General features: G+C 64.1%; 56 protein-coding genes and 1 pseudogene. 29 read left to right on the top strand and 28 right to left on the bottom strand.

Annotated elements, in window-relative coordinates:
- Positions 1–365: 365 nt before the first annotated feature.
- Both AAFX91_RS06880 and AAFX91_RS06875 read right to left on the bottom strand, forming a co-directional pair.
- A complete protein-coding gene (locus AAFX91_RS06880) occupies positions 366–1,364 on the bottom strand; it encodes a DMT family transporter (protein ID WP_394565943.1) in 999 nt (332 codons plus the stop codon).
- Positions 1,365–1,435: 71 nt separating this feature from the next.
- Positions 1,436–1,915: a PaaI family thioesterase gene (locus AAFX91_RS06875; protein ID WP_394565942.1), complete on the bottom strand. Its 480-nt coding sequence runs from the start codon at positions 1,913–1,915 to the stop codon at positions 1,436–1,438.
- Positions 1,916–2,075: 160 nt separating this feature from the next.
- On the opposite strand from AAFX91_RS06875, the gene purL reads away from it, so the two are divergent.
- Entirely contained in the window at positions 2,076–4,283 is a 2,208-nt protein-coding gene (gene purL / locus AAFX91_RS06870) for a phosphoribosylformylglycinamidine synthase subunit PurL (protein WP_394565941.1), read from the top strand.
- A 119-nt stretch (positions 4,284–4,402) separates the two neighbouring features.
- Here the strand turns inward: purL and AAFX91_RS06865 are convergent, their stop codons facing one another.
- A complete protein-coding gene (locus tag AAFX91_RS06865; protein ID WP_282531983.1) occupies positions 4,403–5,587 on the bottom strand; it encodes an acyltransferase in 1,185 nt (394 codons plus the stop codon).
- A 172-nt stretch (positions 5,588–5,759) separates the two neighbouring features.
- On the opposite strand from AAFX91_RS06865, the gene AAFX91_RS06860 reads away from it, so the two are divergent.
- Complete coding sequence (locus AAFX91_RS06860; RefSeq protein WP_394565940.1) at positions 5,760–6,143, top strand: hypothetical protein; 384 nt, start codon at positions 5,760–5,762, stop codon at positions 6,141–6,143.
- A gap of 107 nt (positions 6,144–6,250) precedes the next feature.
- Positions 6,251–6,424: a DUF1328 domain-containing protein gene (locus AAFX91_RS06855; protein WP_028166384.1), complete on the top strand. Its 174-nt coding sequence runs from the start codon at positions 6,251–6,253 to the stop codon at positions 6,422–6,424.
- Positions 6,425–6,493: 69 nt separating this feature from the next.
- Here AAFX91_RS06855 and AAFX91_RS06850 read toward each other — a convergent pair whose 3' ends face one another.
- Positions 6,494–6,853: a DUF427 domain-containing protein gene (locus AAFX91_RS06850; protein ID WP_282531985.1), complete on the bottom strand. Its 360-nt coding sequence runs from the start codon at positions 6,851–6,853 to the stop codon at positions 6,494–6,496.
- A 173-nt stretch (positions 6,854–7,026) separates the two neighbouring features.
- On the opposite strand from AAFX91_RS06850, the gene AAFX91_RS06845 reads away from it, so the two are divergent.
- Positions 7,027–7,272: a BolA/IbaG family iron-sulfur metabolism protein gene (locus tag AAFX91_RS06845; protein ID WP_028166386.1), complete on the top strand. Its 246-nt coding sequence runs from the start codon at positions 7,027–7,029 to the stop codon at positions 7,270–7,272.
- Positions 7,273–7,293: 21 nt separating this feature from the next.
- Positions 7,294–8,496 (top strand): low temperature requirement protein A, encoded by a 1,203-nt coding sequence (locus AAFX91_RS06840; RefSeq protein WP_394565939.1) that lies wholly within the window; start codon positions 7,294–7,296, stop codon positions 8,494–8,496.
- Here the strand turns inward: AAFX91_RS06840 and egtD are convergent.
- Both egtD and egtB read right to left on the bottom strand, forming a co-directional pair.
- Entirely contained in the window at positions 8,472–9,443 is a 972-nt protein-coding gene (egtD, locus tag AAFX91_RS06835; RefSeq protein ID WP_130582357.1) for an L-histidine N(alpha)-methyltransferase, read from the bottom strand. The two genes, AAFX91_RS06840 and egtD, sit on opposite strands and share 25 nt — an antisense overlap.
- A gap of 109 nt (positions 9,444–9,552) precedes the next feature.
- Positions 9,553–10,806 carry an ergothioneine biosynthesis protein EgtB gene (gene egtB / locus AAFX91_RS06830; RefSeq protein WP_394565938.1) on the bottom strand — a complete coding sequence of 418 codons (1,254 nt, stop codon included), beginning with the start codon at positions 10,804–10,806 and terminating at the stop codon, positions 9,553–9,555.
- A 303-nt stretch (positions 10,807–11,109) separates the two neighbouring features.
- Between egtB and grxD the strand changes: the two genes are divergently transcribed.
- The 4 genes and pseudogenes from grxD (at position 11,110) to AAFX91_RS06810 (ending at position 14,372) form a co-directional block, all read left to right on the top strand.
- Positions 11,110–11,442 carry a Grx4 family monothiol glutaredoxin gene (gene grxD / locus AAFX91_RS06825; protein WP_394565937.1) on the top strand — a complete coding sequence of 111 codons (333 nt, stop codon included), beginning with the start codon at positions 11,110–11,112 and terminating at the stop codon, positions 11,440–11,442.
- Positions 11,439–11,775: pseudogene (locus tag AAFX91_RS06820) on the top strand (macro domain-containing protein). The gene grxD and the pseudogene AAFX91_RS06820 overlap by 4 nt, the downstream one beginning before the upstream one ends.
- Before the next feature lie 43 nt (positions 11,776–11,818).
- Positions 11,819–13,102, top strand: a complete 1,284-nt coding sequence (locus tag AAFX91_RS06815; protein WP_394565936.1) for a serine hydrolase domain-containing protein — start codon at positions 11,819–11,821, stop codon at positions 13,100–13,102.
- A complete protein-coding gene (locus AAFX91_RS06810) occupies positions 13,083–14,372 on the top strand; it encodes a serine hydrolase domain-containing protein (RefSeq protein ID WP_394565935.1) in 1,290 nt (429 codons plus the stop codon). Before AAFX91_RS06815 ends, AAFX91_RS06810 begins: the two co-directional genes overlap by 20 nt.
- Before the next feature lie 87 nt (positions 14,373–14,459).
- Here AAFX91_RS06810 and AAFX91_RS06805 read toward each other — a convergent pair whose 3' ends face one another.
- From AAFX91_RS06805 to AAFX91_RS06780, 6 genes are all read right to left on the bottom strand, one after another.
- A complete protein-coding gene (locus tag AAFX91_RS06805) occupies positions 14,460–15,527 on the bottom strand; it encodes a threonine aldolase family protein (protein ID WP_394565934.1) in 1,068 nt (355 codons plus the stop codon).
- 60 nt (positions 15,528–15,587) lie between these two features.
- On the bottom strand, positions 15,588–15,866 hold the full coding sequence (locus AAFX91_RS06800) for a type II toxin-antitoxin system RelE/ParE family toxin (protein ID WP_282531991.1): 279 nt from the start codon (positions 15,864–15,866) through the stop codon (positions 15,588–15,590).
- A complete protein-coding gene (locus AAFX91_RS06795; protein WP_130580226.1) occupies positions 15,863–16,090 on the bottom strand; it encodes a hypothetical protein in 228 nt (75 codons plus the stop codon). The genes AAFX91_RS06800 and AAFX91_RS06795 overlap by 4 nt, the downstream gene beginning before the upstream one ends.
- Before the next feature lie 86 nt (positions 16,091–16,176).
- Positions 16,177–16,794, bottom strand: a complete 618-nt coding sequence (rpsD, locus tag AAFX91_RS06790; RefSeq protein WP_130226225.1) for a 30S ribosomal protein S4 — start codon at positions 16,792–16,794, stop codon at positions 16,177–16,179.
- 210 nt (positions 16,795–17,004) lie between these two features.
- Positions 17,005–17,778, bottom strand: coding sequence for an acyltransferase (locus tag AAFX91_RS06785; protein ID WP_394565933.1), 774 nt, complete (start codon positions 17,776–17,778; stop codon positions 17,005–17,007).
- A 193-nt stretch (positions 17,779–17,971) separates the two neighbouring features.
- Positions 17,972–18,748, bottom strand: coding sequence for an HpcH/HpaI aldolase/citrate lyase family protein (locus AAFX91_RS06780; RefSeq protein WP_394565932.1), 777 nt, complete (start codon positions 18,746–18,748; stop codon positions 17,972–17,974).
- Positions 18,749–18,914: 166 nt separating this feature from the next.
- On the opposite strand from AAFX91_RS06780, the gene bla reads away from it, so the two are divergent.
- A complete protein-coding gene (bla, locus tag AAFX91_RS06775) occupies positions 18,915–19,772 on the top strand; it encodes a class A beta-lactamase (protein WP_394565931.1) in 858 nt (285 codons plus the stop codon).
- Between the two features lie 19 nt (positions 19,773–19,791).
- Here the strand turns inward: bla and murI are convergent, their stop codons facing one another.
- Positions 19,792–20,577, bottom strand: coding sequence for a glutamate racemase (gene murI, locus AAFX91_RS06770; protein ID WP_394565930.1), 786 nt, complete (start codon positions 20,575–20,577; stop codon positions 19,792–19,794).
- A gap of 197 nt (positions 20,578–20,774) precedes the next feature.
- Here murI and AAFX91_RS06765 point away from each other — a divergent pair, with 197 nt between their 5' ends.
- Positions 20,775–21,326, top strand: coding sequence for a cytochrome b (locus tag AAFX91_RS06765; protein ID WP_130580223.1), 552 nt, complete (start codon positions 20,775–20,777; stop codon positions 21,324–21,326).
- A 14-nt stretch (positions 21,327–21,340) separates the two neighbouring features.
- Here the strand turns inward: AAFX91_RS06765 and purB are convergent, their stop codons facing one another.
- The 3 genes from purB to AAFX91_RS06750 form a co-directional block, all read right to left on the bottom strand.
- Positions 21,341–22,648, bottom strand: coding sequence for an adenylosuccinate lyase (gene purB / locus AAFX91_RS06760; RefSeq protein WP_394565929.1), 1,308 nt, complete (start codon positions 22,646–22,648; stop codon positions 21,341–21,343).
- Between the two features lie 347 nt (positions 22,649–22,995).
- A complete protein-coding gene (locus tag AAFX91_RS06755) occupies positions 22,996–23,649 on the bottom strand; it encodes a response regulator (RefSeq protein WP_394565928.1) in 654 nt (217 codons plus the stop codon).
- Positions 23,649–25,019 (bottom strand): histidine kinase, encoded by a 1,371-nt coding sequence (locus tag AAFX91_RS06750; protein WP_394565927.1) that lies wholly within the window; start codon positions 25,017–25,019, stop codon positions 23,649–23,651. Before AAFX91_RS06750 ends, AAFX91_RS06755 begins: the two co-directional genes overlap by 1 nt.
- A gap of 204 nt (positions 25,020–25,223) precedes the next feature.
- On the opposite strand from AAFX91_RS06750, the gene AAFX91_RS06745 reads away from it, so the two are divergent.
- The 6 genes from AAFX91_RS06745 to AAFX91_RS06720 all read left to right on the top strand — a co-directional run bounded on the left by AAFX91_RS06745 (position 25,224) and on the right by AAFX91_RS06720 (position 30,569).
- Positions 25,224–25,985 (top strand): MotA/TolQ/ExbB proton channel family protein, encoded by a 762-nt coding sequence (locus AAFX91_RS06745; protein ID WP_130580220.1) that lies wholly within the window; start codon positions 25,224–25,226, stop codon positions 25,983–25,985.
- Entirely contained in the window at positions 25,975–26,646 is a 672-nt protein-coding gene (locus AAFX91_RS06740; protein ID WP_130580219.1) for a hypothetical protein, read from the top strand. The genes AAFX91_RS06745 and AAFX91_RS06740 overlap by 11 nt, the downstream gene beginning before the upstream one ends.
- Complete coding sequence (locus AAFX91_RS06735) at positions 26,643–27,251, top strand: hypothetical protein (protein ID WP_130580218.1); 609 nt, start codon at positions 26,643–26,645, stop codon at positions 27,249–27,251. Before AAFX91_RS06740 ends, AAFX91_RS06735 begins: the two co-directional genes overlap by 4 nt.
- Positions 27,252–27,713: 462 nt before the next feature.
- On the top strand, positions 27,714–28,310 hold the full coding sequence (locus AAFX91_RS06730; RefSeq protein WP_130580217.1) for a TetR family transcriptional regulator: 597 nt from the start codon (positions 27,714–27,716) through the stop codon (positions 28,308–28,310).
- Between the two features lie 114 nt (positions 28,311–28,424).
- A complete protein-coding gene (locus AAFX91_RS06725; protein WP_130580216.1) occupies positions 28,425–29,165 on the top strand; it encodes a metallophosphoesterase in 741 nt (246 codons plus the stop codon).
- Between the two features lie 3 nt (positions 29,166–29,168).
- A complete protein-coding gene (locus tag AAFX91_RS06720; RefSeq protein WP_130580215.1) occupies positions 29,169–30,569 on the top strand; it encodes a bifunctional serine/threonine-protein kinase/universal stress protein in 1,401 nt (466 codons plus the stop codon).
- On the opposite strand, the gene rpe is transcribed toward AAFX91_RS06720, so the two are convergent.
- Positions 30,566–31,267, bottom strand: coding sequence for a ribulose-phosphate 3-epimerase (gene rpe, locus AAFX91_RS06715; RefSeq protein WP_130580214.1), 702 nt, complete (start codon positions 31,265–31,267; stop codon positions 30,566–30,568). The genes AAFX91_RS06720 and rpe overlap by 4 nt on opposite strands.
- A gap of 256 nt (positions 31,268–31,523) precedes the next feature.
- Here rpe and AAFX91_RS06710 point away from each other — a divergent pair, with 256 nt between their 5' ends.
- Complete coding sequence (locus tag AAFX91_RS06710) at positions 31,524–32,306, top strand: EF-hand domain-containing protein (protein ID WP_130580213.1); 783 nt, start codon at positions 31,524–31,526, stop codon at positions 32,304–32,306.
- A gap of 22 nt (positions 32,307–32,328) precedes the next feature.
- Here AAFX91_RS06710 and AAFX91_RS06705 read toward each other — a convergent pair whose 3' ends face one another.
- On the bottom strand, positions 32,329–33,324 hold the full coding sequence (locus AAFX91_RS06705) for a P1 family peptidase (protein WP_394565926.1): 996 nt from the start codon (positions 33,322–33,324) through the stop codon (positions 32,329–32,331).
- A 54-nt stretch (positions 33,325–33,378) separates the two neighbouring features.
- On the bottom strand, positions 33,379–36,117 hold the full coding sequence (locus AAFX91_RS06700; protein ID WP_394565945.1) for a PAS domain S-box protein: 2,739 nt from the start codon (positions 36,115–36,117) through the stop codon (positions 33,379–33,381).
- A 409-nt stretch (positions 36,118–36,526) separates the two neighbouring features.
- Between AAFX91_RS06700 and AAFX91_RS06695 the strand changes: the two genes are divergently transcribed.
- On the top strand, positions 36,527–36,916 hold the full coding sequence (locus AAFX91_RS06695) for a response regulator (RefSeq protein ID WP_394565925.1): 390 nt from the start codon (positions 36,527–36,529) through the stop codon (positions 36,914–36,916).
- Between the two features lie 923 nt (positions 36,917–37,839).
- On the opposite strand, the gene AAFX91_RS06690 is transcribed toward AAFX91_RS06695, so the two are convergent.
- The 6 genes from AAFX91_RS06690 to AAFX91_RS06665 form a co-directional block, all read right to left on the bottom strand.
- A complete protein-coding gene (locus AAFX91_RS06690) occupies positions 37,840–38,958 on the bottom strand; it encodes a branched-chain amino acid ABC transporter substrate-binding protein (RefSeq protein ID WP_282527261.1) in 1,119 nt (372 codons plus the stop codon).
- A 161-nt stretch (positions 38,959–39,119) separates the two neighbouring features.
- A complete protein-coding gene (locus tag AAFX91_RS06685) occupies positions 39,120–39,854 on the bottom strand; it encodes an ABC transporter ATP-binding protein (RefSeq protein ID WP_282527260.1) in 735 nt (244 codons plus the stop codon).
- Positions 39,851–40,387: an endonuclease domain-containing protein gene (locus AAFX91_RS06680; RefSeq protein WP_394565944.1), complete on the bottom strand. Its 537-nt coding sequence runs from the start codon at positions 40,385–40,387 to the stop codon at positions 39,851–39,853. Before AAFX91_RS06680 ends, AAFX91_RS06685 begins: the two co-directional genes overlap by 4 nt.
- Positions 40,388–40,515: 128 nt before the next feature.
- On the bottom strand, positions 40,516–41,349 hold the full coding sequence (locus tag AAFX91_RS06675) for an ABC transporter ATP-binding protein (RefSeq protein WP_394565924.1): 834 nt from the start codon (positions 41,347–41,349) through the stop codon (positions 40,516–40,518).
- A complete protein-coding gene (livM, locus tag AAFX91_RS06670; RefSeq protein ID WP_394565923.1) occupies positions 41,346–42,671 on the bottom strand; it encodes a high-affinity branched-chain amino acid ABC transporter permease LivM in 1,326 nt (441 codons plus the stop codon). Before livM ends, AAFX91_RS06675 begins: the two co-directional genes overlap by 4 nt.
- A gap of 11 nt (positions 42,672–42,682) precedes the next feature.
- The gene (locus AAFX91_RS06665) at positions 42,683–43,600 is read right to left on the bottom strand and encodes a branched-chain amino acid ABC transporter permease LivH (RefSeq protein WP_394565922.1); all 918 of its coding nucleotides are present in this window, start codon (positions 43,598–43,600) and stop codon (positions 42,683–42,685) included.
- A gap of 267 nt (positions 43,601–43,867) precedes the next feature.
- On the opposite strand from AAFX91_RS06665, the gene AAFX91_RS06660 reads away from it, so the two are divergent.
- Both AAFX91_RS06660 and AAFX91_RS06655 read left to right on the top strand, forming a co-directional pair.
- The gene (locus tag AAFX91_RS06660) at positions 43,868–44,053 is read left to right on the top strand and encodes a hypothetical protein (RefSeq protein ID WP_130580250.1); all 186 of its coding nucleotides are present in this window, start codon (positions 43,868–43,870) and stop codon (positions 44,051–44,053) included.
- 191 nt (positions 44,054–44,244) lie between these two features.
- The gene (locus tag AAFX91_RS06655) at positions 44,245–44,772 is read left to right on the top strand and encodes a hypothetical protein (protein WP_282527255.1); all 528 of its coding nucleotides are present in this window, start codon (positions 44,245–44,247) and stop codon (positions 44,770–44,772) included.
- Here the strand turns inward: AAFX91_RS06655 and AAFX91_RS06650 are convergent.
- The 3 genes from AAFX91_RS06650 to AAFX91_RS06640 form a co-directional block, all read right to left on the bottom strand.
- The gene (locus tag AAFX91_RS06650; protein WP_394565921.1) at positions 44,752–45,144 is read right to left on the bottom strand and encodes a carboxymuconolactone decarboxylase family protein; all 393 of its coding nucleotides are present in this window, start codon (positions 45,142–45,144) and stop codon (positions 44,752–44,754) included. The two genes, AAFX91_RS06655 and AAFX91_RS06650, sit on opposite strands and share 21 nt — an antisense overlap.
- 105 nt (positions 45,145–45,249) lie before the next feature.
- Entirely contained in the window at positions 45,250–46,032 is a 783-nt protein-coding gene (pcaD, locus tag AAFX91_RS06645; protein WP_394565920.1) for a 3-oxoadipate enol-lactonase, read from the bottom strand.
- A gap of 148 nt (positions 46,033–46,180) precedes the next feature.
- The gene (locus AAFX91_RS06640; protein ID WP_394565919.1) at positions 46,181–47,539 is read right to left on the bottom strand and encodes a 3-carboxy-cis,cis-muconate cycloisomerase; all 1,359 of its coding nucleotides are present in this window, start codon (positions 47,537–47,539) and stop codon (positions 46,181–46,183) included.
- A 189-nt stretch (positions 47,540–47,728) separates the two neighbouring features.
- On the opposite strand from AAFX91_RS06640, the gene AAFX91_RS06635 reads away from it, so the two are divergent.
- From AAFX91_RS06635 to AAFX91_RS06600, 8 genes are all read left to right on the top strand, one after another.
- A complete protein-coding gene (locus tag AAFX91_RS06635) occupies positions 47,729–48,175 on the top strand; it encodes a carbon monoxide dehydrogenase subunit G (RefSeq protein WP_130580255.1) in 447 nt (148 codons plus the stop codon).
- A gap of 186 nt (positions 48,176–48,361) precedes the next feature.
- Complete coding sequence (locus AAFX91_RS06630) at positions 48,362–48,847, top strand: (2Fe-2S)-binding protein (protein ID WP_130580256.1); 486 nt, start codon at positions 48,362–48,364, stop codon at positions 48,845–48,847.
- 51 nt (positions 48,848–48,898) lie between these two features.
- Positions 48,899–49,705, top strand: a complete 807-nt coding sequence (locus tag AAFX91_RS06625; RefSeq protein ID WP_130580257.1) for a xanthine dehydrogenase family protein subunit M — start codon at positions 48,899–48,901, stop codon at positions 49,703–49,705.
- Positions 49,706–49,742: 37 nt separating this feature from the next.
- Positions 49,743–50,651, top strand: a complete 909-nt coding sequence (locus tag AAFX91_RS06620; RefSeq protein ID WP_130580258.1) for a MoxR family ATPase — start codon at positions 49,743–49,745, stop codon at positions 50,649–50,651.
- A gap of 120 nt (positions 50,652–50,771) precedes the next feature.
- Complete coding sequence (locus tag AAFX91_RS06615; protein ID WP_394565918.1) at positions 50,772–51,974, top strand: VWA domain-containing protein; 1,203 nt, start codon at positions 50,772–50,774, stop codon at positions 51,972–51,974.
- A 13-nt stretch (positions 51,975–51,987) separates the two neighbouring features.
- A complete protein-coding gene (locus tag AAFX91_RS06610; protein ID WP_027582816.1) occupies positions 51,988–52,311 on the top strand; it encodes an XdhC family protein in 324 nt (107 codons plus the stop codon).
- 2 nt (positions 52,312–52,313) lie between these two features.
- Positions 52,314–53,015 (top strand): XdhC family protein, encoded by a 702-nt coding sequence (locus AAFX91_RS06605; RefSeq protein ID WP_130580260.1) that lies wholly within the window; start codon positions 52,314–52,316, stop codon positions 53,013–53,015.
- A complete protein-coding gene (locus AAFX91_RS06600; RefSeq protein ID WP_394565917.1) occupies positions 53,012–54,616 on the top strand; it encodes an NTP transferase domain-containing protein in 1,605 nt (534 codons plus the stop codon). Before AAFX91_RS06605 ends, AAFX91_RS06600 begins: the two co-directional genes overlap by 4 nt.
- The last annotated feature ends 252 nt before the right edge of the window (positions 54,617–54,868 follow it).

The raw sequence follows: 54,868 nt of genomic DNA, 5'->3' as shown, positions 1-54,868 counted from the left end.
TGTTGCACGGGACCCACGGGTGCAACCAGCACCCGGCTTTCCCTGCGCCCTCTGTTCAATGAGAGGGTGGAACGAGATGCAAACCTCGGGCAAATCATGCCGCGAGAATGCGAACTGTTGCTTCCTCATACTCCACCGTCATGCCCCGCGAAGGCGGGGCATCCAGTATCCGGGGGCTTCTCGGCTCAAGCACGACCGCCTCTGGGATACTGGATCGTCCGGTCAAGCCGGACGATGACAGCGGAGAGCTGTTTGACATTCGAATCATGAAGTCTGCGACGACGCCGTAGGGGTGGGCAAAGCGAAAGCGTGCCCACCATTGCGAGCAACCCGTTAGATGGTGGGCACGCTGCGCTTTGCCCACTCTACGCGCCCGTCAGCCGCGCCCGCAGCCAGTTCAGGGCGAGCTTGTAGCGGTCACCCGGAACGGTCATCGCTGCTACCCCTGCCATGACGAGCACAAGCCCGAGGGCGAGGTTCGAGGGTACGGCTTCGCCGAGCAGCACCACCGACAGGCCGACGCCGATCGGGATGCGCAGATAGCCTTGGGCATTGGTGGTTAGCGTGCCGAGCCGGGCGAGGCACATGTAGAACAGCATCAGGCCGATTGCGCTGGAGAAGATGCCCATGGTGGTGACGGCGGCAAGCGCCTGCGGCGTCGGATGCAGGGTCCAGGGGTGTTCGATGACGATGGCCGCCGGCAGCAGGATGAATCCGCCGAACAAGAGCGAGCCGGCGGCGACCACCATCGGGTCGTAATCAGACAGGCGGAGGCCGAAGATCGTCGCGCACGCAAACGAGATGGTGGCGAGCAGGATCGCGATCTCGGCGAAGATCTCGCTGCCGAGGCCGCTGAGTGCATCGAGGCCGATGATGACGGCGGTGCCGGCAAGGCCGAGGATCGCCCCAGTGAGTTTCAACAGCGTCGCGGGCTCATGCCGCGTGATGGCCCAGGTGATCAGGAAGGCGAAAATCGGCGTGGTCGAGGCCAGCACCACGGTGGGCGCTGCCGCCACGTATTGCTGCGCCCAGGTGATGACAAGGAACGGGATCGTCGAGTTGATGGTCTGCTGGAACGCGAACAGCTTCCACGCCTTGGCGTCGGTCGGAATGCGAAGGCCGCGGATGCGCAGGATCACCAGCAGAAACAGCGCCGCAATCAGGGAGCGGGCCGAGATGAAGGTGACCGGCGGGATCGAGCCGAGACCGATCTTGGTCAAGGGATAAGTCGAACTCCAGCAGCAGGCGAGCGCGAGCAGCAACGCATAATCCTGCCAGCGATGGTGCGGCCGCTCCAGGGCTGACAGCGCAGGCGTTTCCACGGCAGCCGTCACGCTACCCGTCCTTGATGTGCTCTTCGGCACCTGTTGCTCCCGGCGCATTGGCGCGCTGGAGCCAGTCTTAGCCTGGGCACGCAAAAAGGAAAGGTGGGGAGCTATGCGCTGGCCTCAAGCGGCGCCTTCAGCTTCACCCGCTTGATCGTCCCGGAGAAGGTAAATAGCGAGCGCTCACCCGCTTTCAGCATGCCGCGCAGGAAGATCAGCGAGCCGCCGGCGCGGGTCACTTCGCCCGTGCATTCGACCAGCTCGCCCTCGCGGGCCGCGTCGAGGAATTCGCAGGAGAATGCCACCGTCACGCCCGGGCCTTCCAATTCGGCCGAGGCAATCGCGAACAGGCAGTAATCCGCAAAGGCCATGAAGCAGCCGCCATGGACGTTGCGCATCCCGTTGAGGTGCTTCTTCTCCACCCGGAAAGCGCACTGCACGCGACCGTTCTCATCCATCCGGTGCCAGAATGGGCCGATATGGCTCTCGAAGCTGTCCCGGATCCAGGTGCGCCAGCCCTTGAATTCGCCCTCGGTCGCGACATGCAGGTCCGGGCGGCGGAGGAATGCGGTCTTGGAGAGGTCGTTCACGCTCGCAGACTTTCAAAATTGAGTTCCGATCCTTAAATCCGATCCTGTCCGTTTCTGCAAATTCGTCAGCCCGCGGCCGCCGCCGCAAAGCTCTGGACAGGGCGGAAAAGCGCCATAAAAGGCCTTTGCCCGCACCGCCGATCTACCTAATAAGGGACCCATGAACGAGCCCCAGATCACCCCCGAACTCGTCGCCGCCCACGGGCTCAAGCCGGACGAGTATGAGCGCATCCTGAAATTGATCGGGCGGGTGCCGACCTTCACCGAGCTCGGAATCTTCTCGGCGATGTGGAACGAGCACTGCTCGTACAAATCCTCGCGCATCCACCTGCGCGGACTGCCCACGAAAGCGCCCTGGGTGATCCAGGGGCCGGGCGAGAATGCCGGCGTGATCGACATTGGCGACGGCCAGGCCGTGGTCTTCAAGATGGAGAGCCACAACCACCCGAGCTATATCGAGCCCTATCAGGGCGCGACCACCGGCGTCGGCGGCATTTTACGCGACGTGTTCACGATGGGCGCGCGCCCCATCGCCTGCCTCAATGCGCTGAGTTTCGGCGCGCCCGAGCATCCGAAGACCCGGCATCTCGTCTCCGGCGTGGTCGCCGGCGTCGGCGGCTACGGCAATTCCTTCGGCGTGCCGACGGTCGGCGGGCAAGTCCGCTTCCATACCCGCTATGACGGCAACATCCTGGTCAACGCGATGGCGGTCGGTCTCGCCGACGCCGACAAGATCTTCTACGCGGCCGCCTCCGGCGTGAACATGCCGATCGTCTATCTGGGCTCGAAGACCGGGCGCGACGGCATTCATGGCGCCTCGATGGCCTCGGCCGAATTCGACGACAATTCCGAGGAGAAGCGGCCGACCGTGCAGGTCGGCGATCCCTTCGCGGAGAAGCTGTTGCTCGAGGCCTGCCTCGAGATCATGGAAAAGGGCTGCGTGATCGCGATCCAGGACATGGGCGCGGCGGGGCTCACCTGCTCGGCGGTCGAGATGGGCGCCAAGGGCGATCTCGGCGTCGACCTCGATCTCGACGCGGTGCCGACCCGCGAGACCGGCATGAGCGCCTACGAGATGATGCTCTCGGAGAGCCAGGAGCGCATGCTCATGGTGCTCAAGCCCGAGAAGGAGCAGGAAGCCGAGGCAATCTTCCGCAAATGGGGCCTGGATTTCGCTGTGGTCGGCTACACCACGCCAACCAAGCGTTTCGTGGTCAAGCATGGCGGCGACGTCATGGCCGATCTGCCGATCAAGGAACTCGGCGACGAGGCGCCGCTCTATGATCGCCCGCACACGGCTTGCGCCGCGCAGCCGGTGATCCATGCGCGCGATGTCGAGGCGCCGCTTGGCATTCCGCAGGCGCTGGAGAAGCTGATCGGCACCCCCGAGCTCTGCTCGAAGCGCTGGGTCTGGGAGCAGTACGATCACGTCATCCTGGGCAACACCGTGCAGCGCCCCGGCGGCGATGCGGCCGTGGTCCGCGTGCAGGATGGGCCGAAGGGGCTGGCGATGACCGTCGACGTGACGCCGCGCTATTGCGAGGCCGATCCTTATCAAGGCGGCAAGCAGGCAGTGGCCGAAGCCTGGCGCAACATCACCGCGGTCGGGGGCAAGCCGCTCGCGATCACCGACAATCTCAATTTCGGCAATCCTGAGCGGCCCGAGATCATGGGCCAGTTCGTCGGCTGCCTGCAGGGCATTTCGGAAGCCTGCCGCGCGCTGGACTTCCCGGTCGTTTCCGGCAACGTCTCGCTCTACAACGAGACCAACGGCCGCGCCATTCTGCCGACGCCCTCGATCGGCGGCGTCGGCGTGCTCGACGATTTCACCAAGTCCGCGACGCTCGCGTTCAAGGCGGAAGGCGAGGCGATCCTCCTGATCGGCGAGACCCATGGCTGGCTCGGCCAGTCCGTCTATCTGCGCGATATCTGCGGTCGCGAGGAAGGCGCGCCGCCGCCGGTCGATCTCGCCGCCGAGAAGCGCAATGGCGATGTCGTGCGCGGCATGATCCACGCTGGCACGGCGACCGCGGTGCATGACATCTCCGACGGCGGGCTGTTGATCGCGCTCGCCGAGATGGCGATCGCAAGCGGCATCGGCGCGCGACTGCTCGCGGCGCCGACGGCGCTGGTGCCGCATGCCTACTGGTTCGGCGAGGATCAGGCGCGCTACATCGTCACCGTACCCGAGGCGGACGCCGGCCGTGTGCTTGCGAAGATGCGGGGGTGCGGCATGCCATGCGCGCGCATCGGCACCACCGGCGGCGACGCGATCTCAATCGTGGGCGAAACGCCGGTGGCGATCACGACGCTGAACGAGGCGTTCGAGCGCTGGTTGCCGGCCTATATGAGCGGCAAGGCGACGTAGTCGCTCGGGCTCCCCCGTCATTGCGAGCGAAGCGAAGCAATCCATGTCGCCACTTGCGGAGGCATGGATTGCTTCGTTGCTGTCGCTCCTCGCAATGACGGCGGAGAAGACGAGGGCCTTCACAGCACGTGTTTCGCGCCTGGAATTTTCCGCAGCGCCGCCGTCGCCGCCCAGCTCAGCAGCACCGTCAGCACAAACGCGATGGCCGCCTTCACGATCGCCGGCCAATTGAAATCGAACATCCAATATTGCAGCCAGAGCACGATCGGATAGTGCACCAGGAACATGCCATAGGCATCAGGCTGCATCGGATCGAGGATGCTCCAGCCGGATTGTTTGAATCGCAGGAAATAGGCCAGGATCACGAACATGATGGCGACGCTGAAGGAAGCGAAGAAGAGACCGTAGGTCGCCTCATACCAGTCCGGCAGCCGTACCGGATTCCCGAGGATTTCGCGCTTGATGTAGATCAGCACCCACATCAGGCAATACGGAACGAGCGCCGCGACCGCCCAGCCCCAGCTACTCTTTGCAAGCCGGCCGTCTGCCGCCAGCAGACCGCGATCCAAATACATGGCGCCTATGCCCGCGCCGAAAAAGAAGTAGGTCGCATAGAGCAGCACGCGGCCGTGCTGCACCGAGAACGGTCCGAACTCGAACCAGCTCCCTGGCCCAAAGTGAACGCGCCCCGGAATGTAGAGCACGGCGGTGATCGCAAGCATGACCATGAAGAACAGGGTGGCCTGTTCATGACCCTTGAGCGATAGGCGATTGATCGGATCGATGACTTTGGGTGACAGCTTATATGCCGCGCTCGCGACGAGGTCGAAGGCGAGCAAGATCCAGAGAAACCAGATCGGGCCGCTCGGCCATGGCCCCACGGTGATGGTTTTCCACCAGAACTCGGAAAAGCTCAGATCCGGAGTTTGGCGCAGCGCGATGGGGTAATAGGCCAGCGGGATGAGCGTGAACGCGCAGACCACGAAGGGCAGGCCAAGTCGAACCAGGCGATCGAGCAGATATTGCAGTGGTCCTTTCCGAGCCAGCCCCGGCCACACGAACAGTCCCGACAGGAAGAAGAACATCGCCATGAAGAAGCTGTCAGTGGCGAGCACGACCATGTCGAAGCCGATCCACGATTTTGGATCGGTGTGTCCGAAATGCGTGTAGGGAATCACAGAGTGGTGCAACAGCACGACCAGCGTCAGGAAAGTTCGGGCGCGATCGAGCGCGGCGTTACGCGCTTTTGCTTTCGGTGCTGCGTGAGCCTCCGCCGTCGCCATGGTGTGGGAGATCGAGCTCATAGGCGCCCCCTCTGAGAGGTGATCGGTTGTGATGTTGCAACCCGGAACCGGATTGGGCAAGGCCCAATCATTAGCTGCCGAAAACGTCGATGTGATCTCGCGCTTGCGTGAGCAACGGAACGACGCGATTCGGCGGACGTTGGTGCGGCCGCATGCCATACGGAGAATTACCATGCGACACAAATTGCATCTATCGGCCGTCATCGCGATGTCATTGATGACGGCGTCATCAGCCGCCTTCGCGCAAGCGTCAGGTGGCGGCATCGGCGCCGGGAGAGCGCAGGCCGGTGCTTCGTCTGGCGTTGGCAGTGCGCCACCGCCGGCGGCTGTGCCGACCAATCCGGGATCGGCGGGAATTTCGTCGGCGCCCGGCGGACAATCAAGCTCCACGACCGGAATGGGCACCGGCGGAACGTCCACCACGCCCAACCCAACCCTCAGCCAGCCAAGCGCGCCCAATACGTCGCCGGGCACCACGGGGACCGGCCTGTCGCCGAACGGCATGCCGGACGATGACATCGTGACGCCTGGTTCTCCCGGACGCATGGGACGATAGGGAAAACCAGCAGGGCGAAGCGGGCGGCGAGCGATTCGCCGCCCATCGCTGTGGAACTCGCGCTATCGCCCGAGGTTACTCCCGCGAAGAAGCTGGAGAAGAGGGCGATGACGTTACTTAAATGGGCGCTGATTTTTCTTGTGGTGTCGATTATAGCCGGCTTGCTCGGCTTCACCGGCATATCGGCAGCCTCCGCCGATATCGCGCGGGTATTGTTCTATATTTTCGTCGTGATCTTCCTGGTGCTCCTGATACTCGGACTCACGATATTCAGAGCGTAGCCGCATCGTGATGCCCGGGCTTGTCCCGGGCATCCACGTCTCAGTACAGGGCAAGCAATCACTTTCGCTCTACGCCACTTCCTCGATCGTGACCTTGTCCGGATAGAACGCCAAGTGTCCCGCGATCTCCGTCATCGCTGGGAAGGGCGTCTCATAGGTCCAGATCGAATTTTCCAGCGTCTTGCCGTTGGCATTGATGCTGAAATAGCTCGCATCGCCCTTGTAGGGGCAATGCGTGGTGCGCTCGGTCCGGGAGAGCAGGGCCATGTTGGCATCCTGCCGCGGGATGTATTGCACGGCGGGATAGCTCGCTTCCTTCAGGGTCAGCGCATGGGTGGAGTCGGCGATGACGATATCCCCCGCCCGGACGCGGATGCGCTTGGGATTGGGGGTAATCGTGATCGGATGGTCGGGACCTGGGAGTTTCATGATTCTGCGCCTTTTTTGGTCAGTTCGTTGTGACCGAATGATGCAGCTAAAACGATTGGAAGCGGTATATAGTGCCTGATAGGATGACCTAGAAGAGCGCAAGCGCTAGGTTCTGCTCCGCGTGGCCGGCCGTGTCGGCCGCGATTTGAACGTCGAAATGGAGGTGTACTGGGATGCCGATGGACGCCCGCGATATCGAATCCATGATCAAGGCAGCCATTCCCGATGCCGTGGTGACGATCCGCGACCTGGCCGGTGACGGCGACCATTACGCGGCAACGGTGATCTCGGAATCCTTCCGCGGCAAGTCCCGTGTCCAGCAGCACCAGATCGTTTACCAGTCGCTCAAGGGACAGATGGGCGGCATACTGCACGCATTGGCGCTGCAGACCGGGGTGCCTGGCGGGCCCGAGGCCTGATCATCTCGCAAGGGGGCACCGATGGCTGCGGAGAATCGACGCGGCGCGATGTTTCGCGTCGTCGCGCCACATCAGCATAGCCGCGTCACCTATGCCGAGCTGTTCTACGATCTGGTGTTCGTGTTTGCGGTCACGCAGATCTCGCACACGCTGCTCCATCATTTCACGCCAATCGGCGCGGTCCAGGTCACGCTGCTGTTCCTCGCGGTCTGGTGGGTCTGGGTCTTCACGGCCTGGGTGACCAACTGGCTCAATCCGGAGCTGACGCCGGTCCGCATTCTCTTGTTCCTGATGATGCTCGGCGGCCTCGTGCTGTCGACCACAATCCCGACGGCCTTTGAAGGCCGCGGCCTGTGGTTCGCCATCGCCTATGTGGTGATGCAGGTCGGGCGTACCGCGTTCTGGTTCGTCTCCACGCCGCGTCACTGGACGGCGGTGCGCCACAATGCCATCCGCATCCTGGCCTGGCTCTCCACGTCTGCCGTGTTCTGGATCCTCGGCGGCCTTGCCGAGGGTGAGTCCAGGCTATGGCTGTGGATCATCGCGGTCGTGATCGAATATGTCTCGCCGGCGGCGCGGTTCTGGATTCCGGGGTTGGGGCCGTCCTCGCTCGAAGCTTGGGCGGTCGAAGGCGGCCATATGGCCGAGCGCTGCGCCCTTTTCATCATCATCGCGCTCGGCGAGGCTGTTGTCGTCAACGGCGCGACCTTTGCCGAGCTGAGCTGGACCACCGAGATCGTGCTGGCCTTCGTGTCCTCGCTGGTCGGCAGCATCGCGATGTGGTGGATCTATTTCCACAAAGGCGCCGAGGCCGGCTCCGAACTGATCTCGACATCGGCCGAATCAGGGAAATTGGCCCGCCTTGCCTACACCTATCTGCACATGCCGATCGTCGCCGGCATCATCCTGACGGCGGTGTCGGACGAGCTGGTGCTGAAGCATCCCGGCGGCCATTCCGATCTCAAGACGATCTTGAGCACGATCGGCGGCCCGCTTCTGTTCCTGGTCGGGACGATCCTGTTCAAGCTCTCGATCAGGGGCTTCCTGCAGCTCTCCCACATCGTCGGCATCGTCGCGCTGCTCGCGCTGAGCTGGTTCGCAAGCGAGCTATCGCCGCTATGGCTCTCGCTCCTTACGACTGCAATCCTGATCGCGGTCGCGGTATGGGAATCCGTGTCGCTGCGCTCGGCTTCGGAATCTCATTCCGAAGCCACCAGCGCGTGAACCGAGAACATCTTTGCCGCGTCGGTCCAGGACTGCCGGACGGTCCAGCCCGAGCTTCGGGCCAGCTCCGTGAAGCGCTCCAGCGAATATTTGTAGCTGTTCTCGGTGTGAATGCTCTCGCCGGGACGGAATGAAAAGGTGTTGCCGAGGACCCGTACGCTCTGTGCCTTGCGGCTGATCAGGTGCATCTCGATCCGGTGGCGGTCGCGGTTGTAGATCGAGCGATGGGAGAAGGCGGAGAGATCGAAATTGCCGCCGAGCTCGCGGTTGATGCGCACCAGCACATTCAGATTGAAGCGCGCGGTGACACCGGCTGAATCATTATAGGCGTTGTACAGCACGCGCTCGTCCTTCTCGAGGTCGACGCCGATGATCATCTGCGCGCCGGCACCTAAGATTTCACGCGCGGTGCGCAGGAGATCGGTGGCTTCCTGCGGCTCGAAATTGCCGATCGTCGATCCCGGGAAGAAGCCGACTTTCGGCATCTCAGCGATCTCGGCCGGCAGCGTGAACGGGGCGGTGAAGTCGGCCGCGACCGGATAGACGCGGAGGCCGGGAAAGTCCTTGCGCAGGCCGTCCGCTTGCGCGTTCAGGAAATCGCCGGAGATGTCGACGGGCACGTAGGCGCTGAATTCGCAGTGCTCGAGCAATAGGCGCACCTTGGTGGTCGCGCCCGCGCCGAACTCGACCAGCGCCGCGCCCGCAGGGATGATCGCGGCGATCTCGGCCCCGCGATCGCGCAAGATGCCGAGTTCGGTGCGGGTCGGGTAATATTCCGGCAGCACCGTGATCTGCTCGAACAGCTCCGAGCCGATCGCGTCATAGAAATATTTGGGCGACAGGTGCTTGGGATGTTGCGCGAGATGTCCGATGACATCTTCGGCAAAGGCTGCGGTCTGTTCGTCGAAGGCATAGGCCTTGGCTAAAGCGCGGGCATGCACATTCATGATACTCTCCTGAACGCGCCTTCCCGCGCGCTATGATTTTTGGTTGTTTTTGCGCATGATCGTTTCGGAAAACCGGCATCCGCCTTTCCGGATCATGCTTGAGAACCGATCAGGCGTAATCTGCGAGCCGTAATCCCGTAAATTGCCAGCGGTGGTGCGGATAAAAGAAGTTGCGGTAGGTGATACGGCTGTGACCGCTCGGAGTTGCAAGCGAGGAACCGCGCAGCACCAATTGATTGACCATAAACTTGCCGTTGTACTCGCCGAGCGCACCCTCGATTGCCCGGTAGCCCGGATAGGGTGAATAGGCGGAGCGGGTCCACTGCCAGACGATGCCGAAGGCGTCGTTGAGCTGGCCGGCGCGTGCGGCGACCTCCCATTCCATCTCGGTCGGCAGGTGTTTGCCGGCCCAGCGGGCGAAGGCGTCGGCCTCGTAGTAACTGACGTGAGAGACAGGAGCTGCCGGGTCGATCGGCTGCAGGCCGCCCAAGGTCATGATCTGCCATTGGCCGTCGACGTTGCGCCAGTGGCCGGGCGCCTCCCAGCCTTCCTTTTCGACGGTTGCAAAACCGTCCATCAGCCACAGCGTCGCTGTCGAATAGCCGCCGTCCTTGATGAAGGCGAGCCAGTCGGCGTTGGTCACAAGGTTTCGCGCTAGTTTGACGCGGCCGATCAGGGCGCGATGGGCCGGCTTTTCATTGTCGAAATGAAAGCTGTCGTCTGGATGCCCAATGGTGTGGATACCCTCGTTCAGCGTCACCCATTCCTCGCCGCCGCGCTGCGAGGCCGGGAAGCGCCATGCCGGATCGTAAGCCGGCGGGATCGGGTTCTGCGCGAAGGCGTGCAGGATGTCGGTCCACATCAGTTCCTGATGCTGCTGTTCATGATTGAGGCCGACCTCGATCAGCGGCACCAGCTTTGTCAGTTTCTCCTCGCCCGCGGCCTTGAAGAATTTCACCACGGCATCGTCGACATGGCGGCGATAGGCGGTGACTTCGTCGGCGCTTGGCCGGGTCAGGTGACCGCGCTGGGCGCGGGCATGGCGAGGGCCGGCGCTGACATAATAGGAATTGAAGAGATAGGCGTAGTCCGGATGGAAGGGCTTGTAGCCGTCCTGGTGCTCCCCGAGCAGAAACTGCTCGAAGAACCAGGTGGTATGGGCGCGGTGCCACTTTGCCGGGCTCGCATCCGGCATCGACTGGATCAGTTGGTCCTCCGCGGACAGGGGAGCGGCCCGGCGTTCGGTTTCATCCCGCACCGCGAGAAACGCCTCCACCAGACCCTGGGGCAGGGGACCGGAATCAGAAGCGCGTGAGGGGGAGGAGCGCGCCAGGGTGGCGGCAGCGGATGCTGGTTTCGTCACGGGTGTCTCCGAAATGCAGGAGAGAACGTTGCTATGCCAAACTGGTTCCCGACGGGCGGTCCGTCCTAGATAGGGGCTCCCGTTCGGGAAAAAAGCCTCCCGCGGTCATGATATTAGTGTCGTCAGACTATGGGCCCGAGGCCCGGCCGCCGCCCGAAAAGGGCCTCATGCATGCCAGCTCACCGCCATTTTGCTTTGGATGCACAACGGTTTGGGCTACATATATATCCAGTCGCGGGGTAAGCGGGTCGAGCCGGCCCACCAGCAATGCCGCAAGGGGCGGAGCCCCAAAGGGAAACGAAAATGAGCATCGAACAATTCATCGACAACGAAGTGAAGTCGAACGACGTCGTGCTGTTCATGAAGGGCACGCCGCAATTTCCGCAGTGCGGTTTCTCGGGCCAGGTGGTGCAGATCCTCGTCCACATCGGCGTGGGCTATAAGGGCTTGAACGTGCTGGAGTCCGCCGAGCTGCGCGACGGCATTAAGGTCTATTCAAACTGGCCGACCATTCCCCAGCTCTATGTGAAGGGCGAGTTCGTCGGCGGCTGCGACATCATCCGCGAGATGTTCCAGGCCGGCGAGTTGCAGCAGCTTTTCGCCGATAAGGGCGTTCCGGTCGGCGCCGCCGCCTGAGCCTGATGGCGCGCCAGCTCGGCAACGCGCGCCTCGAGGTCATCGTTGCCGACATCACCACCTTGCGCGTTGACGCCATCGTCAACGCAGCCAATTCGTCCCTCCTCGGAGGAGGCGGTGTCGATGGCGCGATCCATCGCGCCGCCGGACCCGAATTGCTCGCCGAGTGCCGCAGGTTGCGCGGCTGCGCAACCGGCGATGGTCGGGGCGGTCGCGGAGGGACTTGTCTCGGCGCCGGCGGTCAACCGGGTGATCTTCTGCTGCTTCTCGGAGGCCAGCGCTCGGCTGCATGAGCAGGCTTTGGCCGGTCTTGACGGCCCTTGTGCTGGTTGAGGCGCCGCCGCTACACTCTCGGCCGAATTCGGGAGGGGTCCAAATGAATTCATTTAAGTTGCTGCGCGTGCTGGCGACAGGCGCGCTGATGCTTGCTGCATGGCCTGCCGCTGGTGCGGAAGGAACCTTCGATATTCCTGCAGGCGCGCATTTCAACCAGGACAAGCTTGCGAAGATCGGAGCGTTCTTCGACAACGAGGTCGCGACCGGTAAGATCCCGGGCGCGATCGTCCTGATCCAGCAGCATGGCAAGCCGGTCTATCACCAGTCCTTCGGCGTGCAGGACGTGGTGAGCAAGGCGCCGATCACCGACAAGACGATCTTCCGCCTGTTTTCGATGACGAAGGCGATCACCGCTTTTGTCTCGGTGCAACTCCTCCAGGAGGGCAAGTTCAAGCTGGATGATCCGGTCGCGAAATACATCCCGTCCTTCGCCAATGTGAAGGTCGGTGTCGAGAAGAAGAACGAGGACGGCAGCAAGACGCTCGAACTGGTGCCGCCGGACCGGCCGATGACTGTGCTCGACCTGATGCGTCACACCTCCGGCATCACCTATGGCTTCTATGGCGACAGCTTGGTTCGCAAGGCCTATGCATCCTCCAATCTCTATGCCGGCGATTTCGATCTTGCCGAATTTGCCGAGCGGATTGCCAAGCTGCCGCTGCACAATCAGCCGGGTGCGCTCTGGCAATATGGCCACTCCACCGACGTGCTGGCGCGCATCATGGAGATCGTGTCCGGCAAGCCGCTGCTCGAAATCGAGCGGGAGAAGCTGCTCGATCCGCTCGGCATGAATGACACCCGCTTCCTCGTCACCGATCCGGCGAAGCAGAAGCTTTTGGCGCAGCCGATGCCGAATGACAGCAATTTCCGGGTCGGCCGCGAGAACGACCCGACGGTTGTCAAGAAAATGGAGTTTGCCAGTGGCGGCATGGTCTCCACCATGGCGGATTTCTCCCGGTTTGCGCAGATGCTGCTCAATGGCGGCACGTTCGAGGGCCGGACCTATCTGACCCCCGAGACCTTCAAGCTGATGACGACCGATCAGGTCGGTCCCACCTCCGGAGTGGGATGGGATTACTTCTATTTTCCCGGCGATGGCTTTGGCTTCGGGCTTGGCCTTGCGGTTCGGACCGATCCCGGCAACGCAAAGCCGCCGCCACCGGGCTCGCTGGGTGAACTGAAATGGGACGGCGCCAGCGGTTGTTATTTCGTGATCGACCGCAAGCAGGATCTGTTCTTCGTGCTCCTGGAGCAGACGCCGACCGAGCGGCAACGTATCCAGCGGACGCTGAAGCAGTTGGTCTATGAAGCAATGGAGAACTGAAGCTTTGTCGCGCCGCCTCGTTCTCGCGGCGGCGCTTGCGCTTCTGGTCGGCGCCGGATGTGGCGCCCGCGCGGAATCTCCGGCCACCGGCGCGCACCGCTTTTCCGCCGCGGGGCTCGCGCGTGTCAGCGACTACATCAAGAACGAGATCGTGACCGGCAAGATTCCGGGCGCTATCCTCTTGATCCAGCAGCACGGCAAGCCGGTCTATGACGAGAATTTCGGCGTCCGCGACGTCGCCACTCAGCTCTCGATGAGCGCGGATACCATCTTCCGCCTCTATTCGATGTCGAAGCCGATCACGTCGGTGGCCGCAATGATGCTGGTGGAGGACGGCAAGCTCGCGCTCGACGACCCCGTGTCGAAATACATCCCGGCATTCGCGGATATGAAGGTCGGCGTCGACCAGCGAGCGGAGAACGGCAGTACGACGCTTGCGCTGGAGCCGCTCAAGCGTCCGATCACGATCGAGGATCTGCTGCGCCATACTTCCGGTTTGACCTATGGCTTCTCCGACGACAGCACGGTACGAAAGCTCTACGCGGATGCGAACCTTTTCAACGGCGACTGGACCAACGCCGAATTCGCCGAGCGGATCGCGAAATTGCCGCTCGCCGAGCAACCCGGCACGCTCTGGGATTATGGGCATTCCACCGATGTGCTCGGCCGCGTGATCGAGGTTATCTCGGGAAAGACGCTGTACCAGTTTGAAAAGGAGCGGCTGCTCGATCCGCTCGGGATGAACGAGACTGCCTTCTACGTCGCCGATCCCACGAAGCGGCCGCGCATCGCCGAGCCGATGCCGGACGACCATGTGCTCGGCCCGACCACCATGGTCAGCGATCCCATGCAGCCGCGCAAATGGGAGACGGGCGGCGCCGGCATGGTTGGCACCATCGGCGACTATGCCCGGTTTGCGCAGATGCTCTTGAACGGCGGCACATTCGAGGGGCGGCGCTATCTCAAGCCGGAGACCATTGCGCTGATGACGAAGGATCATATCAGCCCGGAGACGAAGATCGCGCGCGATGATCGCTATTACCCCGGCGCGAACAGCGGCTTCGGCCTCGGCTTTGCCGTGCGCACCTCGGTGCCGCCGGGCACGTCATGGCCCACAGGGGAATACCGCTGGGACGGCGTCGCCGGCACCTTCTTCTTCATCGATCCCGAAGACGACATGTTCGGGATCTTCATGGTGCAGACCCCCTCGCAGCGCGGGCGGATTCAGCTCGAACTGAAGACGCTGATCTATCAGGCGATGGGACGGTGAACCGTAGGGTTTCGTAGCCCGGATGGAGCGAAGCGTAATCCGGGACAGTCTCCCCGGATTACGCTTCGCTCCATCCGGGCTACAGGTCTACGCTCCGCGCACGATTTCCCGCACCAGGCTGACCGTTTCCTCGATCATGCCGGGCGTCACATCGAGATGCGTGCAGGCCCTGATGCGACCGTCCATCATCGCGAGCAGGACGCCGCGCCTACCCAACTCGGCGACCATCTTGTCGCCGGCGACACCCGCACCATCGGGTTTGAAGAAGACGAGATTGGTTTCGGGTTGTTGCACCTCGACGCCGTCGATCTGCGACAGCCCGCGCGCCAGCGCTCCTGCATTGGCGTGATCGTCGGCGAGGCGGTCGACATGATGGTCGAGCGCGTAAATGCAGGCGGCAGCGCAGATGCCGGCCTGGCGCATGGAGCCGCCGAGGCGCTGTTTCCAGCGCCAGACTTCATCGATGAAATCGCGGCTGCCTGCGATCACGCCGCCGATCGGCGCGCCCAGTCCCTTCGAGAAATCGATCCAAGCGGAATCCCAACCCTTCGCCATGTCGCGTGCGGAAACGCCGGTAGCGACGCAGGCGTTGAGCAGCCGCGCGCCGTCCATATGGGTGGCGAGCCCATGGGCTTTGGCGATACCGACGATCTCGTCGAGCGCAGACTTTTTCCAGATCGTGCCGCCGCCGATATTGGCGGTCTGCTCGACGCTGACGAGCACCTGCGGCGGCTGGTAGCGTGAACGCGGATGCAGTGCCGCACGGAATGTCTCCGGCGCGAACTGGCCATCCTCGCCGGAGAGCGGCGTGATCTGGAAGCCGCCGAGCGCGGCATGCGCGCCGCCTTCGCGGGCGATGATATGGGCGGTCGCATGCGCCAGGATCTCGTCGCCGGGCCGGCAATAAGCCAGCGTCGCGGCGACGTTGCACATGGTGCCTGAGGGCATGAACACCGCGGCCTCCTTGCCGAGCAGGTCGGCAACGCGCTCGCAGAGCAGGTTTACCGTCGGATCATCGCCGATCTGCTCGTCGCCAACTTCCGCCCGCGCCATCGCCTCCCGCATCCCGGGCGCCGGGCGCGTCTGGGTGTCGGACAAGAGATTGATGCGAACGGGTGGAGCCTTGGGATCGCGCGGGGCAGGGGTGTAAGACATGGACTTTCCTTATTGCTCCGTGACGTCGTCGTGCCGGTAAATTGCAGCGCAAATCACCTGTCAGCCGATCGGTCGCCGGGCGGCGTGACGAAACCGCATAATGATAATTTCGGTCGCGGTCACGCGATAATCAATTAGGTAAGGATAGGGGTTCACCGGAAGACGACGGACGTTAGGACGGCTCGTTGCACGGCCTGCGCGGGGATGCTCTTGCAACAGTGCGACGAGCGCCGCGATCCGGTCACGAACGTGAACCGCGCCTTGAGGTGATCGTGCTTCGATGTAGGTGAGGACTTGATCGACTTGCGCAAGCGCACGGCGCGTGTAGCGGATGTTCACAGCCCGTGCTTTGCCCACATGGCTCGTACTTCGTCGGCGGAGGCGAGGTCGCCGCGCGCAATCTCGGCGTCAGCTTCCGCCAGATCGGCTTCTTCCTCGGGTGTCAACTGAATGGGCGGCTGATCGACGCCCGCAAGCTCCAGCATGGCGCGCGCGAGCTCGTCCTGCTCTGCATCGGGCAGGTTGGCAACCGTACTAAACGCTTCTTCGAGTAATCGGGTCATGGATGAAACTATAATACCAATTTGGTGCCCAAACAAAAAGGCCCCGGGGAAACCGGGGCCTTCGATACCTCAAACTTTCCGTCCGATCAGCGCGAATAGAATTCGACGATCAGATGCGGCTCCATCTGCACCGGGAACGGCACATCAGACAGGCCGGGAATGCGGATGAACTTCGCGGTCATCTTGCCGTGATCGACCTCGATGAAGTCGGGCACGTCGCGCTCGGGAAGCTGCGAGGCTTCCAGCACGGTGACGAGCTGCTTGGAGGCTTCCTTGACCTCGATCACGTCGCCGAGCTTGAGCCGGTAGCTGCCGATGTTGACGCGGCGGCCGTTCACCTTGACGTGGCCGTGGTTGATGAACTGGCGGGCAGCGAACATCGTGGGCACGAACTTGGCGCGGTACACGACGGTGTCGAGACGGCGCTCCAACAGGCCGATCAGGTTCTCACCGGTGTCGCCCTTCAGGCGGCCGGCTTCGACATAGATGCCGTGGAACTGGCGCTCGGAAATATTGGCGTAATAACCTTTAAGCTTCTGCTTGGCGCGGAGCTGCACGCCGAAGTCGGAGAGCTTGCCCTTGCGGCGCTGGCCGTGCTGGCCGGGGCCGTATTCGCGCCGGTTCACAGGGCTCTTCGGGCGGCCCCAGATATTCTGGCCCATGCGGCGATCGATCTTGTATTTCGCCTCACTGCGCTTTGTCATCGCGTCCTCTTCAGGTCAAATGTGGGTTTGAGGAGACGCGCCCTCCTGTGCAGCCTGCCATTTGGCCGGTGCCGACAGGTTCGCCTCGAAAGCTCGAGGACGAACCACGGGTCGCGAAACGCTTCGCGGGCCGAAACCGGCCCGCGAGCAGGGGGCTTTTAGGGGAAAGATGGCCGTCCTGTCAACGAAAGAGGTGGATTTTTAGCACCGTCACGTCGCGATTGCCGGGACCGCTCGCTTGGTTTGCTGCCGATTGACCCGCAGTTCCGCTGCTATTTCGGTGTTCAGCACCTGTTCCAGTCGGCACAGCGTCCGGGCGATGAGGGCGGCATCGGTGATTCGGTGGTCCCAGCGCAGAACCACGCCGATCGTCCCGTCCTCCTCCACCCCATAGCTGAGGATGAACGGCCCCGGTGTGACAGCGTGCAGTTCCCCGGGGCCGATGGCCGCCACCGACGTCACGGAGAAACTGCCGAAATAATTGGCGCGCTGGCGTCCGGAATTTAGCCCGATCCACCAGAGCAGGCGGCGCAGCGGCAGCGGCAGCCCGGACGCCCTCAGCGCCTTTCTGAACGCCGCCACTTCCTCGACCGGCGCCTCCTTGGCGTGGTGGATCAAGGCATCGATCTCCGCGAGCGGCTTGATCTCAGGGGTACCGATCTTTTGCGGCAGCACGCAATCCTCGCCGTCCACGACGCGGGCGATTGCGACGGTAGCGGCGCTGCGCGGCAGCTCGTAGAAGCCGGGCCACGGCCATTTGACGTAGAGCGTCCGCAAGGCCGGCTCGTCCTTCGCGACCAGGGCAAAGGCTTTCACGAAGATCGCCGCCCAGCCGGCCGGACGGGCCGCCTCTGCGCGGGCATCCACCAGGTCCCTGATGTTCAGGAGGCGCGTGAGCGACACGAAGGGGATGTCGAGCGACGCACGCATCAGATCGGCGATGAAACAGCGCGGGATTGAGATTTTTCGGGCCGTTCCGCGCATTACTCCGCCGGGTGTTCCAGATTCAATAAAAGGCTGGCGAGCCGGTATATGCGCTCGCCAGCCCTGAACCGAGCATGAACCAACGGCCTTCCAGCACATAGCCGGTTCCGGCGCCGGGATGGGTGTGGCGTCCCGCCGCACCGCCGGCGATCACGGCGACCCTGGCAGCCGGCTCATGGCGGGAGAAGCAACCCTAGCGCCTGATTCCTGCAAAGCTGGCGGCAATGCCGCGCTGGAGCAGGGACCAGTCGAAGCCCAGCGCGAGCGCCACATAGCCGCGTTCGATCATCGCGTTGGCCTGTTCGGCGGACCGCGCCACTCCGCCGATCGGCACGCCGCTCTTGAGGATGCCTTTCTCGGCGCGCTGCATTAGCGCCACCACTTCGGGATCATCGGGAAGGCCGCGCTTGTTGATGGAGGTGGCGAGGTCGCCGGGCCCGATCACGGCGATGTCGATGCCGGGAGTGGCCATGATCTCGTCGATCCGTTCGACCGCTTCGACATGCTCGATCGTGATCATGCAGATCATGTCGTCATCGGCCGTAGCCATGTACTCCGGCATAGAGACGCCCCAGCGGAACGGCGCGTGGAATGGTCCCCACAGCCGGTCACCTTTGGGCGGATACCGCACGCTGCGCGCGGCCTTCTCGGCCTCGGCGCGGCTGCAGATCATCGGGAAGTTGATGCCGAGCGCGCCGATGTCCATCGGCGCCTTGGCAAGCCAGGGCTCGTTGGCGGCAATGCGCGCCATCGGCACACATGGTGTGCCGGAGGTTGCCACGATCATCGCATGCGCGGTGCCGAGGTCGATCGGGCCGTGCTCGAGGTCGACGATGATCCAGTCGAGCGACTGCGCCATGATCTGCACGGTCTGGATGCTCGGGATGGTGGCGATCGCGCCGAAGGTCGGGCGCTTCTCTCGCCATTGCTGTCGCAGCCGGTTGAGGGGAGTTGGCTTCGATGAGGACAAAGCGGGTCTCCACAGCTTGTGTTGAGGGCGCGCTATTCGATCACCGATATCATAAAGACAAAATCAGTACGCATCGAGTGCTTGACTGCTTGCTTTGGCGTCACGTCTCGTTGGTGTGCGAGGCAACGGATGCCACCCGAAAGAAGCCCCATTCGAAGGAACCCCAATGATTTTCACCAGACGCTCGTTGCTGACAGCTTTGTCGTGTCTGGCCATCTCGCCCGCGCGAGCGCAGGAGCAGCCGTCACTGTTTGAAGCCTATGAGCGCGAGACGGGTGGGCGGATCGGCGTCTATGCCGAGAATGTGGCCACAGGGGCCAAGATCACTTGGCGAGCTGACGAGCGCTTTGTCATGTGCAGCACATTCAAGGCCTCGCTTGCCGCGTGCGTCCTGGCCCGCATCGATCGTGGCGAAGATCAACTTGAGAACGTGGTGCGATACCGTGCCGCCGATCTTCTCCACCATGCACCGGCGGCAAGGCAGAACCTGTCGAGCGGAGCGATGTCGGTCGCCGACATGTGCAAGGCTGTGGTCGAGCTCAGCGACAATACCTGCGCCAATCTGCTGCTGGCGCGGATTGGCGGTCCCGCTGCGCTCACTGCTTTTTGGCGCGATACGGGCGATACCGTCTCGCGCCTCGATCACTATGAACTTGAGCTCAATCGCTCTCCGCCCGGCGATCCGCATGACACGACCACGCCTGCCGCCATGGCCGGCAATCTGCGCCATTTCGTGCTTGGCGAGGCACTGTCACCGGCGTCGCGCGAACGCCTCACGGACTGGATGCTGAACTGCAAGACCGGAAACAACCGCCTTCGCGGTGGTTTGCCCAAGGACTGGAAGGTCGGCGACAAGACGGGCAACAATGGCAAGGATGCTGCGGGCGACATCGCGGTGGTTTGGCCTCGGGGAGGCGGACCGGTGCTGATCTCGGCCTATACGCATGGCGGTTCGCCGACCACCGCACAGCTCGAGGCCGTTTTCGCGAAAATCGGGCAAATGGTCGGCCGGCAATTCGGCTAGCCAAAACGGGTATGCGGCCTCAGGCCGGGACGCGGCCGCCGAAAAACGGCATCAACGCCCGGCTCAGCCTATGCGGGCGGTTGGACGTGAAGAGCATTTCGGCGCCGGCCTCGTCTCTGCTATCGCCGGGCGGGCCGAGCAAATCGGAAACGCGTCGCGCGATGGCGGGCGCCGGGTCGATCCAGTCGACTGGCCATGGCGCAAGCTTCACCAGGCGATCCAGCAGCAAGGGAAAATGCGTGCAGGCAAGTACCACAGTGTCGGTGCGTGCCGCGCCGTCGACAAAGCAGGGGGCCAGTTCAGCGGCGATATCGACGTCGCTGACATCCTGACCGCTCAGCGCCGCTTCCGCCAGCGAAGCGAGCTCGCCCGACCCGACCAGCGTCACCTCGCAGCCCTGTCCGAAATCGTGGATCAGCTTTTTCGTATATTCGCGCTTGACGGTGCCCTTGGTGCCCAGCACGGACACGCGCTTGGTCTTCGAACTGGCGCAGGCCGGCTTGATCGCCGGCACGGTTCCGACGAATGGCAGGTCGTAGGCGTCCCGCAGGTGTGACATGACGAGCGTCGAGGCGGTATTGCAGGCGATCACGACCAGATCGGGCGTGTGTCTCCCGATCAATTCGCCGAGTAGCGGCACCACGCGCGCGATGATCTCGTCCTCGCCATGGTGGCCATAGGGAAAGAAGGCGTCGTCGGCGACATAGACGTAATGCGCGTCAGACCGGGCGCGCACGATCTCGCGCAATACCGTCAGCCCGCCGAGGCCGGAATCGAATACCAGAATGGTTGGGGGCGCCGCCACGATTTAACCTTATCCCATTTCAGCGTTACGATTCAGTTGATTTGAGGGCACCGCCGGCCTTGCGGCTCGGTCCCAGGCCCGGGTGGAGATTCTGGAACGATTCAAATCGCCTTGATCGGACCGGAGCGTTATCAGGGCGCGGCGCTGCAGCGCGGTAAAGCGGCGGCGACGAACTCGAAGCCGATGGGGCCGGGCGCATGATCCGAAACACGACATCGAGCTGGGGCAGCGTTGCGCGTGGATTCCACTGGGTGCTTGCGGTCGCCATCATCGGCATGATCGGATTCGGCTGGTGGATGAACCATATCCCCGCTCGCCCGGACCGCTTCTTCTATCGCTCGATCCATGCCGATATCGGCTATGTCGTGCTGCTCGTGACCCTGCTTCGGCTGGTCTGGCGCGGCGTCAACCCGACGCCGGCGCTGCCGGAGGATACGTTGCGCTGGCACCGGATCGCCGCCCGGGTCAGCCATTTCGCGCTCTATGCCGTCACCATCCTGGTGGCGGTGCTGGGCTGGGCACATTCCGGGGCCCGGACGCCCAATTATTCGGACTGGTTCGGGCTGTTTCACGTGCCGCAGATCACCTCGCCTGATCGGGCCGCGGCGCAGGCCTACGAGGTCAGGCACATCTACTTCGCCTATGTGCTGCTGGCGCTGATCGGAATTCACATCGCCGCCGTCGCCTGGCACCACTTCATGCGCCGCGATCGCGTCGCCGCCCGCATGGTCGACGGAGCGCCGGGCTAGGCTCTGGACCGGGGTCAGGCTTCCCCGAACACGCGCTTGAAGATTGTGTCGACGTGCTTGAGGTGATAGCCGAGGTCGAACTGCTCTTCGATTTCGGCGTCACTTAGATATTTCCTCACGTCCGGATCTTTCTTGAGCAGCGTCAGGAAATCGCCTTCGCCGCGCCAGACCGGCATGGCGTTGCGCTGCACGAACTTGTAGGCGTCCTCGCGGCTCGCGCCCTTTTGCGTCAGCGCGATCAGCACCCGTTGCGAATGCACGAGGCCGCCGAGGCGATCGAGGTTCTTCTGCATGTTCTGCGGATAGACCAGGAGCTTCTCGACCAGGCCGGCGAGGCGGACCAGCGCGAAGTCGAGCGTCACGGTGGCGTCCGGGCCCATCATGCGCTCGGCGGAGGAATGCGAGATGTCGCGTTCGTGCCAGAGCACGACGTTCTCGAGTGCGGGCACTGCATAGGCCCGCACCATCCGCGACAGGCCGGAGAGGTTCTCCGACAGCACCGGGTTGCGCTTGTGCGGCATTGCCGACGAACCCTTCTGCCCTTCCGAGAAGAATTCCTCGGCTTCCAGCACCTCGGTGCGCTGCAGGTGACGGATTTCGATAGCCAGGCGCTCGATGGAGGCGGCGATCACGGCCAGCGTCGCGAAATACATCGCATGGCGGTCGCGCGGGATTACCTGGGTCGAGATCGGCTCCGGCTCGAGCCCCATCGCTTTGGCGACATGCTCTTCGACGCGCGGGTCGATCTGCGCAAAGGTGCCGACTGCGCCCGAGATCGCGCAGGTCGCGACTTCCTTGCGGGCGGCGACGAGCCGCGCCCGGGCACGGGAGAATTCCGCATAGGCGTAGGCGAGCTTGAGGCCGAAGGTCACCGGCTCGGCGTGGATGCCGTGGGAGCGGCCGATGGTCGGCGTCATCTTGTGCTCGAAGGCGCGCTTCTTCAGCGCGGCCAGGACCTTGTCGATGTCGGCAAGCAGGAGGTCCGCGGCGCGGGTGAGCTGCACGTTGAGGCAGGTGTCGAGCACGTCGGAGGAGGTCATGCCCTGGTGCACGAAGCGCGCCTCGGGGCCGACGATTTCAGCGAGATGGGTCAGGAAGGCGATGACGTCGTGTTTGGTCTCCCGCTCGATCTCGTCGATCCGCGCGACGTCGAAGGTTGCGTCCTTGCCCTTGGCCCAGATCGTCTTCGCAGCCTCCTTGGGAATGACGCCGAGTTCCGCTAGCGCATCAGCCGCATGCGCCTCGATCTCGAACCAGATCTTGAAGCGGGTCTGCGGCTCCCAGATCGCGGCCATCTCCGGGCGGGTGTAGCGGGGGATCATGGAAAACTCCGAGGTGCGGGCAGGGGCGGCAAACGAGCTCCCAGCCGGTTGTTTTTACACCGCGCTTTAGCAAATCGATCCCGTAGAGGCCACCGATTCGAGCCTTCCGCATGAGGAAAATGGGCCTCTCGGCGCGCGAACGGGTTGATCTGATCCACGACGTCCTGTCATTCCCCGCCACCGGGTCTCGCCTTCGGCGAGCCCGATGACAGGCTCCGTCGGGGAATCCAGTACGCTGCGGCCTCTCGGCTCAAGCACTGGCGTCTGTGGAATACTGGATCGCCCGGTCAAGCCGGGCGATGACGACAGCCATCCATGCCCCCACATCGCGCGATGGATTGCTTGCTCTAAAGGCTGGTCAACCCGCACTCGACGGCGAGGCGGACGAGCTGCGCATCGGTCCGCATGCCGGTCTTGGTCTTGATCAGGTAATGATAGTTCTGAACCGTCTTCATGCTGAGATTGAGGTTTGCGGCGATCTGCTCCGTGGTCGAGCCGGCAGCCAATTGTCGCAGGATCTCGATCTCCCGCTCCCCCAATTGGTCAAGGACTGATCCTGACGGAGTCAGGCTTTCCATCGCCAGGGCATGGGCGACGTCATCGCTCATCGCATGTTCGCCACGCGCCACCGAACGGATCGCCGCGATCAGCACAGTCGGTTCATTGCACTTGGTGACATAGCCGCTTGCCCCCGCGCTGAAGGCGGCCTTCACCAGCGCTGCCTCGCTATGCATGCTGAACACGAGAATGCGCGCGGCAGGGCTGCGCTGGCGGATGTTCCTGATAGCTTCGAGCCCGCTGGCACCCGGCATCGAGATGTCCATCACCACGACATCAGGGGCGTGGGTCTTGAATGCGCGGTAGGCCTCGGCTGCGTTGTCGGCCTCAGCGACCACCCGGAAGTCGCCTTGATGCTCCAGGACGCGCCGATAGCCTTGCCGGACCACGGGATGGTCGTCGACAAGCAGGATCGAAATGCCATGGGTCTTCGGCGCCGGCATCAGGCGGCGAGCGGGATCGTGGCGGCGACGCTCAGGCCGCGCCTTGCACGCGCGATCGACAGCGAACCGCCGAGAGCGGTTACTCGCTCGCGTATTCCGGTCAGGCCGAAGCCGACGGACTGCGCCACCTTGGCGGCATCGCCGCCGCCGTCGTCCTCGACGCGAACCAGCAGCGCATTTTCCACACCCGTCCGCCGCTCGATCCGAAGCACGATCTCGCGCGCCGCGCTGTGGCGCAACGAGTTGGTCAGGCATTCCTGAGCCACACGGTAGGCGGTCGCGGCGACGGCGCCTCGCACGTCGGCGAAATCGCCTTTGAGGTCGAGCTGGATCATCGGCTGCGTTGCGTGCTGCGATCGCCAGCTATCAACGAGGTTGATGAGGCTCGCCTCCAGCCCGAGTTCCTCGGCGGGCGGGTGGCGCAGGCGGTTCAGCGTGCCGCGCAGGCAAGCCATGATGTGCAGCGTGGCCTGCGAGATCATCCGCGCATCCTGCGCGACGTCGCCTCGGTCCTGCTCCTGCGCGCTGGCCGCTTCGATCGTGTTGGCGAAGGCCAGGATCGCCGCGAGATTTTGTCCGAACTCATCGTGCAGTTCGCGCGCAAGCACGCGCCGCTCGTCGCTGCGGATTTCAAGCAGCCGGCGGGTCAGGACGGCCCGTTCTTCCGTGGCCTGCGCGAGGCGATCTCCGAGGTCGCTGACGGCCTGCCCAATCATGGCAAGTTCCATCGAGCGGAAGCGCGGAAGCGATGTTCGATATTGACCGTTCGCCATGCGCTGCAGTGCGGTAACGATCAACTGCGCCGGAGCCAGTGCATGCGCAATCGCGAGCGAGGCAAGCAGGGCGATGGCCACCGCCATCAGCAGCGCGACGTGAACGTTGTCGAGGATGTGCTGCCAGGCCAGCGATATCGCGGCGTCGGGATCGGCAATGGCCGTGACCGTGCCTGCAGTGGTCGAGCGCGCACTTATCGGCCGGGCGACCGCGGCGTGGTCGCCAAGGAATGTCTCCACGGCGGCTGCGAACCAGTGCGGTGGAGATGCGCCGATCCCTTTGCTCTGGCCGCAAAGCGGATTCTCGAACTCGCCCTTCGGTTCAAACTGGACGCAGACGCCCGGCGAAATCAGGCTCATCGTCTGAGTGGTGCGCCATTCCGGTACCGGCAAAAGGTGTTCGCGTGTCCTGTTGCCGCGCAACAGCAATTCGCGCCAGTAGAGCGCTTCCAGCGCTTGCGAGACCCGTTCGGCGGATGCGGCCGTGGCGCGGTCGACGCTGTGGTAGGCGTCGATCGTCGCCCAAACGGTGGCGCCGCCCAGACACAAGATGACGATGACGAGCAGACGGGCGACGAGCTGGAGCACGAGGCGCATGCGATCACTCCGCGGCTTCTAGATGACCGTAACAGCACCGCCATTTGACGCCAATTGCAAGATGGCAGGTGAGGAGAAGCTCGGGAAATTTTCCCAGCGAACCGCAGGCATATGTCTTTGGACGCAAGCTGCCGCCTCGGATTAACAAAGCCGGGGACCGTTTGCGGGCCGTCGCTCTTGGCCGCCCTCAGGGAGCAAAGCTGCATGAGTGCCACGGTTGGCGCCGAGACCACCTTGCCCGGCAAGGATACTTCGGAGCGAAGTGTCCTGTTGCTATGGATGATCTTCACGGGGCTTTCGATCTTCGCCGCCATGTTGCTGTGGCGATACGGGTTGCTCCATCTCATGGTCACCTCGGACCGCACCTACATTTCGAGCCTGATCGCCGTTCTCTACGTCATCACCTGCCTCCATTGTTTCTGGCGGACGCGAGCGATCGCGCGCGAAGGCGAGGCGGCCAGACGCTGCCGCGCGATCCTGTCCACTCCCGGCGCCGCGAGGAGGCTCGACGAGAATGCGCGCGCTCTGCCTGGAGGGCTCGTCAGCGACCACATCCGCAACCTGGTGAAGAAGGCCGCGGCGCAGACCACCGGCCGCATCGATCAGACATTGCTGCTCAGGTCGCTGGCGGACCGGCTGCGCGGCTCCAACGCCTTCGGCGCATTCGTTTCGGATACGCTGATGAAGCTCGGGCTGCTCGGAACCATCATCGGCTTCATCATCATGCTGGCGCCGATCGCAACCCTCGATGCCGCCGACAAGGTCGCGATGCGATCGTCGATGGGCCTGATGAGCGACGGCATGGCGGTAGCCATGTACACGACGCTGGCCGGCCTGATCGGATCGATCCTCGTCAGGATTCAATACTACATGCTCGATGCCGCGACCCAGCGGGTGTTTTCCGATGCCGTCATGTTGACCGAGACGCACGTCACCCCGGCCTTGGAACACCATCATGATGGATGAGTTCGGCCTCTATCCACGGGAGGAACATTTCGATCCGCTCGGCGTGATGCTGTTCAAGGCGCTGCAGGTCGTCGCCTTCCTGTTCTTCCTCGCGTTGCTTGCGGTCTCGCCGGAATCGAAGGAGGGCAAGATCGACTCCAAGGCCGAGTTCATCATCACGATGGACTGGCCGGACAATCACCCCGATGATTTCGATCTGTTCGTGCAGGATCCCGCCGGCAATATCGCCTGGTATCGCCGCCGCGAAGCCGGCTTCCTCACGCTCGACCGCGACGATCGTGGCGGCGCCAACGATTTCATCGTCGTCAACGGCAAGAAGATTCCTTCGCCAATCCGCGAGGAGATCGTCACCGTGCGCGGCATCATCCCCGGCGAATACACCGTCAATGTTTCGCATTTCCAGGCGACGACCGGGCAGCCGGTCCCGGTCAGCGTGAAGGTGCAGAAGCTCAATCCGACCGCCCAGGTGATCTTCGACAACAAGTTGACGCTCGATCACACCGGCGATGAGAAAACCGCGCTGCGTTTCTGGGTCGATGCCGAAGGCAAGGTGGTCGACGTCCAGCAGCGGCAGAAATCATTGATGGAGACGTTCCGCAACGTGCGCGCAAACGGCGCGGATCTCGATCCGAAGACAGGCGTCAGGATGTCTCGCCCGTGAACAATCTCCAGTCGGTCATCCTCACGCTCTCGATCAGCTATGCGCTGATCGGCGCGCTATTGCTCGTCATCCTGGTCTATGCACGCTTGCCCTGGTCGGCCAAGGCGATTGCGGTCGTCGTGACCAGCGCATTCTATATTGCGAGCTTTATGGGCGTGCGCGGCCTGCTGGGCTGGGCCAGCGTCGACAGGTTGCCGGCCTCGTTCAAGCTGTTGCAAGCACGCATCGTGGAGCCGCACTCGCTGGAGGGCGACCCCGGCTCGATCTATCTTTGGGTCGAGACCCTCGACGAAGACAACCGGCCGAGCGCCATCCCCAGAGCCTACCGCATCCCCTACAGCGACTCGCTGGCGCAGAAGACCGACAAGGCCATCACCGAGATTGCCGCCGGCCGTCCCCAGGGCGGGCGGGCCGCGGATTTTGGCACCGGCGAGGGCGGCCTGATCGCGGCGGCCAGGGAATACATCACCCCGAGCGCCGTGATCGAGACGTCGGGTGGCGATCCCTCGACCGGCGGGGCGCTGACGGCGGCCCCAGGACCCGGTGACGGTGTGTCATTTACCCCGCTGCTGCCGCCGCGAATGCCGCCGAAGGACGAGCAATAGGTCTCTGGATACTGATGAGGCCCGTCTCAGGGAGGCGGGCCGCCCGGCGGGGGCTCGGCTAGCTGGGTTCCGCACCTGACAAACGTCAATCACGGGTTATTGAGTAACAGATATTGTAATCTGTCAGTCAGACATGCTATATCCACCTCCGGACGCCGGATGGGGCGCCCCGTGGCTCGCGGCCGCGAAAGGCTTGATCCGGAAGAGTACGAGTACCGGTTTCAGGCCAAAGCGCCGGCCACGGACTTGCCGGAGACTACGATGATGACGATCGAGATTTTGCATTTGACTGAACAGATCCAGCGCTGGCTCAATCAGCAGGTGGCTCGCCACTTGGCGGCCCAAGCGGAGAAATTGGCCCGCTAACTGGACTAGGATTGCCTTAACGACCGGCCAGGCCGTTTTGCGATGCGCCTGACCGCCGGAGTGGAAATGCCCAATAGCTGGGGATAGGGTGGAGCCATGAACGAAGCAGTCGTCTTGACCCCTGAACGTATCCTGGAGGTCACCGAGGACGTCCTGCGTCGCTACGGGCTCGCCAAGGCGACCGTGGTGGACGTTGCCCGTGCGCTCGATGTGAGCCACGGCAGTGTCTACCGGCACTTCCCAAGCAAGGCTTCGCTCCGTGAGGCGGTGGCAAAACGCTGGCTCGACCGGGCCAAGGCCCCGCTGCAGGAGATCGCAGTGAGTACCGGCCCTGCGCAGGCCCGGCTCGACCGGTGGCTGCGCACGCTGTTCGCAACCAAACAAGCCAGGTTTGCCGACGATCCTGAGATGTTCCGCACCTATCTGACGCTGGCGCGCGAGGCTTGTGTTGTGGTCAAGGGCCACAAGGAATGCCTGACCGATCAGATCGCGCATATCCTGTCCGATGGCGTCGAGCAGGGCGTGTTCGAGGTCAAGGATCCCAAGGCAACGGCCCGCGCGATTTTCGAGGCGACGAGAAGCCTTCATCACCCGGCCCATGCCGACGAATGGGGTGATCCGGACCTGCAGGAGCGCACCGACGCGTTGCTGGCACTGCTGTTCCGCGGGCTCGAAGCCTGTCCTAAGCGCTAACACGTAGTTTCGCGACCGATTCTCCCGGTCCATTTGCGGGCGACTTTCGCTCGTGTTTGATATCCATCAAGACAGATGTGGTTGGGCCCGCCAGGATTGGCTGGGGAGGATGATGTGCGGCTCGCGCTGTTTGCGGATATCCACGGCAATCGGCAGGCGTTTGGTGCCTGCCTTGAGGCTGCGCGTGCGCAAGGCGCGGAGAAGTTCATCCTTCTCGGCGATTTCGTCGGCTATGGCGCCGACCCCGAATGGACCGTGGACACCGTTATGGGGCTGGTCGAGGACGGCGCGATCGCCGTTCGCGGCAACCATGACAGCGCCATCGGCATCGACAAAGACGCGATGAACGCCGAAGCCCAGGCGGTGATCGAGTGGACCCGCGGCAAGCTCAGCGCGGCGCAGCGGCGCTTCCTCGCCGAACTGCCCCTGGAGCAGCAGGAGGACGACCGCCTCTACGTCCATTCCGAGGCGTCGAACCCGACCAGATGGCGCTACGTGCGCGACGCGTCGGACGCTGCGCGCAGCATGATGGCTGCAGATGCTCCAATCACCTTTTGCGGCCATATCCATCGTCCCGCGCTCTATTCGATGTCGGCGACGGCGAAGATGACGAGCTTTGTGCCGACGACGGGTGTAGCCGTGCAGCTTTTGGTGGGCCGGCGCTGGCTTGCGGTGCTCGGCTCCGTCGGCCAGCCCCGCGACGGCATTCCCGCAGCCGCCTTCTCCATGTTCGACACCGAGAGGCGAGAGATCACTTATTGTCGTGCCCCCTATGATATCGAGGCGGCGGCAGCCCGGATCCGCGACAATGGCCTGCCGGGCTGGCTGGCCGATCGCCTGTTTGTCGGCCGATAGCAGATGGCGACAATTTTCATGCAGCCGGGCACCGTCATCGATGGCTTCACCATTGGCGAGTGCGTGCATCGCGGCGGCATGGCGACGCTGTGGAGCGTCACCCATCCGGGCATCGACGTGCCGCTGCTGATGAAGGTCCCGCGGGTCTCGGAAGGTGAGGATCCCGCCGCCATCGTCAGCTTCGAGATGGAGCAGATGATCCTGCCGCGATTGTCCGGGCCGCATGTGCCGGCCTGCTTCGGCACCGGCGATTTCGCGCGCCAGGCCTATGTCGTGATCGAACGCATCCCGGGCCAGACGCTGTACAAGCGGCTGGACGATCTGCCGATCGCTTACGAGGAGGCGAGGGGGCTCGGGATCAAGATCGCCGCTGCGCTGTCGGCGCTGCATCGGCAGAACGTCATCCATCACGACATCAAGCCGAGCAGCATCATGTTCCGCGAGAGCGGAGAGACGGTGCTGATCGATTTCGGCCTGTCGCATCACGAACATCTGCCCGATCTGCTGCAGGAAGAATTTCGCCTGCCTTACGGCACCGCGCCGTATATGGCGCCGGAGCGCCTGCTCGGGGTGCGCGACGATCCGCGCAGCGATCTGTTTTCGCTCGGCGTGCTCCTGTATTTCTTCACCACCGGGGTGCGGCCGTTCGGCGAGAGCGAAACGCTGCGCGGCATGCGTCGGCGGCTGTGGCGCGATCCCTATCCGCCGCGCAAGCTCAGGGGCGACTATCCGCCCTGGCTGCAGGAGATCGTCCTGCGATGCCTGGAGATCGAGCCCGCCTGGCGCTATCCGACCGCCTCGCAGGTCGCCTTCGATCTCGGCAACCCCGACCAGGTCAAGCTGACGGCGCGCGCGGAGCGGCGCGACCGCGATCCGTTCGCGACGGTGATGCGCCGTCGCTTCAACCGCGGGGCGTGGCAGCCGCAGCCGAAGTCCGACGTCGCCGTGCAACTGGCGTCGAGCCCGATCCTGGTGGTTGCGATCGATACCATGGAGACATCGGGCCCGCTGAACGAGGCCTTGCGTGTCACCGCGCAGCGGATTCTCGCGACCCTGCCGCAGGCCCGGCTCGCATGCGTCAACGTGCTCAAGCTCGGCCTCGTCACCATCGACCGGACACTGGATGAGAAGGGCAACAACAAGCATGTCGACCGCCTGGTCGCGCTGCGGCACTGGGCGTCGTCGCTGAAGCTCGACGAGAACCGGCTGTCGGTGCATGTGCTGGAGGCGATCGATCCCGCGGCGGCGATCCTGGAATTCGCGGAGGCCAATCAGGTCGATCACATCGTGATCGGCGCGCGACAGGACTCCATGCTGCGGACGCTGCTCGGCAGCGTCTCGGCGAAAGTGGCGTCGGAGGCGCCGTGCACGGTCACCGTGGTGCGCCCGCCACGGGAAAGCTAGATCGCTTCGCCGCGCGCTAGCGCCGCCGCGTTGCGGATCGCGGAGATGTTGGCCTTGTACGCCTCCATCGTGCCGCCCTTGAACACGGCCGAGCCTGCGACAAACGCATTGGCGCCGGCGGCTGCCAGTTCCCCTGATACATCGGGCGCGACGCCGCCGTCGACCTCGATGTCGATCGGCCGGCCGGCGGTCATCGCCCTGACGTCGCTGACCTTGCCGAGCGACGAACGGATGAACGCCTGGCCGCCAAATCCCGGATTGACCGACATCACCAGCACAAGGTCGATCAGGTCGAGCACATGCTCGATCGCGCTCACGGGCGTCGCCGGATTGATCGAGACGCCCGCCTTCTTGCCGAGCCCGCGGATTGCCTGCAGCGAACGATGCAGATGCGGGCCGGCCTCCGCATGCACCGTGATGTGGTCGCAGCCGGCCTTCGCGAACGCCTCGAGATAGGGATCGCAGGGCGAGATCATCAAATGCGCATCGAAGATCTTCTTGGTGTGCGGGCGCATCGCCTTGATGACGTCGGGGCCATAGGAAATGTTCGGCACGAAATGCCCGTCCATGACGTCGAGATGAATCCAGTCGGCGCCGGCCTGGTCGACGGCGCGGACTTCCTCGCCGAGTTTCGAGAAATCCGAGGCCAGGATCGACGGCGCGATCACCAGCGGACGTGGCGTGAAGGGCTGGGACATGGACGCTCTCCGAAGGCATCTTTGTAGCAAGCGGGATGGTTCCGCCTAACATGCATGCCGGTAGCGGGCAATGCACAGGAGGGAAGTCGCGGGCAGGAAAAAACTGCCGCGGCGGCAGCAATTGCCGGCTGCCGCGAACCCGTTTGTGTGCACGAAATGCCGATTTTAAAGGGCTTTTCGCCATGGCACGGCGCTTGCTCGCTAGCCGTGCAGGTGTTGGGCCGCCGCTCACGCTGTATTGTCGGAGTTCCCTCTCATGCTGTTCGCCCTTGGCGCTGCGTCGTCGGCTATCGATCTCCTGAAGTCGCTGACGTCGTCGAAGACGTCGCAGGCAAAGCCCACCGGCCTGACCCAGGACGCCGGCAACATCTTCGATATTTCCGGCGCGACGACGGCGCCGACCGGCGCGGCCCCGAGTTCCGGATCGGCCGGCAGCAGCTCTGCGCCGATCGCCCCGGAGACGATGAGCGCGCTGCTCGATGCGCAGAGCCAGGCATCGACCGGCACGGCTGCCTCGACCAAGAGTCGCTCGGATGCGCTGAAGGATTTGTTCGGGCAGATCGATGGCGACGGCAACGGCAAGATCACGAAATCCGAATTCGAGGATGCGCTCGGCGCCGGCGGGATCAATCTGGCGAAGGCCGATGACGTGTTCTCCAAGCTGGACAAGGACGGCGACGGCAACGTCACGCTCGACGAGATGTCCTCGGCTTTGAAAGGCGGCTCCGGTCGTGGCTCCCACGTTCGTCATCACGGTGGCGGGGGTGGCGGCAGTGCCGATGCGCTGATGCAGGCGCTCGACGGCACCAGCGCTTCGGTTACCAACAGCGATGGATCGGTCACGACAACGACTACCTATGCCGACGGATCGAAGGTGACGGCGACCTCGGCTGCGAGCTCGTCGGCCGCGCGGGCTGCCACCTCGTCCTACAATTCCATCGACCAGTTGGTGCAGCGGCAGGCCGTCGACCAACTGGAGCAGCGGCAGGCCAGCCCTATCTCGGCGCAGGCCTGGGCCTCGCTCTCGGTCAGCGCGTAAGCTCCCGGTTTGCATCACAGGTCTAGCCGAACCGGTCCTGCCAGCTCGGCAACGCATCGGGGAAGGGCAGTGCAGTCGCCGCATAGACGCCACGCGCGATCGCGCGGGCCACGGTGTTGGCGGCGTGCATGCCGAGTTCGGTGAGGCCGAACAAAGGATCGATCGGCTTCTCGCCGGTCGCCGCGGCAAACACCACGTCGCCGTCGAGCGGCGCATGCACCGGATAGATCGCCCGCGCCATGCCGGTCTGCGCGATCATCGCCAGCCGCTTGGCCTGTGATTTTGTCAGCGTGGCGTCGGTCACGACGACGACCAGCGTGGTGTTCTCGCCGGATGTCGCCGCCGGCCCGCCCTTCAGCCGCGCCTTCAACATATCAGGCGTGAATGCAGCCGGCAGACCACGCCCGCCGAATTCCCCGTCGACCTCGAAAGGGGCGGCCCAGAACGACGGGCCGTCGCCGACCGTGACGGCGCCGACCGCATTGACGACGGCCAGTGCGGCAACTGTCACGCCGTCATCGGTTCGCGCCGACGCCGATCCCAGTCCGCCCTTCAGGTTGGCCGTGGTCGCGCCCATGCCGGCGCCGACGCTGCCGAGCCGGAAATCGCTGCCGGCCGCAGCCGCCGCGGCATAGGCGAGATCGCGATAGGGCGGGAACCGTCCCCAAGCCTTGTTGCCGCCGTTCAAGAGATCGAAGCAGATCGCACCGGGCACGATCGGGATCACGGCCTCGCGAATCCGCAAACCCCGGCCTTGCTCGGCAAGCCAGGCCTGCACGCCGCCGGCAGCATCGAGGCCGAGGGCGGAGCCGCCGGACAGCGCGATCGCGTCCACCGCATCGACGGTATTGTGCGGCTGCAGCAGTGCGTCGTCGCGCGTGCCGGGGCCGCCGCCGCGCACGTCGATCGACGCCACGGCAGGCTTGTCAAAGATGATCGCGGTGACGCCGGAGGCGATCGAGGCGTCGTCGGCGTGGCCGACGCGGACGCCTGCGATATCGGTGAGGAGATTTTTCAAAGCGCACGTCCTCTTCTCATCCTATTGACTGATATAGCGGCCAAGCATGACGCATCAACTGCCAAGCGCGAGCCGGATCATCTTGGCGAGCTCCGACTTGCGGTAGGGTTTCGCCAGCAGCAGCACGCCGGAATCGAGCCGTCCGTGATGGACGATCGCGTTCTCTGTGTAGCCCGACGTGTACAGCGTCTTGAGCCCAGGCCGCCGCTTCAGCGCCTCGTCGACGAGCTGACGTCCGTTCATGGCGCCGGGCATGATGACGTCGGTGAAGAGGAGGTCGATCGGCGCGCCGGTATCGATGATGTTGAGCGCCTCGGCGGCATTGGCCGCCTCGAGCGTCGCGTAGCCGAGGCTTGTGATCTGGGTCACGACATATTTGCGCACCAGCGCGTCGTCCTCGACCACCAGGATGACTTCATTTCCGCCCTGGACATTGGCGGACTGCTGCGCTTCCACGACGGTCTGGGCGAGGCCGGTCGCGCGCGGCAGATACATCTTGACCGAGGTGCCGTGGCGTTCCTCGCTGTAGATCTTGATGTGCCCGCCCGACTGCTTGACGAAGCCGAACACCATTGAAAGGCCGAGCCCGGTGCCCTTGCCGACTTCCTTGGTGGTGAAGAAGGGATCGAACACTTTTTCCAGCAGATGGGTGGGAATGCCGGTGCCGCTGTCGCTGACGGCGACCATGACGTAATGGCCGACCGTGACCTCGCTGTGCATGCTGGCATAGCCCTCGTCGAGATAGACGTTGCGGCTTTCGAGCGCCAGCTTGCCGCCGCGGGGCATGGCATCGCGCGCATTCAGCGCGAGATTGAGGATTGCCGCGGTGAGCTGGTTCGGATCGACCATTGCCGTCCAGGCGTCCTCGGCCAGCATCGGCGTGACCTCGATATGCTCGCCGAGCGTCGGACGCAGCAGCTTCGCCGCCTCCAGGATCAGCGCATTGATATCGACATCGACCGGCTGTAGCGGCTGCTTGCGGGCGAAGGCGAGCAGGTGCTTGGTCAGGTTGGCGCCGCGCTCGGCGGCTTCGTCGATCAGCCGGGCGATGGCGACGAGGTCGGGCCGGTCGGAGACCGCTTCTTCCAGGATGCCGATGGTGCCGGTGATGACGGTCAGGATGTTGTTGAAGTCATGGGCGACGCCGCCGGTAAGCTGGCCGACCGCGTCCATCTTCTGCACCTGCCGGATCTGCGCTTCGGCGGCCTGCTTCTCGGTGAGATCACGGCCGATGAAGAAATAGCGCTTGACCGGCTCCGAATAGGTTGCGGACCAGTTGAGCGACACCACTTCGCCGTCCTTGCGGATCAGGCGCGTCTCGAAACTGCGCTTGCTCTGGCCGCGCCGGCCGGCGCGCATCTCGTTGCGGGTATTTTCGAGATCGTCCGGATGAACAAACTCGACCGCGGAACGTCCGACCATCTCGGCAGGATCGTAGCCCACAATGGTCTTGGCGCTCGGACTGACCTGGACGAAATTGCCCTGCTTGGCGGTCACCGACAGGAAATCCTGCGAGGTCTCGAAGATGCGCTGCCGCTCTTCGATCTCCTGGTTGAGCGCCTTCTGCGTCCGCCTGCTTTCGGTGATGTCGTGCGCGATCTTGGACGCGCCGACGATCTCGCCCGTCGCCGACAGCAGTGGTGAGACACTGAGCGAGACGTCGATCGGCTTGCCGCTCTTGTGCAGCCGCTGCGTCTCATAGTGCGCCAGCTTTTCGCCGCTCCCGATCCGCGTGAGGATGTCGTCGATTTCGCCGCGACGGTCGGGCGGCACGATGATGTCGATATGCTGGCCGACCGCCGTGGCTGCCGGATAGCCGAACAGGCGCTCCGCAGCCGGATTCCAGGCGGTGATGGTGCCGTCGAGCGATTTGGTGATGATGGCGTCGTTGGAGGATTGCACGACCGCGCTGAACAGCCGCTCGCGTTCGGCATGGTGGTCGCGTTCGGTGGCGGCCTGGCGGCGGACCACACCCAAAAGCCGCGACATCTGCGCCTGCAGCGCGACATTATCGATCAACAACACTGCGAGCACGAAACTGGCGGCGCACAATCCGTAGATGCGCCCGGCATAGAAACCGAGATCGAATCTCGCCACGTTGAGCATGGCCGACAGCGCGATGTCGAACAGCCAGGCGCACAGCACGACCATGAGCCAGATGTCGATGACGGAATGCGGTTTCCGGAACCACAGCGCGCCAATCGCGGCGGCACAGAGGAACAGCACCGTCGAGACCACGCCGATCATGACCGGCGTGTAGTGTCCGCCGCTCAAGAGGACGGGGAGGCGGTCGTGCTGTGCGGTGACGATCCAGGCGAACACCGCCATCGCGATGACGACCGCCGCAACGCTGCCCATGATCGCCGACATCGTCGAGCCGCGGATCCGGGCGCCGTCGTCGCCTTTCAAAAGCGCATAGCCGAGCACCATCAGCGGGAAGAAGCCGTGCCAGACCATATAGAGCCAGACCGTGGTCTGCGAACCGGCGCCGAACAGGCCCGCCGGCGCAAACAGGCCCGGAAAGGTCAGCGCGTGGGTGACCGCGGCCGCGGCGGTGAAGAGATACCCGCTCGCGAGCAGCAGCATCGCCCGCCAGCGCAGGATGGCGAACTGCGAAAACAGCAACACCGCCGTGATGAGATCGTTGATCGCCAGCGCGGACTGGTAGCTCGCCACGAAGGCCGGCACCGGCGTCAGCGGCATCCCGGCGAATGGTATCGCAATAGCGAACAGCACGGCCGAGACGACGACCACCGCCAGCGCCACGTTGCGGTCGCCGCGCGAGGCCGGCATGGTCGAAAGGAAGAAGCTGCGGTCGTTACCCTTGAGCACTGATGGTCTCCTGGAAGGCGGTATCGAACGCAAGACAGGGGATCACGTCAAACCCGCGCGCGGGCTGTCCACACAAAGTGGAACATCCGGCCGCTCCATCCGTACCGGTGGGAAGGGAGGCTGTCTCCGCTGGCCTGGGGAGGGCAGAAATCAAAGTCCGATAAACCCGCTATGCGTCGCTTTGGTGCGACAAAACCAATCGCTCGAAATCGATCCAAGGTTATCTGCTACCGGCAGGGAATTGAACCGGGCGCCCGTATCCTATGGAGGTAACCACCTCTTTACTGACAGGATAGATAATTCGCCTGATCACCTACTGCATAGCGTTTTCCACGATTAGGCTTCCCGCAGCCGGTCCCGGGGGGTTTTCATGGCCCGAGTTCTCGTTGTCGACGACCAATCCGACGTGCGCGCGATGATCGCGATTGTGCTGCGCGTCAATCGTTTCGAGATTGTCGAGGCGGCATCCGCCGCGGAGGGAATCAAGGCGTTCGAAACGGCCAAATTCGATCTTGCGATCATCGACATCTTCCTGCAGGGCAAGAGCGGTCTCGACCTCATGTCGATGATGCGTGACCGCCAGCCGGATTTTCCCATCGTCGCGATCTCCGGCATGACGGCGCTGGATTTCGTCGCTGAAGCGCCGGACCTGTCGAACGTGGTCTGCTTGCAGAAGCCGTTCCGTCCGAACGACCTGATGCGCGCCATCGAGAACGCGCGGCAGGCGGTTGCTGCCGTTGCGGTGCGCGCGGCGGTTTGATCGGGCGACCTCGCTCTATCGTCATTTCCTCGCCGCTGTTACGTCTCGCACCGGTGTCGTGCCTGCTTCGCGGGGACGACGGAGAGAGCAGTCGTAGGGTGGGCAAAGGCGCACTTGCGCCGTGCCCACCATCCAGTGCTGTGCTCGCGATGGTTGGCACGCTTCCGCCTTCGCTCGTTGAGCTACGGCGGACAAGTCGCTTTGCCCACCCTACGGCGTTGCCGCGAGTTGTGATTCAATTTTCAAACAGCGAGAGGATGTGAGTCCGCGTTCTCGCGGCGCGATGTGCCCGAGTTTTGCGTCATCTTCACCCTCCTCGATATCAGAGGGCGCAGGGAAAGCCGGGTGCTGGTTGCACCCGTGGGTCCCGTGCAACAAAAAGCACGGGGGTAGGACCACAGGTTCAACCGAAGCATTCCGGCTTTCCCTGCGCGATGGTTTTACGGCTTCCTTCGCGCTCTCCCCGGTGACCGGGCTCTTTTGCCACCGTCACTTCTCGCGCGAAGAAAGTTCGCACGAAAAACTTAGCGCCAGCGTCGGGGCGACAGGACCACACGACTTCGCCGTCCGCGTCACATGCGCTCGTCAGTCGCACGCATCGCGTCCACCGCATCTCACCGCAACGTTCGTGACGATCGCGAGCCGCCCCTCATCCGCCGTGAGACGCGCGGAGTTAAATCACTGATTTGCCCGACGGCGAAAGCGGAATGTTTTTTCCGCGAGGGCTGGACAGACTTTTGGTGATTTGCACGACGGGCAATTTTTGCATGGCTCGGGCATCATGCACATTGTCATTCCGGGGCGTCCGAAGGACGAGCCCGAAATCCATTTTGCCACTTGCGCATGCTGCCCGATGGATTCCGGGCTCGCGCTACGCGCGCCCCGGAATGACGGCGGTAGTTGCGGCGAGCAGTCCGTGAGCCCTACGACCCCTTCGGGTTGACTTCGGTGTAGTTGCCCTTGGCGTCCCACTTGTAGACGACGTAGTCGATCGCCTTGATGTCGCCCTTGGCGTCGAAGGCCATCTTGCCGAGCACGGTGTCCCACTCGCCGGCCTTGATCGCGTCCATCACTTTCTTCGGATCGGTCGAGCCGACCTTGGCGACGGCCTGCGACCACACCTGCATCGCGGCATAGGTGTAGAGCGTGTAACCTTCGGGATCGATGTTCTTGGCCTTGAACTTCTCGACGATGGCTTTCGCGGTCGGCTTGTTGCGGGGATCGGGGCCGAAGGTGAACAGCGTGCCTTCGGCGGCGGGGCCGGTGATCGAGGCGAACTCCTTGTCGTTCATGGCATCGCCCGCCATCAGCACCGTTTGCAGGCCCTGGTCGCGCATCTGGCGCAGGATCAGGCCGGCCTCCTGGTGGTAGCCGCCGACATAGACGAGATCGATATTGTCGCGCTTCAACCGCGAGACGATGGAGTTAAAATCCTTGTCGCCCTTGTTGTAGGACTCGAACATCTTCTCCTGGAAGCCGGCCTTGTTCAGCGCCTTCTTGGTCTCGTCCGCGAGGCCCTTGCCGTAGGTCGTCTTGTCGTTCAGGATCGCGACGTTCTTGCCCTTGAAATTCTTGATGATGTACTCGGCGGCGACCAGACCCTGCTGGTCGTCACGGCCGCAGACGCGCGCGACGTTCCAGAGCTTGCGTTCGGTGAACAGCGGGTTGGTCGAGGCCGGCGTGATCTGCAACGTGTTGCCGTCGGCATAGGCCTCGGAGGCCGGGATCGACGACGACGAGCAGAAATGACCGGCGACGAAGGGAATGCGCGCGCTGGAGAGTTTTTCCGCGACCGAGCGCGCCTGCTTGGGATCGCAGGCATCGTCGCCGACCTCGAGCTTGAGCTTCTTGCCGAGCACGCCGCCTGCGGCGTTGAGATCGGCGACCGCCTGTTCGGCGCCGTTTTTCATCTGCCGGCCGAACGCGGATTCGGAGCCGGTCATCGGGCCAGCCACTGCGATGGTGATGTCCTGCGCGAATGCGCTCGCCGACAGTGCGAGCGATGCGCCGAATGCCAGGCCGATCAGCTTGAGTGATTTCATGTGGAGTCCCCGTGGTCATCGCTTAAGGGAGGCATCCGGCGCGCCGCCGGATGCGAAACCGAAGGCATTGTCGACTGAATTTGCCGTGAAGTCATCGGCATTTTTCAGGCAAATGCACGGTCCCTTCGCAGCATCTTGCCGCAGGATGGGGTCCAAAAGGCTTAGCCCCGCCGTCCGCCTTCCAGATAGGCAGCGCGGATCTCCGGCCGCTGCAACAGCTCGCTGCCGGTTCCGGACAGCGTGATCAGGCCGTTGACCATGACGTAGCCGCGATGGGCGAGTTTCAGCGCGTGGTTGGCATTCTGCTCGACGATCAGGACGGTCAGGCCATCCTGGCGGTTCAGGGTGCGGATCGCGTCGAAGATCTGGCGTGCGATCAGCGGCGCGAGGCCGAGCGAAGGCTCATCCAGCATCAACAGGCGCGGACGGCTCATCAGCGCGCGGCCGATCGCCAGCATCTGCTGCTCGCCGCCGGAGAGCGTGCCGCCACGCTGGTTGACGCGTTCCTTGAGCCGAGGGAACAGCGTGAACACGCGTTCCAGCACGGCCGCGCGTTCCGCTTCGCTGCACTCGGTCACGTCAGCGCCCATCTGCAGGTTTTCCGCGACGCTCATGCGCGGAAAGATCCGGCGTCCCTCGGGCGACTGTGCGATCCTAAGCCGCGCGATCTCGTGCGTCGGCACGCCGGTGATGTCGTCGCCATCGAATTCGATCGCGCCGGCGCGGGCGCGCGGCTTGCCGAAGATCGTCATCATCAGCGTCGACTTGCCGGCGCCATTGGCCCCGATCAGCGCAACGATCTCGCCGGCATTGATCTCAAGATCGACGCCCTTCAGCGCCTCGATCTTTCCATACGCCGCACGCAGGCCCCGGATCGCGAGCAGGGGAGAGGTCATGACCCGCTCCGTTCGTCGTCGGGCGCGCTGTCAGTTCTCCCTCCTCCTGAAAGGGGGAGGGTGGGGTGGGGGTCAGCCCCGGGCACAGGCGCGTGTGGAGAGAGTTGATCCCCACCCGGTTTGCGCTGTCGCGCAAACCGACCTCCCCTTTTCAAGGGGAGGTGAGAGGGCGAGCGCTCGCTTCTCCCTCCCCCTGAAAGGGGGAGGGTTGGGGTGGGGGTTGTCTCCGCTTGCGCCAGCCTCTCGGTGTGCGCGAGAAGATCGCTGAGCACGCCCTCCAAATTCGACAACACGTCATTGTTCCAGTAGCGCACAACGGTGACGCCTTTCTCGGCAAGCCACCGCGTTCGCCGATCGTCGGCCTTTTTGCGTTCTTCAGCATGCTGTCCGCCGTCCACCTCAACGGCGAGGCGGAGACGCGAGCAATAGAAGTCGACCGTGTATGGGCCGATGGGATGCTGCTTTCGGAACGAGAGGCCGTTGAGCTGGTCGCGACGCAGGGCACGCCACAGCCGTAATTCCGCGTCGGTCATGTTGGCGCGGAGGGACCGCGCTCTTGCGGTCATATCTTTCGTGCGGGAAAAGCGAGACCCCCACCCGCCCGCTTCGCGGTCGACCTCCCCCTTGCAGGGGGAGGTGGGAGGCTTCTCGTCGGGCGCGATCACGTGCCGCTCTCCATGACGGCGATGGCTTCTTCCTCGTCGGCGCCGAGATAGGCGGCGATCACCTTGGGATCGTCGCGCACGGCCGCTGGGGTTCCCTCGGCGATCTTGACGCCGTAATCCATCACCACGACGTGGTCGGAAATCTCCATCACCACGGACATGTCGTGCTCGATCAAGAGGATCGAGGTGCCTAGTTCCGAGCGGATCGAGAGCAGCAATTCGCTCAACGCGGCGCTCTCGCGCGCATTCAGGCCGGCAGCCGGCTCGTCGAGGCAGAGCAGCGCAGGCTCGGTGCACATCGCGCGCGCGATCTCAAGCCGGCGCTGGTCGCCGTAGGGAAGGTTGCCGGCGGCATCGTCGGCGCGGTCGAGCAGGCCGATGCGCACAAGCCAGGTGCGCGCCAGCTCGATCGCGCGTGCTTCCGCGCTGCGCCAGGATGGCGCGCCGATGAGGCCGAGGAAGGTCAGGCCGGAGGCGCGCATCAGTGCGTTGTGCTGCGCCACCATCAGATTCTCCAGCGCAGTCATGCCGGGGAACAGGCGGATGTTCTGGAAGGTGCGCGCCACACGCGCCTGCTTGGAGATACGGAAATCGTTCAGGCGTTCGAGCTGGATCGTCTTGCCGTCGTTATGGGTCAGCGCGATCGAGCCGCCGCTCGGCCTGTAGAAACCGGTGATGCAGTTGAAGACGGTGGTCTTGCCGGCGCCGTTCGGACCGATCAGCGCGGTGATCTTGCGCCGTCCGGCATCGAAGGAGAGATTGTTCACGGCGACGATGCCGCCGAACCGCATCGACAGGCCATCGACGGAGAGGATGGTCTCGCCGCTCATCCGTGCCCCTCCTTGACGAGATCGGAGGAGATCGCCTCGTTGCGCTCGAGATAGACGGTCGGGGCGCGATGGCCGATCAATCCGCGCGGCCGCCAGATCATCAGCAGCACCATCGCCATCCCGAACACGAGCATGCGGTACTGGTCGAGGCCGCGGAACAGTTCGAAGCCGCCGATCATCGCCAGCGCAGCCAGCGCCACGCCGAGCTGCGAGCCCATGCCGCCGAGCACGACGATGGCGAGCACCAGCGCGGATTCCTGGAAGGTGAAGGATTCCGGGCTGATGAAGCCCTGGCGCGTCGCAAAGAACGCGCCGGCAAAGCCGCCGAACATCGCGCCGGTGGCAAAGGCCGTGAGCTTGGTCGTGGTGGTGTTGATGCCGAGCGCGCGGCAGGCGACTTCGTCCTCGCGCAGAGCCTCCCAGGCGCGGCCGATCGGCAGGCGGCGCAGTCGGATTGTCACCCAGTTGGTCAGCAGCGCCATCGCCAGGATCACGTAGAACAGGAAGACGATGCGGTGCGTCGGCGAGAACTCGATGCCGAGCCGCGCCGCCAGCCCGTCTTCACCTGGCGTGAGCGGAATGCCGAACAAGGTCGGCCGCGGGATGCCGGAGACGCCGTTCGGTCCTCCCGTCAGGCTTTGCCAATTGATGATGACGAGGCGGATGATTTCGCCGAAGGCCAGCGTCACGATCGCGAGATAGTCGCCGCGCAATCTGAGCACGGGAAAGCCGAGCAGCACGCCCCAGAACGCCGCGAGGATGCCGGCGAGCGGCAGGCAGACCCAGAACGACAGTCCGAAATTGGTGGCGAGCAGCGCGTAGGAATAGGCGCCGACGGCGTAGAAGGCGACATAGCCGAGATCGAGCAGGCCGGCGAGGCCGACGACCACGTTCAATCCCCAGCCGAGCATCACATAGGTGAGCACGAGGATCGCGAGATCGAGGATGTAGCGCTGATCATAGAAGATCACCGGCACCAGGAAGGTGAAGATCAGCAGCGCCGGTGCGATCAGACGTCCGGCGAGCGACAGCGCATGTTGCACCGCTGGTGGAACGACACGGACCTTGTCGGTCGGCCCCCACCATTGCCGCAGCAGCTCGATGACGATGCTGCCGCCGAACACGGCGGCGACGATGGCGGCGAGATCGCCGAACCGCGTCCAGTAGATCAGCCCGCCCTGCGGGCCGGCCTCGGTGCGGACGCCGATCATCAGCGAGAACAGCACCAGCGCGACGAGGGCGCTGATCGTGGCCTTCTTGAGGATGAAGGCGACGCCGCTCGCGCGCGACGCCGGTTTCTTCTCGAGCGTTGACGCGGTCACGCGGCCGCCCGTCAGACTTTTTCGACTTCAGGCCGGCCGAGCAGGCCGGTCGGAAGGAAGATCAGGACCACGATCAGGATCGAAAAGGCGGCAACGTCCTTGTATTCGACCGAGAAATAGGCCGACCAGAACGTCTCGATCAGCCCGATCGCCAATCCCCCCAGCATCGCGCCGGGCAGCGAGCCGATGCCGCCGAGGACCGCGGCGGTGAAGGCCTTGATGCCGGCGACGAAGCCCATGAAGAAATCGACCAGGCCGTAATAGAGCAGGTACATCATGCCGGCGACAGCGGCGAGCGCGGCACCGATCACGAAAGTCATGGAGATGGTGCGGTCGACGTCGACGCCGAGCAGCGCCGCCATGGTCTGGTCCTGCTCGCAAGCGCGCATGTCGCGCCCGAGCCGCGTGCGCGACACCAGCCAGGTGAACAGCGCGAGCAGCACCACGGTGGCGAGCACGACGATGATCTGGATATTCGAGAGCTGCACCACGAAGCCGCTTGCGCCCTCATGCAGCGTGTAGCCGCCGGTGATGATCGGCGGCACCGGTTTGACGCGCGCACCTTGCGCGACTTGAGAGAAATTCGTCAGCACGAAGGACATGCCGATCGCCGACAGCATCGGCGCCAGGCGGAACGAATGCCGCAACGGCCGGTAGGCGATGCGCTCCACCGTCCAGCCATAGAGCGCGGTGATCGCCATCGACACCAGCAGCACGACGAACAGCACCAGCGGGATCGCGGTGAGGCCGAGCGAGACCAGCACCAAAAATGAGATCAGCGCGATGAAACCGCCGATCATGAAGATATCGCCATGGGCGAAATTGATCATGCCGACGATGCCATAGACCATGGTGTAGCCGATCGCGATCAGCCCGTAGATCGAGCCGAGCACGAGACCGTTGATGAGTTGCTGAGCGAAATAATCCATGCGCTGCCGCTTGTGAGAGAGCGACGCGGCGAGGGCTCCCGGCAGCCTTGTCCGACGCGTCGTATCATTTTCTAACAGTGGAACCCCTTGGGCGGCAACAGCGGGAGCTGCGGCATCAAGGGCTTGTACAGAGGTAGTTTTGCCATCGGTTCCCGATCCCGCATTCGCTCACCGTGACGTGACGGTTCCCGCCGAAACGGCGTCCTGGTTCCCGCGTTGGCCCCGTGCCTGGTTCGAAGGGACCAGGTCCAACCAGGGAGATTGCGAATGGCCAATCAGAACCAGAACGCGGGTCAGCAGAATCAAAATCCGGGCCAGAAGCCCGGTCAGCAGCAGGGCGGCGGCAGCAAGCCCGGCCAGCAGCAGCAGGACCCGAACCGTCAGGGCCAGAATCCGGGCCAGAATCCTGGCCAGAATCCCGGCCAAGGCCAGAACCCCGGCCAAGGGCGCTAGTTTCCCGTCCAAGCGAGAGCAAAAGGAAGGTCCTGCCGAAAGGCGGGACTTTCTTTTGGACGCTGTCCACAGCGGCGGCCGCCCCAATTAAGGTTAACAAAGGGTTTAGATTGCCGCTTCAGTTCCAACGAAGTTACCTCGTCCCAAACCGCCATCGCGGCGTCGGCGAGCGGAACAGCAGGGAGCGGCAGATGTCGACGAACTGGCGGATCAGCTCATTCAGCGGCGCGCTGCTTGCCGCCTATTTCATCCCGGCCTGGACCAGCATCGCCTTCCAGATCATGGCCTCGCCGGTCCGCGGTCTCTATGAACGGCCGAGCGTGTCGATCGGGTTCTTTATCAGCGATCATCTGCATCTGTCGGGCGTGGCGAGCGTGCGTGTCGCCTGGCTGCTGGCGCTCGTGCGGATCACCACGGTTGCCTTTTTCGCGCTGTACCTAGTGCTGCTTTCGCTTCGCTCGGTCCGCGAGCGCGGCGGCGGCGATGAGACGCTCGGCATGGCGCTCGTGCTCGGCAGCGTGCTCAGCTTCGTCAGCATGCTGGCCGCGTCCGTGGTCGGCGAGGCCGAGGCGCTGCGGCTGCATGCGACCGAACTGTTGATGCTGCTCGGTATCGGCATCGTGCTGCTGGTCGAGGGCGCCGCGCCGCGGGTGGCCGAAGTGCGCAACAATGTTGATGCGAGCGTGCCCGCCGGCGAACTATCTCTTCAGCAACCCTAGTTCCGCGACGATCGCGGAGGCTTCCTTCATCGCATGGTTGGCGGCCGGCACGCCGCAATAGATCGCCTGCTGCAGCAGGATCTCCTTGATGTCGTCGGGCGAAAAGCCGCCTTCGGTGAGGGCTGCGCGAACATGCAGGCGGAATTCGTCCCACTGCCCAAGCGCGACCATGGTGCCGATGACAAGCACGCGCCGCGTGCGATGGTCGAAATGCGGCCGCGTCCAGATATCGCCCCAGGCGTAGCGCGTGATCAGGTCCTGGAAGTCGGTGTTGAACGCGTTGCGATTGGCGATCGATTTATCGACCCATTCATTGCCGAGCACTTTGCGGCGCTGGGTCATGCCCTCGTCGCGGCGCTTGTCGTCGTCCATGATTGTCTCCTCCCGTCATTGCGAGGAGCGAAGCGACGAAGCAATCCATATTTCCACAAGTGGCGCTATGGATTGCTTCGCTTCGCTCGCAATGACGGCACTCGTTTAGCGTTGCGTCAGGAAGCCGACCAGGGCTTCGGTGAAGGCGTGCGACTGCTCGACGTTGGAGATATGCGCGGCATCGAGGATCGTCATGCTCGCACCGGGGATGCGGCTGCGGATGTATTCGCCCGCGGCGATCGGCGTTGCCATGTCGTGACGGCCGGCGATCACCAGCGTCGGGCTCTTGATGTCAGGCAGCAGCTCGCGCTGGTCGAGCGTGCTCAAGGCTTCGCAGCAGGCGATGTAGCCCTCGGCAGGCGAGGCCAACAGCATCGCTTTCATCCGGGCTGCGATCTGCGGCTCGCGCTCGCGGAAATCGGCCGTCAGCCAGCCCGCGATCACGGTGTCGGCGACCGCGGCGAGGCCGCCTTCCTTCACGGCCTTGATGCGGTTGTGCCAGTTGGTCGGGTCCGGGTAGTAGCAGGCGGTGTTGGAGAGGATGATCTTGCCGAAGCGTTCGGGCGCGTTGGCCCCTAGCCATTGCCCGACCATGCCGCCCATCGACAGGCCGCACCAATGCGTCTTCTCGATATTGAGATCGTCGAGGATCGCCAGCACGTCGCGGCCGAAACGCTCCATCGAATAGGGGCCGGGAGGGACCTGCGACTTGCCGTGGCCGCGCCGGTCGTAGCGGATGACGCGGAACACCTGCGTCAGCGCCTTCATCTGCGGTTCCCACATCTGCAACGTGCAGCCCAGCGAATTCGACAGCATCAGCGTCGGCCCGCCATCGCGGCCTTCCACCTGGACGTTGAGTAGGCATCCGTCGGCGTCGATCATCGGCATGGTCTGCGTTCCTTCATTCTCTCCACACGCTCCGTCATTCCGGGGCGATGCGATAGCATCGAGCCCGGAATCCATTTCTCCGCCCGCGCAAGTGGTCGAATGGATTCCGGGTTCGCGCTTCGCGCGCCCCGGAATGACCGCGGGTGTCTTACGACAAATCCTTAAGCGAGGCGAGCAGGCGGTCGATCAGCGCCTGCGAGGCGCCCTGATAGGACATTGGCTCGAATAGTTTTTCGATTCTGTCCGCGGCAAGCTGCGCGGTCACCTGCGGATCCGCGGTCAACACGTCGCGCAGGTGCTTCTGTTCGGCGACCGCCTTCTTGCTGGCGGCTTCGATCAGATGATGCGCTTCGCTCTTGCCGAGCTTTTCGGCGAGCGCCATCGACACCGCTTCGGCCATGATCAGCCCCTTGGTCGCATCGAGGTTGACGCGCATGCGCGCGGCGTCGACTTCCAGGCCCTCGGCGAGCTCGACGGTGGCGGCGAGCGCGCCTGAGGTGACCAGCATCAGCGTCGGCAAGGTCGGCCATTCCGCGTGCCACGGCCCGGCGCTGCGCTCGTGGTCCTGGACCTGCGCGGCGAGGATCGTCGCGGCGAGATTGGGGGCCATGGTGGCGGCGGCGAGTGCGGTTGCGGCGGCAACGGGATTGCGCTTGTGCGGCATGGTGGAGGAGCCGCCGCGGCCTTCGCCCGACGGCTCGAATGCCTCGGCGACGTCGGTCTGCATCATCAGCGACACGTCGCGGGCGATCTTGCCGCAGCTACCGGCGATGATGGCAAAGGCGGAGGCGATTTCCGCGATGCGGTCGCGGTGGGTGTGCCAGGGCGCCTCCGGCAACGGCAGGCCGAGTTCCTGCGCCAGCTTTTCGGCGACCGCCATGCCCTTGTCGCCGAGCGCAGCCAGCGTCCCGGCCGCGCCGCCGAATTGCAGGGCCAACGCCTCGCGGCGCAGACGCTGCAGGCGCTTGCGCGAGCGGTGCAGGCTTGCGGCATATTCGGCGAGCTTGAGGCCGAACGGCATCGGCAGCGCGTGCTGCAGCCAGGTGCGCGCGACCACCGCCGTGTCGCGATGCTGGCGGGCGAGTTTGGCAAAGCCCGCGATGGCCCGATCGAGTTCGGCCAGCAACACATCGATGCCGGCGCGCAAGGTGAGCATCGTCGCGGTGTCGATGACGTCCTGGCTGGTCGCGCCCCAATGCACATAGCGCGCGGCTTCCTTATGGGCTTTGGCGACCTCGGCGGTGAGCGCCTTGACCAGCGGAATAGCCAGGTTGCCTGACCGAACAGCGGCTTCTGCGAGCGCCGCGCGGTCGAATGATTCGGCTTTGCAGGCCGCGCCGATCGGGCCGGCAGCGGCATTCGGAATCACGCCGACCGCTGCTTCGGCGCGCGCCAGTGCTGCCTCGAAATCGAGCATATTCTGCAAGGTGGCAGCGTCGTCGCACACCGCGCGCATCGCGGCGCTTGACAGCATCGGTGCCAGCAGCGGGGAAAGGGATGTGCTCATCGCGGCGACCTAATCATTGTCGGCCGCCGCTGCCAATGGCCCTTCTGGATCGAGCCCGGCGTCGTCACAAGGGTGGCCTCCGTTTTGCTGCGCTGCGAATATGCATCGCTCGTGGTCGGATGCCGGTCTTTCCTTTGTGGCGGCTGTGCTTTACTTGGGTGTTGGTTTGATGCGATCGCGGAGGCTCTCATGGCAATGACGATGAACGGCGAGGTCCAGCTTGCGGCGCCGCGCGAGGCCGTGTGGGCCAAGCTCAACGATCCCGAGGTGTTGAAGGTCTGCATCCCCGGCTGCGAGGAATTGGAGAAGACCGAGGACAACGGCTTTCGCGCGGTTGCCAAGATGAAGGTCGGCCCGGTCTCGGCGCGCTTCAAGGGCAAGGTCATGCTGTCCGATCTCGATCCGCCCAACGGCTACAAGATCTCGGGCGAAGGCGAGGGCGGGGTTGCCGGATTCGCCAAGGGCGGCGCGACGGTCGCGCTTGCCGAGAAGGATGGCGGCACACTCCTGAGTTACAATGTCGAGGCGCAGATCGGCGGCAAGCTCGCCCAGCTCGGCCAGCGCCTGATCAACGGCGCGGCCAAGAAACTGGCCGATGAATTCTTTGCGAATTTCGCCAAGGCCGTGCAAGGCTGACACTGACACGGCCGTCTCTAAGATAAAGACTGACGGCGCTGCACAATGGCGCCAGAACAACGCTCGGTCATCCGGCCATGCGAGCGGCGAGGTTGCCCATTGCGGTGATGGCCCATATTATGGCTTTGGAACGGTTATAAACGCCTGTTCTGTCGATATGCGGCAGAGCAGATCAAGAGAGTGCTGATGGCCAAGATTTCCCTGATCGTGAACGGCAATCCCGTCACCGCTAACGTCGACCCCCGTACCCTTCTCGTCCAATTCCTTCGTGAAAACCTGCGGTTGACCGGGACCCATGTCGGTTGCGACACCTCGCAATGCGGCGCCTGCGTCGTGCATCTCGACGGCAAGGCCGTGAAATCCTGCACCACGCTTGCGGTGATGGCCGACGGCCATGACGTCAAGACCATCGAGGGACTGGCGCCGGATGGCGGGCCGCTCCATCCGATGCAGGAAGCGTTCCGCGAGAATCATGGCCTGCAGTGCGGCTTCTGCACGCCCGGCATGATCATGACCGCGGTCGACATGGTGCACCGCAAGGGTAACGACCTCTCCGACGAGGTGATCCGCGAAGAGCTCGAAGGCAATCTGTGCCGCTGCACCGGCTATCAGAACATCGTCGCCTCGATCGCCGCCGGCGCCAAGGCGATGGCGAAGTCCGATCTCGCGTGAACCTCAGCGCATTATATCGCGATCGCGGTTTGAAAATTCCGGGACATTCCAATGTATGAATTCAAATATCATCGTCCGGCGACCGTGCGACAGGCCGCCAATCTGCTGGTGAAGAACGAGGACGCCAAGCTGATCGCCGGCGGCCACACGCTGGTGCCCGTGATGAAGCAGCGGCTCGCGAGCCCGCCGCATCTCGTCGACCTCTCCCATGTCGAGGGCCTCGACACCATCGAGATGAAGGGCCGCGCGCTCGCGATCGGCGCTACCGCCAAGCATGCCGAGGTCGCCAGCTCCGCCGTCGTCGGCGAGGCGATCCCGGCGCTCGCCGACCTCGCAGGTGGGATCGGCGATCCCGCCGTGCGCCATCGCGGCACCATCGGCGGCTCGCTGGCGAACAACGACCCGACCGCCGACTATCCGGCCGCCGTGTTGGCGCTGGGCGCGACCATCGTCACCAACAAGCGGCGGCTCAAGGCGGAAGAGTTCTTCCAGGGCCTGTTCTCGACCGCGCTCGAGGCCGACGAGATCATCACCAAGGTGCAGTTTCCGGTTCCGAAGAAGGCGGCTTACGTCAAGTTCCGCAACCAGGCCTCGCGCTATGCGCTGGTCGGCGTGTTCGTGGCACGGCGGCCGTCGGACGTCCGAGTTGCCGTCACCGGTGCCGGCTCGGACGGCGTGTTCCGCGTCACCGCTTTCGAGGAGGCCCTGCAGAAGCGCTTCTCCCCCAAGGTGCTGGAGGGAATCAACGTGCCGCCGGAAGGGCTGAACAGCGACCTGCATGGCAGCGCCGAATATCGCGCGCATTTGATCGGGGTGCTGGCGCGCCGGGCGGTCGAAGCTGCTAACGCTAAAGCGTGATAGTGCAGGCTGCTTTGACTCCAACACCGGCTTTCCCATGACCGCATCGGCGCTCCCGAAATCCGTCGATGTGCTGCTCGAGCTCCTGACCTCGCGCGGCTATCTCGCCGAGCGGTCGCTCGCGACCGTGACCTATCTGGCGCTGCGCATGGGCCGGCCGTTGTTCCTGGAGGGCGAGGCCGGCGTCGGTAAGACCGAGATCGCCAAGGTGCTGTCTTCAGCGCTCGGGCGGAAGCTGATCCGCCTGCAATGCTATGAGGGTCTCGACGTCGCCTCCGCGGTCTACGAGTGGAGCAGCGCGGCGCAGATGATCGCGATCCGCCTCGCCGAAGCCTCCGGCGACACCGACCGCGACCAGCTTGCGAGCGACATCTTTGCCGAGCGTTTCCTGATCAAGCGGCCGCTGCTGCAGGCGCTGGAGCCTGACGTCGCCGGCCCGCCGGTGCTCCTGATCGATGAGCTCGACCGCGCGGACGAGGCGTTCGAGGCCTATCTTCTGGAGATCCTGTCGGACTTCCAGGTGACGATCCCCGAGCTCGGCACCGTGAAGGCGCCGGCGCCGCCGATCGTGATCATCACCTCCAACCGCACCCGCGAGATCCATGACGCGCTGAAGCGGCGCTGTCTCTATCACTGGGTCGACTATCCCACAGCCGAGCGCGAGCTGGCGATCGTCAAGTCGCGGGTGCCGAACATTTCGGCCAAGCTGTCGCAGCAGGTGGTGCGCTTCGTGCAGGCGCTGCGCGACCAGGATTTCTACAAGTCGCCCGGCGTCGCCGAGACCATCGACTGGGCCACCGCGCTCTCTGAGCTCGATGCCCGCTCGCTGACGCCGCAAGTGGTCGGCGACACCCTCGGTGCGCTCCTGAAGTACCAGGACGACATCGCGCGCATGCAGGGCGACACGCTGCAGAAGGTTTTGAAGGAAGCGACGAGCGAGACGTGATCTCTCGCGCGTGCTTCCGTCGTTCCGGGGCGCGCGTAGCGCGAACCCGGAACCTCGCGCCGCAATCTCCAGATTCCGGGTTCACGCTTCGCGTGCCCCGGAATGACGAGTTGAGAATAGATGCCCATCAACCACCTTGCGCCGCCGACCGGGCACATGGCCGACAATGTCGTCGGCTTTGCCCGTGCGTTGCGGGCGGCCGGGCTGCCGGTCGGACCGGGCTCGGTGATCGATGCGCTCAATGCGCTGCAGCTCATCGAAGTCGGCAGCCGCGCCGATTTCTACGCCACGCTGGAGGCGATCTTCGTCAAGCGCCATGAGCACGCGCTGATCTTTGCCCAGGCCTTCGACCTGTTCTTCCGCGCCGCGGAGGAATGGAAGAGCATGCTGGACTCGGTGCCGCTGCCGGACCACGCCAAGAAGAAGCCGCCGCCGGCCTCGCGGCGTGTGCAGGAGGCGCTGTCGCAGCCCGCGAGCCGGGAGGAGCGGCCGCAGGAGCAGGCGCAGGAACTCAAGCTCTCGGTCTCCGACCGCGAGATATTGCAGAAGAAGGACTTTGCGCAGATGAGCGCGGCCGAGATCGCCGAGGTCACCCGCGCCATCGCCAAGATGAGGTTGCCGCAGGCCGAGCTGGAGACGCGCCGCTACCGGCCGGACGCCCGCGGCCTCCGGCCCGACATGCGCCGCACCATCCGCAATTCCTTGCGCACCGGCGGGGAGATCGTCGACATCCGCAAGCTCGGCCGCATCGACAAGCCGGCGCCGATCGTGGCGCTGCTCGATATCTCCGGCTCGATGAGCGAATATACCCGCCTGTTCCTGCATTTCCTGCATGCCATCACCGACGCGCGCAAGCGCGTCTCGGTGTTCCTGTTCGGCACCCGACTGACCAACGTGACGCGGGCGCTGCGCCAGCGCGATCCGGACGAGGCGCTGGCAAGCTGCTCCTCGAGCGTTGAGGACTGGGCCGGCGGCACCAGGATCGCGACCTCGCTGCATACGTTCAACAAGCTGTGGGCCCGGCGGGTGCTGGGGCAGGGCGCGATCGTGCTGCTGATCTCCGACGGGCTGGAGCGCGAGGCGGACGCCAAGCTTGCCTTCGAGATGGACCGGCTGCATCGTTCCTGCCGCCGCCTGATCTGGCTCAACCCGCTACTGCGCTACAGCGCCTTCGAGCCCAAGGCGCAGGGCATCAAAATGATGCTGCCCCACGTTGACGAATTCCGCCCGGTGCATAACTTGAGTTCCATCAAGGGGCTGATCGAGGCGCTTTCGGCCCCGCCACCGCCTCATCATCGCAGCCTGATCCGCTCCGTAGCTTGAAGAGGGTTTTCAAATGCTCAATCGCGACGAAGACATCCTGAAGGCGGCTGAGGACTGGCAGAAGGCCGGCCACGGGGTGGCGCTGGCCACCGTGGTGGAGACCTGGGGCTCGGCGCCGCGTCCAGCCGGCTCGAGCCTCGTCATCAACGACGAGGGCACATTCCTGGGCTCGGTCTCCGGCGGCTGCGTTGAGGGCGCGGTGGTGACCGAGGCGCTCGACGTGATCTCGAGCGGCCAGCCGAGGATGCTCGAATTCGGCGTGGCTGACGAGACTGCCTGGAATGTCGGCCTGTCCTGCGGCGGCACCATTCGCGTCTTCGTCGAGAAGGTAGGCTAGCCGTGAAGCTCGAAACGCTGAGAGAGCTGAATGCCGAGCGCGCCGCGCGGCGCCCGGTGATCGTCATCACCGACACCGCCAATGGCGAGCAGCGCCTGGTCAAGGCAAAGGACTTTGCTGCCGATCCTCTCAACGCCGAGCTTTCCAAGGCATTGCGGATGGGCAAGAGCACCAACGTCGAGGTCGGCGGCAACAAGCTGTTCCTCAACGTCTACGCGCCGACCGCAAAGCTCGTGATCATCGGGGCCGTCCATATCAGCCAGGCCTTGGCGCCGCTGGCGCGGTCGCTGGATTATGACGTCACCGTCGTCGATCCGCGCACGGCATTTGCGAGTCCCGAGCGCTTTCCCGACGTTCCCCTGGTCGCGGAATGGCCTGACGTCGCGCTGCCGCCGCTCAACGTCGATCACTACACGGCTTTTGTCGCAGTGACGCACGATCCCAAGATCGACGATCCCGCGCTGCTGCACGCCTTTGAGCGCGACTGCTTCTATATCGGGGCTCTCGGCTCGCGGAAGACCCATGCCAAGCGCGGCGAACGGCTGCGCGCGCAAGGGGCGAAGGAGAGCGACATCGCGCGCATCCATGCGCCGATCGGGCTCGACATCGGTGCGGTATCTCCTTCGGAGATAGCAGTCGCCATCATGGCGGAGATCACCGCGACGCTGCGGCTGCCGCCGAAAGAGAAAGAAGTTGCAGCATGAAGTTCGGGCCTGCCAGTCCGCGTGACGCGATTGGCGGCGTCACCGTTCACACACTGCGGCAGGGATCGCTGGTGCTGAAGAAGGGCACCACGATCGGCCCTGCCGAAGTGGAAGCCTTGAACAAGGCCGGAGTGAAGGAAATCGTCGTCGTGCGGCTCGATGAGGGCGACGTCTCCGAAGATGTTGCCGCGGCCAGCATCGCGCAGGCCATTGCCGGCGATGGCGTCAATGTCGAACGCGCCTTTACCGGCCGTGCCAATTTGTTCGCGGGACGCGCCGGCGTGCTGGTGGTTGACCGCGCCGCGGTCGATCGCATCAACGACGTCGACGAGGCGATAACGCTCGCCACGCTGACCGCCTTCAAGCCGGTGGTCGAAGGCGAGATGATCGCCACCGTCAAGCTTATTCCTTTTGGTGTCGAATCGCGCTTGCGCGACGCCGCGGTCGCGGTGGCCGGCCGCGAGACGCTGCGCGTTGCGCCTTACGTCATCAAGAAGGTCGGCCTAGTCTCCACGATGCTGCCCGGCCTGTCGCTGAAGGTGATCGAGAAGACCTTGCGCGTCACCACCGAACGGCTCGCGCCCGCCGGCGCCAGCATCATCGCCGAGCGCCGCGTGCCCCATGAAGAGAAGGTGCTGGCTGCCTCGATCAAGGAATTGCTCGGGCTTGGCGCCGAGCTCGTGATCGTGTTCGGCGCTTCCGCGATCGCCGACCGGCGCGATGTGATCCCGGCGGCGATCACCGGGATCGGCGGCGCGGTCGAGCATTTCGGCATGCCGGTCGATCCGGGCAACCTGCTTCTGATCGGCAGCGCGGGGAAGGTGCCGGTGCTGGGTGCGCCCGGCTGCGCGCGCTCTCCGGTCGAGAACGGATTTGACTGGGTGCTGATGCGCCTGCTTGCAGGGATCAAGGTCACGCGGGCGGAGCTCACCGGCATGGGTGTCGGCGGGCTCTTGATGGAGATCGTGACGCGGCCGCAGCCCCGCACGGGCTCCGACACCGAAGGCAATCGCAACGTCGCAGCCATCGTACTCGCCGCCGGCCGCTCGACGCGGATGGGGGGCCCCAACAAGCTGCTCGCGGAGATCAGCGGCAAGAAGCTCGCGCGCATTGCGGCCGAGCAGGCGCTGGCCTCGAAGGCCTCCGAGGTGATCGTCGTCACCGGCCATCAGGCCGAACTGGTCGAGCAGGCGCTGCAGGGATTGAAGGTGAAATTCGTGCGCAATCCGGATTTTGCCGGCGGGCTCGCAAGCTCGGTGAAGGCGGGCATCTCCGCAGTGTCCGATAGCGTCGACGGCGCCGTGATCTGCCTCGGCGACATGCCGCTGATCGACGCGTCCTTAATCGACCGGCTGATCGAAACCTTTGCGCCCGACCGCGGTCATTTGATCGCGGTGCCGGTCAGCGAAGGAAGGCGCGGCAATCCCGTGCTGTGGTCGCGGCGCTTCTTCAAGGAATTGATGACGCTCGATGGCGACATCGGTGCCCGCCACCTGATCGCCAAGCACGCCGAAGCCGTGGCCGAAGTCCCCGTCGACGGCCAGAGCGCCTTCCTCGACATCGACACCCCGCAAGCCCTCGAAGCCGCGCGCGGTTCGTAAGCGATCTCTCCCGGAATTGTAGGGTGGGCAAAGGCGCGTCAGCGCCGTGCCCACCATCGCACACTGTGCTCTTGATGGTGGGCACGCTGCGCTTTGCCCACCCTACGCGTCTTTCCGTCGTCCCGGCCAAGCGAAGCGCGAGCCGGGACCCATATGTGGACGGCCCCCGTGGCACAGAGCTTTTGAGGTGATCGGATCGCTGCATCCATATGTCCGGCCTGTTTGATGCGATCGGATGATCGCTGGCCAAGA

Origin of the sequence: Bradyrhizobium sp. 31Argb (genome assembly GCF_043638955.1) — a bacterium.
Classification (GTDB): domain Bacteria; phylum Pseudomonadota; class Alphaproteobacteria; order Rhizobiales; family Xanthobacteraceae; genus Bradyrhizobium.
The sequence above is the reverse complement of the archived record's forward strand: the minus strand, read 5'-3'. Positions and strand labels throughout refer to the sequence as shown.

Excerpts from the sequence above, each read along its gene's own strand:
- AAFX91_RS06845 (WP_028166386.1), top strand. The coding sequence starts at position 7,027 with ATGCCGATGGACGCCCGCGATATCGAATCCATGATCAAGGCAGCCATT.
- AAFX91_RS06840 (WP_394565939.1), top strand. The coding sequence starts at position 7,294 with ATGGCTGCGGAGAATCGACGCGGCGCGATGTTTCGCGTCGTCGCGCCA.
- rpsD (WP_130226225.1), bottom strand. The coding sequence starts at position 16,794 with ATGACAAAGCGCAGTGAGGCGAAATACAAGATCGATCGCCGCATGGGC.
- AAFX91_RS06805 (WP_394565934.1), bottom strand. The coding sequence starts at position 15,527 with ATGTCTTACACCCCTGCCCCGCGCGATCCCAAGGCTCCACCCGTTCGC.
- AAFX91_RS06855 (WP_028166384.1), top strand. The coding sequence starts at position 6,251 with ATGACGTTACTTAAATGGGCGCTGATTTTTCTTGTGGTGTCGATTATA.
- egtD (WP_130582357.1), bottom strand. The coding sequence starts at position 9,443 with ATGAATGTGCATGCCCGCGCTTTAGCCAAGGCCTATGCCTTCGACGAA.
- AAFX91_RS06600 (WP_394565917.1), top strand. The coding sequence starts at position 53,012 with ATGAAGTTCGGGCCTGCCAGTCCGCGTGACGCGATTGGCGGCGTCACC.
- AAFX91_RS06610 (WP_027582816.1), top strand. The coding sequence starts at position 51,988 with ATGCTCAATCGCGACGAAGACATCCTGAAGGCGGCTGAGGACTGGCAG.
- pcaD (WP_394565920.1), bottom strand. The coding sequence starts at position 46,032 with ATGCCGATGATCGACGCCGACGGATGCCTACTCAACGTCCAGGTGGAA.
- AAFX91_RS06675 (WP_394565924.1), bottom strand. The coding sequence starts at position 41,349 with ATGAGCGGCGAGACCATCCTCTCCGTCGATGGCCTGTCGATGCGGTTC.
- grxD (WP_394565937.1), top strand. The coding sequence starts at position 11,110 with ATGAGCATCGAACAATTCATCGACAACGAAGTGAAGTCGAACGACGTC.
- AAFX91_RS06785 (WP_394565933.1), bottom strand. The coding sequence starts at position 17,778 with ATGCGCGGAACGGCCCGAAAAATCTCAATCCCGCGCTGTTTCATCGCC.
- AAFX91_RS06860 (WP_394565940.1), top strand. The coding sequence starts at position 5,760 with ATGCGACACAAATTGCATCTATCGGCCGTCATCGCGATGTCATTGATG.
- AAFX91_RS06650 (WP_394565921.1), bottom strand. The coding sequence starts at position 45,144 with ATGGACGACGACAAGCGCCGCGACGAGGGCATGACCCAGCGCCGCAAA.
- AAFX91_RS06815 (WP_394565936.1), top strand. The coding sequence starts at position 11,819 with ATGAATTCATTTAAGTTGCTGCGCGTGCTGGCGACAGGCGCGCTGATG.
- AAFX91_RS06850 (WP_282531985.1), bottom strand. The coding sequence starts at position 6,853 with ATGAAACTCCCAGGTCCCGACCATCCGATCACGATTACCCCCAATCCC.
- AAFX91_RS06685 (WP_282527260.1), bottom strand. The coding sequence starts at position 39,854 with ATGACCTCTCCCCTGCTCGCGATCCGGGGCCTGCGTGCGGCGTATGGA.
- AAFX91_RS06630 (WP_130580256.1), top strand. The coding sequence starts at position 48,362 with ATGGCCAAGATTTCCCTGATCGTGAACGGCAATCCCGTCACCGCTAAC.
- purL (WP_394565941.1), top strand. The coding sequence starts at position 2,076 with ATGAACGAGCCCCAGATCACCCCCGAACTCGTCGCCGCCCACGGGCTC.
- AAFX91_RS06745 (WP_130580220.1), top strand. The coding sequence starts at position 25,224 with ATGAGTGCCACGGTTGGCGCCGAGACCACCTTGCCCGGCAAGGATACT.
- AAFX91_RS06680 (WP_394565944.1), bottom strand. The coding sequence starts at position 40,387 with ATGACCGACGCGGAATTACGGCTGTGGCGTGCCCTGCGTCGCGACCAG.
- AAFX91_RS06755 (WP_394565928.1), bottom strand. The coding sequence starts at position 23,649 with ATGCCGGCGCCGAAGACCCATGGCATTTCGATCCTGCTTGTCGACGAC.
- purB (WP_394565929.1), bottom strand. The coding sequence starts at position 22,648 with ATGATCCCCCGCTACACCCGCCCGGAGATGGCCGCGATCTGGGAGCCG.
- AAFX91_RS06690 (WP_282527261.1), bottom strand. The coding sequence starts at position 38,958 with ATGAAATCACTCAAGCTGATCGGCCTGGCATTCGGCGCATCGCTCGCA.
- AAFX91_RS06700 (WP_394565945.1), bottom strand. The coding sequence starts at position 36,117 with ATGCCGGCCTCGCGCGGCGACCGCAACGTGGCGCTGGCGGTGGTCGTC.
- AAFX91_RS06810 (WP_394565935.1), top strand. The coding sequence starts at position 13,083 with ATGAAGCAATGGAGAACTGAAGCTTTGTCGCGCCGCCTCGTTCTCGCG.
- AAFX91_RS06765 (WP_130580223.1), top strand. The coding sequence starts at position 20,775 with ATGATCCGAAACACGACATCGAGCTGGGGCAGCGTTGCGCGTGGATTC.
- AAFX91_RS06655 (WP_282527255.1), top strand. The coding sequence starts at position 44,245 with ATGTCGACGAACTGGCGGATCAGCTCATTCAGCGGCGCGCTGCTTGCC.
- bla (WP_394565931.1), top strand. The coding sequence starts at position 18,915 with ATGATTTTCACCAGACGCTCGTTGCTGACAGCTTTGTCGTGTCTGGCC.
- AAFX91_RS06640 (WP_394565919.1), bottom strand. The coding sequence starts at position 47,539 with ATGAGCACATCCCTTTCCCCGCTGCTGGCACCGATGCTGTCAAGCGCC.
- AAFX91_RS06615 (WP_394565918.1), top strand. The coding sequence starts at position 50,772 with ATGCCCATCAACCACCTTGCGCCGCCGACCGGGCACATGGCCGACAAT.
- AAFX91_RS06865 (WP_282531983.1), bottom strand. The coding sequence starts at position 5,587 with ATGAGCTCGATCTCCCACACCATGGCGACGGCGGAGGCTCACGCAGCA.
- AAFX91_RS06740 (WP_130580219.1), top strand. The coding sequence starts at position 25,975 with ATGATGGATGAGTTCGGCCTCTATCCACGGGAGGAACATTTCGATCCG.
- AAFX91_RS06635 (WP_130580255.1), top strand. The coding sequence starts at position 47,729 with ATGGCAATGACGATGAACGGCGAGGTCCAGCTTGCGGCGCCGCGCGAG.
- AAFX91_RS06625 (WP_130580257.1), top strand. The coding sequence starts at position 48,899 with ATGTATGAATTCAAATATCATCGTCCGGCGACCGTGCGACAGGCCGCC.
- AAFX91_RS06660 (WP_130580250.1), top strand. The coding sequence starts at position 43,868 with ATGGCCAATCAGAACCAGAACGCGGGTCAGCAGAATCAAAATCCGGGC.
- AAFX91_RS06720 (WP_130580215.1), top strand. The coding sequence starts at position 29,169 with ATGGCGACAATTTTCATGCAGCCGGGCACCGTCATCGATGGCTTCACC.
- AAFX91_RS06710 (WP_130580213.1), top strand. The coding sequence starts at position 31,524 with ATGCTGTTCGCCCTTGGCGCTGCGTCGTCGGCTATCGATCTCCTGAAG.
- AAFX91_RS06620 (WP_130580258.1), top strand. The coding sequence starts at position 49,743 with ATGACCGCATCGGCGCTCCCGAAATCCGTCGATGTGCTGCTCGAGCTC.
- rpe (WP_130580214.1), bottom strand. The coding sequence starts at position 31,267 with ATGTCCCAGCCCTTCACGCCACGTCCGCTGGTGATCGCGCCGTCGATC.
- AAFX91_RS06750 (WP_394565927.1), bottom strand. The coding sequence starts at position 25,019 with ATGCGCCTCGTGCTCCAGCTCGTCGCCCGTCTGCTCGTCATCGTCATC.
- AAFX91_RS06695 (WP_394565925.1), top strand. The coding sequence starts at position 36,527 with ATGGCCCGAGTTCTCGTTGTCGACGACCAATCCGACGTGCGCGCGATG.
- AAFX91_RS06795 (WP_130580226.1), bottom strand. The coding sequence starts at position 16,090 with ATGACCCGATTACTCGAAGAAGCGTTTAGTACGGTTGCCAACCTGCCC.
- AAFX91_RS06665 (WP_394565922.1), bottom strand. The coding sequence starts at position 43,600 with ATGGATTATTTCGCTCAGCAACTCATCAACGGTCTCGTGCTCGGCTCG.
- AAFX91_RS06730 (WP_130580217.1), top strand. The coding sequence starts at position 27,714 with ATGAACGAAGCAGTCGTCTTGACCCCTGAACGTATCCTGGAGGTCACC.